This is a genomic window from Roseburia sp. AF12-17LB, from assembly GCF_003479605.1.
In the GTDB taxonomy this organism is placed as follows: Bacteria; Bacillota; Clostridia; order Lachnospirales; family Lachnospiraceae; genus Roseburia_C; species Roseburia_C amylophila.
In genome coordinates this window covers 57,672-115,342 of record NZ_QUHR01000008.1, presented here as the reverse complement: position 1 = coordinate 115,342, position 57,671 = coordinate 57,672, and the positions used below count along the sequence as shown (strand labels likewise).

58 protein-coding genes (2 of these 58 cut by a window edge) are annotated in these 57,671 nt (G+C 41.3%); 51 read left to right on the top strand and 7 right to left on the bottom strand.

Translation table 11 applies throughout. The annotated features are described in order from the left end of the window. Positions 1-1,705: the 5' end (the start) of a 2-hydroxyacyl-CoA dehydratase gene (locus DWV68_RS10725; RefSeq protein WP_118665751.1), read on the bottom strand. 2,543 nt of this gene lie to the left of the window's left edge; only the first 1,705 of its 4,248 coding nucleotides appear in the window; its start codon is at positions 1,703-1,705; its stop codon lies off the left edge, out of view. A 250-nt stretch (positions 1,706-1,955) separates the two neighbouring features. Between DWV68_RS10725 and DWV68_RS10720 the strand changes: the two genes are divergently transcribed. The 4 genes from DWV68_RS10720 (at position 1,956) to pdxR (ending at position 6,909) form a co-directional block, all read left to right on the top strand. After that, a complete protein-coding gene (locus tag DWV68_RS10720; RefSeq protein ID WP_117840928.1) occupies positions 1,956-2,816 on the top strand; it encodes a hypothetical protein in 861 nt (286 codons plus the stop codon). A gap of 133 nt (positions 2,817-2,949) precedes the next feature. Then, complete coding sequence (locus tag DWV68_RS10715; protein ID WP_022243108.1) at positions 2,950-4,620, top strand: glutamine--tRNA ligase/YqeY domain fusion protein; 1,671 nt, start codon at positions 2,950-2,952, stop codon at positions 4,618-4,620. 15 nt (positions 4,621-4,635) lie between these two features. Further along, positions 4,636-5,487 carry a DUF2225 domain-containing protein gene (locus tag DWV68_RS10710; RefSeq protein ID WP_118172677.1) on the top strand — a complete coding sequence of 284 codons (852 nt, stop codon included), beginning with the start codon at positions 4,636-4,638 and terminating at the stop codon, positions 5,485-5,487. Positions 5,488-5,499: 12 nt separating this feature from the next. Next, positions 5,500-6,909, top strand: coding sequence for a MocR-like pyridoxine biosynthesis transcription factor PdxR (pdxR, locus tag DWV68_RS10705; RefSeq protein ID WP_118665749.1), 1,410 nt, complete (start codon positions 5,500-5,502; stop codon positions 6,907-6,909). Positions 6,910-6,979: 70 nt separating this feature from the next. Here the strand turns inward: pdxR and DWV68_RS10700 are convergent, their stop codons facing one another. After that, complete coding sequence (locus DWV68_RS10700) at positions 6,980-8,206, bottom strand: argininosuccinate synthase (protein WP_022243105.1); 1,227 nt, start codon at positions 8,204-8,206, stop codon at positions 6,980-6,982. A 315-nt stretch (positions 8,207-8,521) separates the two neighbouring features. Here DWV68_RS10700 and argC point away from each other — a divergent pair, with 315 nt between their 5' ends. From argC to holA, 12 genes are all read left to right on the top strand, one after another. After that, a complete protein-coding gene (argC, locus tag DWV68_RS10695; protein WP_118665747.1) occupies positions 8,522-9,577 on the top strand; it encodes an N-acetyl-gamma-glutamyl-phosphate reductase in 1,056 nt (351 codons plus the stop codon). 12 nt (positions 9,578-9,589) lie between these two features. After that, positions 9,590-10,051: a GNAT family N-acetyltransferase gene (locus DWV68_RS10690; RefSeq protein WP_117696967.1), complete on the top strand. Its 462-nt coding sequence runs from the start codon at positions 9,590-9,592 to the stop codon at positions 10,049-10,051. Between the two features lie 63 nt (positions 10,052-10,114). Next, entirely contained in the window at positions 10,115-11,338 is a 1,224-nt protein-coding gene (gene argJ, locus DWV68_RS10685; protein WP_118665745.1) for a bifunctional glutamate N-acetyltransferase/amino-acid acetyltransferase ArgJ, read from the top strand. 65 nt (positions 11,339-11,403) lie between these two features. Beyond that, positions 11,404-12,303, top strand: a complete 900-nt coding sequence (argB, locus tag DWV68_RS10680) for an acetylglutamate kinase (protein WP_118665743.1) — start codon at positions 11,404-11,406, stop codon at positions 12,301-12,303. Further along, positions 12,296-13,489, top strand: coding sequence for an aspartate aminotransferase family protein (locus tag DWV68_RS10675; protein WP_118087368.1), 1,194 nt, complete (start codon positions 12,296-12,298; stop codon positions 13,487-13,489). The genes argB and DWV68_RS10675 overlap by 8 nt, the downstream gene beginning before the upstream one ends. A 9-nt stretch (positions 13,490-13,498) precedes the next feature. After that, positions 13,499-14,644: a hypothetical protein gene (locus tag DWV68_RS10670; protein ID WP_118665741.1), complete on the top strand. Its 1,146-nt coding sequence runs from the start codon at positions 13,499-13,501 to the stop codon at positions 14,642-14,644. A gap of 106 nt (positions 14,645-14,750) precedes the next feature. Then, positions 14,751-15,326: a ComEA family DNA-binding protein gene (locus DWV68_RS10665; RefSeq protein WP_022243098.1), complete on the top strand. Its 576-nt coding sequence runs from the start codon at positions 14,751-14,753 to the stop codon at positions 15,324-15,326. Between the two features lie 8 nt (positions 15,327-15,334). Next, positions 15,335-16,024, top strand: a complete 690-nt coding sequence (locus DWV68_RS10660; RefSeq protein WP_022243097.1) for a response regulator transcription factor — start codon at positions 15,335-15,337, stop codon at positions 16,022-16,024. A gap of 33 nt (positions 16,025-16,057) precedes the next feature. After that, on the top strand, positions 16,058-17,506 hold the full coding sequence (locus DWV68_RS10655) for a sensor histidine kinase (protein ID WP_117696977.1): 1,449 nt from the start codon (positions 16,058-16,060) through the stop codon (positions 17,504-17,506). A gap of 10 nt (positions 17,507-17,516) precedes the next feature. Further along, the gene (locus tag DWV68_RS10650; RefSeq protein WP_117696980.1) at positions 17,517-18,479 is read left to right on the top strand and encodes a GerMN domain-containing protein; all 963 of its coding nucleotides are present in this window, start codon (positions 17,517-17,519) and stop codon (positions 18,477-18,479) included. A 203-nt stretch (positions 18,480-18,682) separates the two neighbouring features. Then, positions 18,683-21,076: a DNA internalization-related competence protein ComEC/Rec2 gene (locus DWV68_RS10645; RefSeq protein ID WP_279222412.1), complete on the top strand. Its 2,394-nt coding sequence runs from the start codon at positions 18,683-18,685 to the stop codon at positions 21,074-21,076. 43 nt (positions 21,077-21,119) lie between these two features. After that, positions 21,120-22,097, top strand: a complete 978-nt coding sequence (gene holA, locus DWV68_RS10640) for a DNA polymerase III subunit delta (RefSeq protein ID WP_118665737.1) — start codon at positions 21,120-21,122, stop codon at positions 22,095-22,097. Between the two features lie 73 nt (positions 22,098-22,170). Here holA and rpsT read toward each other — a convergent pair whose 3' ends face one another. Further along, positions 22,171-22,434: a 30S ribosomal protein S20 gene (gene rpsT / locus DWV68_RS10635; protein ID WP_022243092.1), complete on the bottom strand. Its 264-nt coding sequence runs from the start codon at positions 22,432-22,434 to the stop codon at positions 22,171-22,173. 192 nt (positions 22,435-22,626) lie between these two features. On the opposite strand from rpsT, the gene gpr reads away from it, so the two are divergent. The 15 genes from gpr to thiI all read left to right on the top strand — a co-directional run bounded on the left by gpr (position 22,627) and on the right by thiI (position 40,552). Further along, positions 22,627-23,574, top strand: coding sequence for a GPR endopeptidase (gpr, locus tag DWV68_RS10630; RefSeq protein WP_117840937.1), 948 nt, complete (start codon positions 22,627-22,629; stop codon positions 23,572-23,574). Between the two features lie 60 nt (positions 23,575-23,634). After that, on the top strand, positions 23,635-24,948 hold the full coding sequence (locus DWV68_RS10625; RefSeq protein ID WP_243089534.1) for a stage II sporulation protein P: 1,314 nt from the start codon (positions 23,635-23,637) through the stop codon (positions 24,946-24,948). Positions 24,949-25,064: 116 nt separating this feature from the next. Further along, the gene (locus DWV68_RS10620) at positions 25,065-26,399 is read left to right on the top strand and encodes an MBOAT family O-acyltransferase (RefSeq protein WP_118665735.1); all 1,335 of its coding nucleotides are present in this window, start codon (positions 25,065-25,067) and stop codon (positions 26,397-26,399) included. A gap of 12 nt (positions 26,400-26,411) precedes the next feature. Beyond that, the gene (locus DWV68_RS10615; RefSeq protein ID WP_118665733.1) at positions 26,412-27,299 is read left to right on the top strand and encodes a GDSL-type esterase/lipase family protein; all 888 of its coding nucleotides are present in this window, start codon (positions 26,412-26,414) and stop codon (positions 27,297-27,299) included. Between the two features lie 4 nt (positions 27,300-27,303). Beyond that, positions 27,304-29,115: a translation elongation factor 4 gene (gene lepA / locus DWV68_RS10610; protein WP_118665731.1), complete on the top strand. Its 1,812-nt coding sequence runs from the start codon at positions 27,304-27,306 to the stop codon at positions 29,113-29,115. A gap of 17 nt (positions 29,116-29,132) precedes the next feature. Next, positions 29,133-30,320, top strand: a complete 1,188-nt coding sequence (hemW, locus tag DWV68_RS10605) for a radical SAM family heme chaperone HemW (RefSeq protein ID WP_118056788.1) — start codon at positions 29,133-29,135, stop codon at positions 30,318-30,320. A gap of 206 nt (positions 30,321-30,526) precedes the next feature. Continuing rightward, entirely contained in the window at positions 30,527-31,570 is a 1,044-nt protein-coding gene (gene hrcA / locus DWV68_RS10600) for a heat-inducible transcriptional repressor HrcA (RefSeq protein WP_022243085.1), read from the top strand. A 20-nt stretch (positions 31,571-31,590) separates the two neighbouring features. After that, positions 31,591-32,244, top strand: a complete 654-nt coding sequence (gene grpE, locus DWV68_RS10595; RefSeq protein WP_022243084.1) for a nucleotide exchange factor GrpE — start codon at positions 31,591-31,593, stop codon at positions 32,242-32,244. A gap of 18 nt (positions 32,245-32,262) precedes the next feature. Continuing rightward, entirely contained in the window at positions 32,263-34,143 is a 1,881-nt protein-coding gene (gene dnaK, locus DWV68_RS10590) for a molecular chaperone DnaK (protein ID WP_118056787.1), read from the top strand. Positions 34,144-34,220: 77 nt separating this feature from the next. Beyond that, positions 34,221-35,396 carry a molecular chaperone DnaJ gene (dnaJ, locus tag DWV68_RS10585; RefSeq protein ID WP_117697001.1) on the top strand — a complete coding sequence of 392 codons (1,176 nt, stop codon included), beginning with the start codon at positions 34,221-34,223 and terminating at the stop codon, positions 35,394-35,396. Between the two features lie 280 nt (positions 35,397-35,676). Continuing rightward, the gene (locus DWV68_RS10580) at positions 35,677-36,207 is read left to right on the top strand and encodes a molecular chaperone DnaJ (protein ID WP_242986051.1); all 531 of its coding nucleotides are present in this window, start codon (positions 35,677-35,679) and stop codon (positions 36,205-36,207) included. 240 nt (positions 36,208-36,447) lie between these two features. After that, entirely contained in the window at positions 36,448-37,404 is a 957-nt protein-coding gene (prmA, locus tag DWV68_RS10575) for a 50S ribosomal protein L11 methyltransferase (protein ID WP_117840942.1), read from the top strand. Between the two features lie 5 nt (positions 37,405-37,409). Next, on the top strand, positions 37,410-38,150 hold the full coding sequence (locus DWV68_RS10570) for a 16S rRNA (uracil(1498)-N(3))-methyltransferase (RefSeq protein ID WP_118056786.1): 741 nt from the start codon (positions 37,410-37,412) through the stop codon (positions 38,148-38,150). Positions 38,151-38,180: 30 nt separating this feature from the next. Then, positions 38,181-39,347 carry a cysteine desulfurase family protein gene (locus tag DWV68_RS10565; protein WP_118665729.1) on the top strand — a complete coding sequence of 389 codons (1,167 nt, stop codon included), beginning with the start codon at positions 38,181-38,183 and terminating at the stop codon, positions 39,345-39,347. 17 nt (positions 39,348-39,364) lie between these two features. Further along, complete coding sequence (gene thiI, locus DWV68_RS10560) at positions 39,365-40,552, top strand: tRNA uracil 4-sulfurtransferase ThiI (RefSeq protein WP_118056784.1); 1,188 nt, start codon at positions 39,365-39,367, stop codon at positions 40,550-40,552. 182 nt (positions 40,553-40,734) lie between these two features. On the opposite strand, the gene DWV68_RS10555 is transcribed toward thiI, so the two are convergent. Next, a complete protein-coding gene (locus tag DWV68_RS10555; protein WP_022243076.1) occupies positions 40,735-40,965 on the bottom strand; it encodes an HPr family phosphocarrier protein in 231 nt (76 codons plus the stop codon). Positions 40,966-41,054: 89 nt separating this feature from the next. Here DWV68_RS10555 and mtaB point away from each other — a divergent pair, with 89 nt between their 5' ends. The 12 genes from mtaB (at position 41,055) to coaBC (ending at position 51,250) form a co-directional block, all read left to right on the top strand. Continuing rightward, the gene (gene mtaB, locus DWV68_RS10550; protein ID WP_118056783.1) at positions 41,055-42,407 is read left to right on the top strand and encodes a tRNA (N(6)-L-threonylcarbamoyladenosine(37)-C(2))-methylthiotransferase MtaB; all 1,353 of its coding nucleotides are present in this window, start codon (positions 41,055-41,057) and stop codon (positions 42,405-42,407) included. 136 nt (positions 42,408-42,543) lie between these two features. Then, entirely contained in the window at positions 42,544-42,807 is a 264-nt protein-coding gene (locus DWV68_RS10545) for an IreB family regulatory phosphoprotein (RefSeq protein WP_022243074.1), read from the top strand. A gap of 10 nt (positions 42,808-42,817) precedes the next feature. Beyond that, entirely contained in the window at positions 42,818-43,255 is a 438-nt protein-coding gene (gene ruvX, locus DWV68_RS10540) for a Holliday junction resolvase RuvX (RefSeq protein ID WP_022243073.1), read from the top strand. A 2-nt stretch (positions 43,256-43,257) separates the two neighbouring features. Then, complete coding sequence (locus DWV68_RS10535) at positions 43,258-43,518, top strand: DUF1292 domain-containing protein (protein ID WP_022243072.1); 261 nt, start codon at positions 43,258-43,260, stop codon at positions 43,516-43,518. Between the two features lie 66 nt (positions 43,519-43,584). Continuing rightward, entirely contained in the window at positions 43,585-45,249 is a 1,665-nt protein-coding gene (locus DWV68_RS10530) for a ribonuclease J (protein ID WP_022243071.1), read from the top strand. Positions 45,250-45,264: 15 nt separating this feature from the next. Beyond that, positions 45,265-45,609, top strand: coding sequence for a YlbF family regulator (locus tag DWV68_RS10525; protein WP_022243070.1), 345 nt, complete (start codon positions 45,265-45,267; stop codon positions 45,607-45,609). Between the two features lie 15 nt (positions 45,610-45,624). After that, positions 45,625-46,014, top strand: a complete 390-nt coding sequence (locus DWV68_RS10520) for an endolytic transglycosylase MltG (RefSeq protein ID WP_118056781.1) — start codon at positions 45,625-45,627, stop codon at positions 46,012-46,014. Then, the gene (locus tag DWV68_RS10515; RefSeq protein ID WP_118056780.1) at positions 46,011-46,652 is read left to right on the top strand and encodes an O-methyltransferase; all 642 of its coding nucleotides are present in this window, start codon (positions 46,011-46,013) and stop codon (positions 46,650-46,652) included. The genes DWV68_RS10520 and DWV68_RS10515 overlap by 4 nt, the downstream gene beginning before the upstream one ends. A 35-nt stretch (positions 46,653-46,687) precedes the next feature. After that, the gene (locus DWV68_RS10510; protein WP_022243067.1) at positions 46,688-47,914 is read left to right on the top strand and encodes a peptidase U32 family protein; all 1,227 of its coding nucleotides are present in this window, start codon (positions 46,688-46,690) and stop codon (positions 47,912-47,914) included. Between the two features lie 3 nt (positions 47,915-47,917). Continuing rightward, entirely contained in the window at positions 47,918-48,970 is a 1,053-nt protein-coding gene (locus DWV68_RS10505; RefSeq protein WP_118056779.1) for a lactonase family protein, read from the top strand. Positions 48,971-49,205: 235 nt separating this feature from the next. Next, the gene (locus DWV68_RS10500) at positions 49,206-50,051 is read left to right on the top strand and encodes an ECF transporter S component (RefSeq protein ID WP_022243065.1); all 846 of its coding nucleotides are present in this window, start codon (positions 49,206-49,208) and stop codon (positions 50,049-50,051) included. Positions 50,052-50,056: 5 nt separating this feature from the next. Beyond that, positions 50,057-51,250 carry a bifunctional phosphopantothenoylcysteine decarboxylase/phosphopantothenate--cysteine ligase CoaBC gene (coaBC, locus tag DWV68_RS10495; RefSeq protein ID WP_118056778.1) on the top strand — a complete coding sequence of 398 codons (1,194 nt, stop codon included), beginning with the start codon at positions 50,057-50,059 and terminating at the stop codon, positions 51,248-51,250. 96 nt (positions 51,251-51,346) lie between these two features. Here the strand turns inward: coaBC and aroC are convergent, their stop codons facing one another. Beyond that, positions 51,347-52,450 (bottom strand): chorismate synthase, encoded by a 1,104-nt coding sequence (gene aroC / locus DWV68_RS10490; protein ID WP_118056777.1) that lies wholly within the window; start codon positions 52,448-52,450, stop codon positions 51,347-51,349. A 145-nt stretch (positions 52,451-52,595) separates the two neighbouring features. Here aroC and tgt point away from each other — a divergent pair, with 145 nt between their 5' ends. The 4 genes from tgt (at position 52,596) to DWV68_RS10470 (ending at position 54,907) form a co-directional block, all read left to right on the top strand. Next, positions 52,596-53,747, top strand: coding sequence for a tRNA guanosine(34) transglycosylase Tgt (gene tgt / locus DWV68_RS10485; protein WP_117697028.1), 1,152 nt, complete (start codon positions 52,596-52,598; stop codon positions 53,745-53,747). A 97-nt stretch (positions 53,748-53,844) separates the two neighbouring features. Next, a complete protein-coding gene (yajC, locus tag DWV68_RS10480) occupies positions 53,845-54,180 on the top strand; it encodes a preprotein translocase subunit YajC (RefSeq protein ID WP_022243061.1) in 336 nt (111 codons plus the stop codon). 78 nt (positions 54,181-54,258) lie between these two features. Continuing rightward, positions 54,259-54,477 (top strand): aspartate dehydrogenase, encoded by a 219-nt coding sequence (locus DWV68_RS10475; RefSeq protein WP_118056776.1) that lies wholly within the window; start codon positions 54,259-54,261, stop codon positions 54,475-54,477. Positions 54,478-54,523: 46 nt separating this feature from the next. Continuing rightward, positions 54,524-54,907 carry a PAS domain-containing protein gene (locus DWV68_RS10470; RefSeq protein ID WP_118056775.1) on the top strand — a complete coding sequence of 128 codons (384 nt, stop codon included), beginning with the start codon at positions 54,524-54,526 and terminating at the stop codon, positions 54,905-54,907. Positions 54,908-54,977: 70 nt separating this feature from the next. Here DWV68_RS10470 and DWV68_RS15100 read toward each other — a convergent pair whose 3' ends face one another. After that, a complete protein-coding gene (locus DWV68_RS15100; RefSeq protein ID WP_334294266.1) occupies positions 54,978-55,100 on the bottom strand; it encodes a helix-turn-helix domain-containing protein in 123 nt (40 codons plus the stop codon). Between DWV68_RS15100 and DWV68_RS14760 the strand changes: the two genes are divergently transcribed. After that, on the top strand, positions 55,093-55,506 hold the full coding sequence (locus DWV68_RS14760) for a hypothetical protein (protein WP_243089537.1): 414 nt from the start codon (positions 55,093-55,095) through the stop codon (positions 55,504-55,506). The two genes, DWV68_RS15100 and DWV68_RS14760, sit on opposite strands and share 8 nt — an antisense overlap. Positions 55,507-55,592: 86 nt before the next feature. On the opposite strand, the gene DWV68_RS10455 is transcribed toward DWV68_RS14760, so the two are convergent. Further along, a complete protein-coding gene (locus DWV68_RS10455) occupies positions 55,593-55,934 on the bottom strand; it encodes a phenylpyruvate tautomerase MIF-related protein (RefSeq protein ID WP_022243052.1) in 342 nt (113 codons plus the stop codon). 87 nt (positions 55,935-56,021) lie between these two features. Between DWV68_RS10455 and DWV68_RS14900 the strand changes: the two genes are divergently transcribed. The 3 genes from DWV68_RS14900 to ilvD form a co-directional block, all read left to right on the top strand. Next, positions 56,022-56,147, top strand: coding sequence for a hypothetical protein (locus DWV68_RS14900; protein ID WP_278336402.1), 126 nt, complete (start codon positions 56,022-56,024; stop codon positions 56,145-56,147). A gap of 332 nt (positions 56,148-56,479) precedes the next feature. Continuing rightward, positions 56,480-57,580: a 3-isopropylmalate dehydrogenase gene (gene leuB, locus DWV68_RS10450; RefSeq protein ID WP_022243051.1), complete on the top strand. Its 1,101-nt coding sequence runs from the start codon at positions 56,480-56,482 to the stop codon at positions 57,578-57,580. Between the two features lie 50 nt (positions 57,581-57,630). Next, on the top strand, positions 57,631-57,671 hold the beginning of the coding sequence (gene ilvD, locus DWV68_RS10445) for a dihydroxy-acid dehydratase (RefSeq protein ID WP_117697041.1). The gene runs 1,642 nt beyond the window's last position; 41 of the gene's 1,683 nt are visible here — the first part of the coding sequence; it begins with the start codon at positions 57,631-57,633; its stop codon lies off the right edge, out of view.

The window sequence follows — 57,671 nt, the reverse complement described above, 5'->3', positions numbered from 1 at the left end:
TGATTCCTGCAATATCAGGTCTTACTGCTTCACAGCCGGAAATTTTTTCAAAGCTCCGGAGTACCGCATCATTGTAGAAGGTTCCACCCTGAACTACGATATGCTCACCTAAATCCTTTGCATCGGAAAGCTTGATAACCTTGAAAAGAGCATTCTTGATAACGGAATAAGCAAGACCGGCGGAAATATCAGCAACACTTGCACCTTCCTTCTGAGCCTGTTTTACCTTGGAATTCATAAATACGGTACAACGGGTTCCAAGGTCAATTGGGTTTTCAGCAAATAAAGCTTCTTTGGCAAAATCCTGCACACTGTAATTTAATGATTTTGCAAAAGTCTCGATAAAGGAACCGCATCCGGAAGAGCAGGCTTCATTTAACTGAACACTGTCAACGGTCTGGTTCTTAATCTTGATGCATTTCATATCCTGACCACCGATGTCTAAGATACAGTCTACATCCGGGTCAAAGAATGCCGCTGCATAGTAGTGGGCAACGGTTTCTACCTCACCATCATCCAACATAAGGGCAGCTTTTAATAAAGCCTCTCCATAACCGGTGGAGCAGGAGTGTACAATATGTGCATCCGCCGGTAATAAGGAATAGATTTCCTTGATGGATTTGATTGCAGTAGCCAGAGGACTTCCGTTGTTGCTGCTATAGAAAGAATAGAGAAGAGAACCGTCTTCTCCTGCCAGTGCAATTTTGGTTGTGGTGGAACCGGCATCAATTCCAAGATAGCAGTTTCCTTTGTAAGTAGAAAGGTCCGCTGTCTTTACATTGTGTCCGTTATGACGGGCAGTAAAGGCGTCATAGTCAGCCTGGGTTGCAAAAAGAGGCTCCATACGGGCTACTTCAAATTCCATTTTAATATCAGAAGACAATTTGTCTAAAATATCGGATAAATCGTAAGTGACATCTTCTTTATAATTTAATGCAGAACCAATGGCTGCAAACAGATGGGAATTTTCCGGTGCAATAATGTGTTCATCATCCAGTTTTAAGGTACGGATGAAAGCTTCCTTTAATTCAGAAAGGAAGTGTAGTGGTCCACCTAAGAAAGCAACGTGACCACGGATTGGTTTTCCACAGGCAAGACCACTGATGGTCTGGTTTACGACTGCCTGGAAAATAGAAGCAGATAAGTCCTCTCTGGTAGCACCTTCATTAATCAATGGCTGGATATCGGTTTTTGCAAATACACCGCATCGTGCAGCAATCGGATAGATGGCATCATAATTTTTGGCATACTCATTCAGACCGGATGCATCTGTCTGGATCAAAGATGCCATCTGGTCAATAAAGGAACCGGTACCACCGGCACAGATACCATTCATACGCTGCTCCACATTACCACCTTCAAAATAAATAATTTTGGCATCCTCACCACCAAGCTCAATGGCAACGTCAGTCTGTGGCGCATAGTCCTGTAAGGCAGTAGATACGGAAATAACCTCCTGCACAAACGGAATGCCAAGATGTTTGGCAAGGGTAAGTCCGCCGGAACCGGTAATCATCGGTGCCAGCTTTAAATTCCCAAGCTTATCAAATGCCTTTTTTAATAAATCCGTTAAGGTTTCACGGATATTGGCAAAATGTCTTTCATAGTCTGCAAACAGCAGCTCGTTATTTTTTCCAAGAACAGCAATTTTAACGGTTGTGGAACCGATGTCTATTCCCAGTTTGTTAAGATTTTTGTTTTCCATAATAATCACCCTGTATTAGTCTGTTACTTCATATTAATAATGTGTTTCATAAATTCCAAAACAAAATCCATTATACGACAGTATTTTTCAAAAAACAATTCCTAATAAAAGAATTTATGGATTGTTTAGAAATAGTGGTGAATCTGAAATTTTTATGAAGAAGTCCTAGTGTCGTTGACAAATCTTTGGGGATACTTCTATAATAGTAGACAGATTGCAATAAACTAATTTATGAAATATGAGGTGTAATATGAATTTTTTGAATAAAATGGAGCGCAAAATTGGAAAATACGCCATCCCGAATCTGATGATTTATCTGATTGCAGCATATTGCATCGGATTTGTGATTTATACGGTAAATCCGAACTTTATGTTGATGCTGACCTTAAGCCCTTATCACATTCTGCATGGACAGGTGTGGAGACTGATTACCTGGATTCTGATGCCGACAGACACCAGAGTATTCTCACTGCTGATTATGGCGCTTCTTTATTATCAGCTTGGTTCTGCACTGGAACGGAGCTGGGGCACATTCCGTTTTAATGTTTATATTTTCGGCGGAATGTTATTTACCGTAATCGGAGCGTTTATTTTATATGGAATATATGCAGCAGCCGGAACAGGAAGCTTAGAAACAATTTCATTGATTTCAAGCCTTACTTTCACTACGAATTATATCAATCTGACCATATTCCTTGCCTTTGCGGTCATGTATCCGGAAATGCAGATTTTACTGTTCTTTATTATTCCGGTAAAAATGAAGTGGATGGCAGTGGTATATGCAGTACTGATTGCGATTAATCTGATTTTAACCAGCTGGGGCGGAAGAATTGCTATCATTATGTCTATTTTAAATTTCCTGATTTTCTTCCTGTCTACCAGAAATTACAGAAGGGTATCCCCGAAGGAAATTCACCGGAAGCAGGTATTTAAGGCTCAGATGCGGGAGCCGAGGAGAGGCGGCATGGTGACAAAGCATAAATGTGCAGTCTGCGGAAGGACTGAACTGGATGATCCAAACCTGGAATTCCGTTTCTGCTCCAAGTGCGATGGTAATTACGAATATTGTCAGGATCATCTGTTTACCCATCAGCATATTAAGCACAGCTAGAAAAGGAAAATGCGACCGGACAACATTTTGACGGAACATTTTGACGGAACTCCAAAAATCGTTATTGATTTAGCGGACGTTTGACTTTATAATAGATATATTAGTGAAGAAACGAACCCAGGAGGAAGACAAAATGGAAAACGAAGCTGTCTCCAAGAATTTTATTGAGCAGATTATTGACAAAGATTTAGCAGAAGGACATTGCAAAACGGTGCATACCAGATTTCCACCGGAGCCAAATGGCTATTTGCATATCGGACATGCCAAATCTATTCTTTTAAATTATGGACTTGCACAGGAATATAACGGCTTATTTAATATGCGTTTTGACGATACCAATCCGACCAAAGAGCGAAGCGAATTCGTAGAGTCAATCAAAGAGGATATTAAATGGCTGGGTGCGGATTGGGGCGACAGATTGTTTTTCGCATCCAATTATTTTGATCAGATGTATGAAGCAGCTGTAAAACTGATTAAGAAAGGGAAAGCATATGTTTCTGACTTAAGCGCAGAAGAGATGCGCGAGTACCGCGGAACCTTAAAGGAGCCGGGAAAAGAAGATCCGTCAGCCGGTAGAAGTGTAGAAGAGAACTTAGAACTGTTTGAAGCAATGAAAGATGGCAGGTATGCAGACGGTGAGAAGGTATTGCGTGCCAGAATTGATATGGCTTCTCCAAATATGAATATGCGTGACCCGGTTATTTACCGTGTGGCACATATGACCCATCAGAATACAGGAGATAAGTGGTGCATTTATCCGATGTATGATTTTGCACATCCAATCGAGGATGCCATTGAAGGAATTACACATTCTATCTGTACGCTGGAATTCGAAGACCACAGACCTTTATATGACTGGGTTGTCCGTGAGTTAGAGTATGAGAATCCACCAAAGCAGATTGAGTTTGCAAAATTATATCTTACCAATGTGGTAACCGGTAAGCGTTACATTAAGAAGCTGGTAGAGGAACATATTGTAGATGGATGGGATGACCCGCGTCTGGTATCCATTGCCGCTTTGAGAAGAAGAGGCTTTACACCGGAGTCTATTAAAATGTTCGTAGAGCTGTGCGGCGTTTCCAAGGCAAACAGTTCGGTAGATTATGCAATGTTAGAATATTGTATCCGTGAGGATTTGAAATTAAAACGTTCCCGCGTGATGGCAGTATTAGATCCAATTAAGGTTATTATTGACAATTATCCGGAAGATCAGATAGAATACTTTGATGTGGTCAATAATATGGAAAATGAAGCTCTAGGCAGCCGTAAGGTTCCGTTTGCAAGAGAACTTTACATTGACAGAGAAGATTTCATGGAAGAACCGCCGAGAAAATATTTCCGTATGTTCCCGGGTAACGAAGTGCGTCTGATGCATGCATATTTTGTGAAATGCAACAGCTTTGTAAAAGACGAGAACGGAAAAGTGACAGAGATTCACTGTACCTATGACCCGGAATCCAGAGGCGGAAACAGCCCGGATGGAAGAAAGGTAAAAGGAACCATTCACTGGGTAGCAGCACCAACCGCAGTGAAAGCAGAGGTAAGATTATACGAAAATATTGTGGACGAAGAGTTGGGCGTATATAACGAAGACGGAAGCCTGAACTTAAATCCGAATTCTCTTACCGTATTAAAAGAGTGCTATGTAGAGCCAGGTCTTGCAGATGCAAAAGGATATGACAGCTTCCAGTTTGTACGACAGGGATATTTCTGCGTAGACGCGAAAGATTCAAAAGAAGATGCACTGGTATTTAACCGCATCGTTTCACTAAAGAGTTCTTATAAACTGCCAGCTCAGCAGTAGAGTGGAGGAATAGATATGAATTTATTTGCTGGATTGGAAAAATTCGGAATAAAGGCAACTGACAGTACAGACCTTTATGCCGATGAGAAAGCAACAGAAAAGAAAACAAAAGAAAAAGTAGAAACAGCCGTAGCACAGCCAAAGGAAGAGGATTTCCTTTTAGATAAGACCGTGCGCTGCCCGGTATGTGATAAAGAATTTAAGACGAAAATGGTAAAAGCCGGTAAGGTGAAGCGATTGGAGCCGGATGCAGATTTGAGACCGAGACAGCAGTATGTGGATTCTTTGAAATATGATGTGGCATCCTGCCCGAATTGCGGATATACTTCTCTGAATCGTTATTTTGAACATATTACCATGGGTCAGATTAAATTGATTAAGGAACAGATTAGCCGGAATTTTCATCCGCAGGCACCATCTGACGATGCAACATGGGATTATGATAAGGCAATTGAAATGCATAAGTTATCCCTGTTTAATTCGATGGTAAAGAAAGCGAGAACCAGTGAAAAAGCATATAACTGTCTGATTCTTGCATGGTTGCTTCGCACCAAAGCAGAGGAATTAGAGACTGCCGGTAAAAAAGAAGAGGCAGCAGCCTGCAGACAGGAAGAGGAATCTTTCTATAAAGAGGCCTATGATGGCATGATGAAGGCAGTAAGTACAGAGATGTTCCCGATTTGTGGAATGGATCAGAGTACGATGGATTATCTTCTTGCAAATATGGCATTCCATTATAAGCAGTATGATGTAACATCAAAATGCTTAAGCCGTGTTTTGAGTTCCGCAAGTGCAAATCGTAAGATTAAGGATAAATCCTTGGAATTAAAAGAAATTATTTTAAAAGAGCTTAAGAAAAACCGATAGGTGGATAACGGGATGAAGGAATTATGGATTGATTTACAGCCGGATTCTCCACGCGCACTTTATGAGCAGATTTACGAATATATTCGTAAGGATATAGCAGACGGTAAGATTTTCCCGGGGGAAAAATTACCGTCTACTCGTTTTATGGCCAAAAATCTGCAAATCAGCAGGAGTACCGTGGAACTGGCATATGAACAGCTTACAGCAGAGGGTTATATTGAACCAAAACCCTGTGCAGGCTATTTTGTATGCGATATCAGCATGCTGTATCAGCTGAGCCGTGGACAGGAAAAGCCAGAAGAGGGAAGACTCATGGAGCGGCAGAAAAAGCAGTATGAAATCAGTTTTTCTCCTTATGAGATTGACCGGAAGCATTTTCCCTATGGAATATGGTATCGGATGCATAAGAGTGTAGTGCCGGAGGATAACCCGGATTTATTGCTTTCGGGAAATCCAAAGGGAGAACTGAATCTTAGAATGGCAATCAGCCGCTATCTCTATCAGGCGAGAGGGGTAGTCTGCGATGAAAAACAGATTCTTATTGGTGCCGGTAATGAGTATCTTCTGTTATTGTTAGCTCAGATTATGGGGCGGGATAAGAAAGTGGCAATGGAGAATTATACTTATTTGCAGGCATATTATACTTTCTGTAATATGGGATATCGGGTGCTGGCAGAAGAAATTGATGAAGATGGAATTTGTATGGAGGCTATCCGGAAAGAAAATCCGGATATGGTTTATGTCATGCCATCCCATCAGTTCCCGTTGGGAAATGTCATGCCGCTGCGAAGAAGGCTGGAACTTTTACAGTGGGCGTCTGAAGGAGAAGAACGTTATATCATAGAAGATGACCACGATAGTGAGTTCCGTTATAAAGGAAAGCCGATTCCGGCTTTGTGGGGAAATGATACCGGAGAGCATGTGATTTATATAGGAACTTTTTCAAAAAGTATTGCACCTTCTCTTCGAATCAGTTTTATGGTATTGCCCCATTCCCTGATGGAGCGGTACCACAGTTCCTGCGGTTTCTATGCCTGTACGGTGCCGCGGAACAGTCAGGAAGTATTGTGCCATTTTATGGAAGAAGGGCATTTTGAACGGCATCTGAACCGTATGCGTAATAACTATAAGAATAAGCATGATACTTTTATGCGTCTTTTAAAGCAGGAAGACTGGGTCTGCCGCATTTACGGTGATAATGCCGGCCTGCATGTATTGGTAGAACTGGATGTGAAGTGGAAGGAAGAAGAAGTGGTAGAGCAGGCGAGAGAGCAGCATATTGAAATTCATGGACTGGGTGAATATGTGATTCAAAAGCCAAAGGAAAAGAAAGTTCCGACACTGGTGCTTGGATATGGTAATCTGACAGAAGATGAAATGGAACAGGGTCTTGCTGTATTAAGAGAGATTCTGGATAAATAAAAAAGACATTACATATCGGCGGCTGTCGAATGTAATGCCTTTTTTACATTCTATATTGCGTTAGAAAATTCTATTTCTGGTTATTTTTTTCTAATTCCTGCATTTTCATAGCACGAACTTTTAATGGAAGACCAAACAGTGTGATGAATCCATCTGCATCATGGTGATCATAAAGGTCTCCGGTTGTAAAGCTTGCCAGTGACTCACTGTAGAGAGAGTATGGAGAAGTTGTTCCGGCTTTGATGATGTTTCCTTTGTAGAGTTTGAATTTTACTTCACCGGTTACATATTCCTGGGTAGACTCAACGAATGCCTGAACTGCTTCACGTAAAGGTGTGAACCATTTTCCTTCGTAAACAATCTGAGCCATACGATTGCCCATATCTTTTTTTACGTCCATAGTAGCACGGTCTAATACGAGTTCCTCTAACTGACGATGTGCTTCCATCAGGATAGTTCCGCCAGGAGTTTCATATACACCACGGGATTTCATGCCAACAACACGGTTTTCTACGATATCGATGATACCGATTCCATGTTTGCCGCCTAAACGGTTTAATTCACGGATGATATCGGAAACTTTCATTTTCTTTCCGTTAACAGCAGTAGGAACACCTTTTTCAAAGGTCATGGTTACATATTCGCCCTCATCCGGAGCTTTTTCCGGAGAAACACCAAGAACTAAAAGGTGGTCATAGTTTGGCTCATTTGCAGGATCCTCTAACTCAAGACCTTCGTGGCTGATGTGCCATAAGTTACGGTCGCGGCTGTAGCTCTGGTCAGTAGAGAATGGAAGATGAATGCCATGTGCTTTACAGTATTCAATTTCGGATTCACGGGAATCCATTTTCCATTTGTCATCACGCCAAGGAGCAATAATTTTAATATCAGGAGCAAGTGCCTTGATAGAAAGCTCGAAACGAATCTGGTCATTTCCCTTACCGGTTGCACCGTGGCAGATAGCAACAGCATTTTCTTTTCGTGCAATTTCAACTAACTTCTTGGCAATACCAGGACGAGCCATAGAAGTTCCCAAGAGATATTTGTTCTCATATACGGCATCTGCCTGAACACATGGAACAATATAGTCATCACAGAATTCATCTGTAATATCTTCAATATATAATTTGGTTGCACCGGATAATTTTGCTCTTTCGTCAAGACCGTCCAGCTCTTCACCCTGTCCGCAGTCAACGCAGCAGCAGATTACTTCATAATCATAATTTTCTTTTAACCATGGGATGATAGCGGTTGTATCAAGTCCACCAGAGTACGCTAAAACAACTTTTTCTTTCATAATAATAGGTATCCTTTCTTCAGATGTTTTTTAACTAGGACTAATATACAACAAAAAAAATAAATACGCAAGCGAAAAAATATACATAATCTGCTTATAAAAATGCATAATTATATACAAAGGGTACATATTTATGTATAAAAAACGGATAATATATTAATAAAAGAAGACTTATAGAATCATAAATTAACTGAAAAAGCGTGAAAACAGAAAATAGTACTTGCATAATGAATAAAACGAATGTATAATTATGCACTGTAAATGGCATGTAAATTCCATGTGTGCCATAATCTTAAGAAGAAAGAAGATGTAAAAATGATTAAAGCAGGAATTATCGGAGCAACCGGATACGCAGGAGGAGAACTGGTAAGAATTCTTATGGGACATCCTTCCGTAGAGATTAAGTGGTATGGCTCCAGAAGTTATATAGATAAGAAGTATGCAGATGTTTACCGTAATATGTTTGAAATCGTAGAGGATACCTGCCTCGATGATAATATAGAAGAGCTGGCAAAGCAGGTGGATGTTATCTTTACAGCAACACCGCAGGGTTTCCTTGGCTCTGTATTGAATGAGAAGATTTTATCCGAGACAAAGGTAATTGATTTGAGCGCAGATTACCGTATTAAAGATGTGGCTACTTATGAAAAATGGTATAAAATTGAGCATAAGAGTCCACAGTTTATTGAAGAAGCCGTTTACGGACTTTGCGAAATCAATCGTGAAAAGGTGAAAAATGCAAGACTGGTAGCCAACCCGGGATGCTATACCACCTGTTCTATTTTAACCGCATATCCGTTGGTAAAAGAGGGACTGATTGATGCCAATACATTGATTGTGGATGCAAAGAGCGGTACTTCCGGTGCAGGACGTGGAGCAAAGGTCAATAATCTGTTCTGTGAAGTAAATGAAAATATGAAGGCATATGGCGTGGCAACCCACAGACACACACCGGAAATTGAAGAACAGTTAGGTTATGCAGCCGGAAAAGAGATTACCATCAGCTTTACACCACATCTTGTTCCGATGAACCGTGGTATCTTAGCAACAGAGTACGCATCACTGGTAAAGAAAGCAGACGGAAGTTATCCATCCAAAGAAGAGATTCGTGCAGCTTATGAAAAATATTATAAGAACGAGAAATTCGTCAGGGTATTAGAGGATGGTGTGTGCCCGGAAACCAAATGGGTAGAAGGAAGCAACTATGTAGATGTGAACTTTGTAGTAGATGAGCGTACCGGAAGAGTGATTATGATGGGTGCGCTGGATAATCTGGTAAAAGGAGCAGCCGGTCAGGCGGTTCAGAATATGAATTTATTATTTGGATTAAAGGAATCGGAAGGTCTCGAACTGGTACCGATGTTCCCGTAAGCAGGAGAGAATATGGCAGAAGCTACATATATATTAAGAACAATGAAAGAAGACGATTTTAATGAAGTCCATGCACTCTGGATGAGCATTCACGGATTTGGCATCCGGAGCATTGATGATTCGGAAGAAAATGTGAAACGTTTTATCCGAAGAAATCCGGACACCAGTATTGTGGCATGTATGGATGGAAAAATCGTAGGAGCTATTCTTTGCGGACAGGATGGAAGAAGAGGATGCTTTTATCATGTATGCGTCCATGAGGATTACCGGAAACATGGTATTGGAAAAGCAATGGCAATGATGGCAATGGAAGCATTGAAAAAAGAGGGCATCAACAAAGTAAATCTGGTGGCATTTACCAGTAATGAGCTGGGCAATGGATTCTGGAAGAATATGGGCTGGACATTCCGGAAGGATATGAATTATTATGAATTTGATTTGAATCCAGAAAATGTAACTGTATTTAATCCATAAATAAATTTGGAAAGCAGACAGCTTAAGATAAAAGACAGAGGAAAGCAGGACAGGAGGCATATTATGAAAAAAGTAGAAGGCGGTGTTACCGCAGCAGAAGGTTTTCAGGCTGCATCCACAGCAGCAGGTATTAAGTATAAAGACAGAACAGATATGGCAATGATTTATTCCACAGAGCCATGTGCAGTTGCCGGAACATTTACGACAAATGTCGTAAAGGCAGCACCGGTAAAATGGGATAAGGACATTGTAAAGAACAGTGCATTTGCACAGGCAGTTGTAGTAAATGCCGGAATTGCCAATGCATGTACCGGAACAGAAGGATTAGGATATTGCAAAGATACCGCAAAGAAAACTTCAGAGTTAATGGATATCCCAGAGGATGCAGTTCTTGTGGCATCCACAGGAGTGATTGGAAAACAGCTTCCGATTGACCGTATCTGTGCCGGTGTGGAACAGATGAGTAAAAAATTAAGTGGTGATTTAACTAGTGGACATAATGCAGCACTTGCTATTATGACAACAGATACCCATGAGAAAGAGGCTGCAGTGGAGGTAGAACTTTTCGGTAAGAAGGTTACCATCGGTGGAATGTGTAAAGGCTCTGGCATGATTCATCCGAATATGTGTACCATGTTAAGCTTTATCACAACAGATGCGGCAATTTCAAAAGAAATGTTGCAGGAAGCACTGAGCAGTACCGTAACAGATACTTATAACATGATTTCCGTAGATGGAGATACTTCCACCAACGACACCTGCCTGGTACTGGCAAATGGCCTTGCAGGCAATGAAAAAATCAAAGAGAAGAATGAAGATTACGAAACATTCTGTGAAGCACTTTATTATGTCAATGAAGCACTGGCTAAGATGATGGCAGGAGATGGCGAAGGCGCAACTGCTTTATTTGAAGTAAAAGTAGTGCATGCGGCATCCAAAGAAGATGCGGTTATCTTAAGCAAATCCGTAGTAACATCAAGCCTTACCAAGGCTGCAATCTTTGGACATGATGCTAACTGGGGAAGAATCCTATGTGCATTGGGCTATTCCGGCGTGGAATTTGATCCGGAGCAGGTTGACCTTTACTTTGAAAGTGCAGCCGGCAAGCTGATGATTATCAAAGATGGTGTTGCCGTAGATTATTCCGAGGAAGAGGCAACTAAGATTTTATCTGAAAAAGAAGTAACTGCCATTGCAGATATGAAGATGGGTGAAGCCTGTGCAACAGCATGGGGCTGTGATTTGACCTATGATTATATTAAAATAAATGCGGATTATCGTTCTTAAAAAAGATTTGATTGAAAAAATATACGAAAAAAGATTTTTTAAGAAAAGGAAAGAGGATTGGTCAGATGGAAGAAAACAGTATGCAGGAAATATTGAAAAAAGCTGAGGTATTAATTGAGGCATTGCCATATATCCAGCGTTTCAACCGCAAAATTATCGTAGTAAAATACGGCGGAAGTGCAATGGTAGATGAAGAGTTAAAGCAGAGCGTTATCCAGGATGTAACTCTTTTAAAACTGGTTGGTTTCAAACCGATTATCGTTCATGGTGGCGGTAAGGAAATCAGCAAATGGGTTGCAAAAGCCGGAATGGAGCCGGAATTTATCAATGGACTTCGTAAAACCGATGCACCTACCATGGAAATTGCAGAAATGGTTCTTGGAAAAGTCAATAAATCACTGGTTCAGATGGTAGAAAAGCTTGGCGTGAACGCAGTAGGTATCAGCGGTAAAGATGGTGGACTGCTGAAGGTAAATAAGAAATTATCCAATGGACAGGATATCGGGTATGTGGGTGAAGTTAAGGAAGTAAATCCAAAGATTTTATATGATCTTCTCGAAAAAGATTTCCTGCCGATTATCTGCCCGGTAGGTCTTGATGATAATTATGATACTTACAATATCAATGCGGATGATGCAGCGTGTGCAATTGCCCGTGCCGTACAGGCGGAAAAACTTGCATTCCTTACAGATATTGAAGGTGTATACAAAGACCCGGATGATAAATCTACACTGATTTCCGAACTTAAGATTTCAGATGCACACAAGCTGATTGAAGATGGTTATATTGGCGGCGGAATGCTTCCAAAATTAAATAACTGTATCGATGCCATTGAAAATGGTGTGTCCAGAGTACATATCTTAGATGGTAGAATTGCACATTGTCTGTTACTGGAAATCTTTACAAACCGAGGAATCGGAACAGCAATTTTAGGAGATGAGGAGGAAAAATTTTATCATGAATAAACAGGAATATATGGATTGTGAAGATAAAGCATTATTACATACTTATAATCGTTTCCCACTGGTATTAGATCATGGTGAGGGCGTATATCTTTATGATACCGATGGAAAGAAGTATCTTGATTTTGCGGCAGGCATTGCGGTAGAAGCGTTAGGATACAGCAATGAAGCTTATAAGCAGGCATTGAAAGACCAGATTGATAAAATTACACATACTTCAAATCTTTATTATAATGTCCCGATTATGGAAGCTGCAGAAAAATTCTTAAAAGTTTCCAAAATGGACAGGGTTTTCTTCACCAACAGTGGAGCAGAAGCCATTGAGGGAGCAATTAAGGCAGCAAAAAAATATGCCTATACCAGAGATGGTCATGCAGACCATGAGATTATTGCCATGAACCATTCCTTCCATGGAAGAACCCTGGGAGCATTATCAGTAACCGGAAATGCCCATTACAGAGAACCGTTTGAGCCACTCTGTGGTGGTGTGAAATTTGCAGATTTTAATGATATTGAAAGTGTGAAAGCACAGGTAACGGAAAAAACATGTGCCATTATCTTTGAAACCGTGCAGGGAGAAGGCGGTATTTATCCGGCAGAGGAATCCTTTATGAAAGAGATTTCTGCACTCTGCAAAGAAAAAGATATTCTTCTTATTTTAGATGAAATCCAGTGTGGAATGGGAAGAACCGGAGAAATGTTTGCATGGCAGCATTATGGGATTAAACCGGATATTATGACCAGTGCCAAGGCATTGGGATGTGGTGTCCCGGTAGGAGCTTTTGCCATGACAGAACATGTGGCAGAAAAATCACTTGCACCGGGTGACCATGGAACCACATATGGAGGTAATCCGTTTGTCGGAGCAGCGGTCAGTAAGGTAATGGACTTATTTGAAGAATTAAAGCTTACAGACCATGTAAAAGAAATCGCACAGTATCTGGAGACAGAACTGGATAAGCTGGTAGAAGAATATGATTTTATTACAGCCCGCCGTGGCATGGGACTGATGCAGGGACTCGTAAGCACAAAACCGGTTGGAAGCATCGCAACAGATGCGTTAAAAGAAGGCTTAATTATTATAACCGCTGGCGCAGATGTAATTCGTATGGTGCCGCCGCTTGTGATTGAAAAAGAGCATGTGGATGAAATGATATCGAAATTGAAAAAAGTACTGGATCGTATATAGGCAGGGTATATGAAAAAGAAAACAAAGGAAATTATAGAAACAACAACGCTGGCAGTGGGAGTTATCCTGCTGTCAGCGGCTGCATTTTACAGCAGCAAAGAAACTGGCAAAACAGAGTTAAAAACAGATAGAAAAGAGCAGATAACATCTGAGCAGGAAACAAAAGAAGCATATGAAGCAGCACAAAAGGAGCTATCCTTTTGGTACAGCGATGCAGACTGCAGGAATTATTTTGAACAGTGTGCAGTGGATTACTATGCCAAAACCGGTATCGCAGTGGGAATCCGTTATGTAGATGAGGAATCTTATCTTGAACAGATTTATGATGCAACGATGACGGAAGAAGACTATCCGGATTTGTATCTTGCCTGGAATGATGCAAAAAACAAGGCGTATTTATATGGTGTTGCAACGGAAGAAGAATACCCATTGTTTTTTGATACACTGGTGATGGTATATCAGAAAGAGAATTTTCCGGAAGCACCGGAGAGCATTTCGGAAATTTTAGACTATGGACAGAATAACCTTTTAGGAGAAGGTGTAGGAAATCTGCTGGAATGGAATGTGGCAGATGGATTTTATGATTATCCATTTGTGGGGACTGAAGTGGAATGGAATGAGACGGACTATGCCCTTTTGACTACATATGGAGAAAAATATAATGATGAATTAACTTTCTTTAAAAACCTTTCAGAAACCGTGGGGATTGATACGGATGAAATTGACAGAAATCAGGTAGTGGAGAATTTTAATCAGGGAGCATCTTTGTGTGCAATCATTGATTCTGATGATTTAAATAAGATGACAGCAGAAAATTATGGCGTTTGCGGGCTGCCGATGTTAGACGATACCACACCGATGCAGGGGGTTGCCAGAACGGGGATCCTTTTGGTAAATGAATTTTCGGGGGAAAAAGATATGGCGGCTGATTTTGCTGCTTTTATAGAAAAAGAAGAAGTGGATACCCTGCATGCAATGACGGGTCATATTTCTACAGATGAAGGTGCCAGCCGGGATGAAGCAGAACAGGCAGCTTTTATGCAGTATCAGAACAGCCAGCTGGTACCGGATGCTGCAAATGCAGGTGAGTTCTGGTCAGAATTTACAAGGCAGATGAAGGCACTGTGGAATGGTGGAAGCCTGCCGCAGGAATAATTTGAAAATACTACTTGTATAAAGGGCAAATTTTCGTTAAAATAGAAAACAGTAAGCATTAGGGGACTTTCTTGCATAACAGAATTTATGTAAGGGAGTGATACGGATGAAAAAAGTCGGGTTATTAGCTCTGGCTTTATATTGTGGGATTATATATACGGCATGTGGAAAAGAAGATACCGTATATTTTGAGCCGGATACGCAAATGGAGAGTGAAGAGGTTACAGAAGCTGTCTTATGCCCGCCGGCTTCTTGTTATGTATATGTCTGTGGTGAGGTAGTGCACCCGGGGGTATATGAAGTGGCAGAAGGAGCCAGGGTCTGCGATGTATTAGAACTGGCAGGAGGCTTAAAGGATGCTGCAGCAAAAGAGGCACTCAATCAGGCAGAACCGGTTGTTGACGGACAGATGATAAAGGTGCCGGATCAGGAAACTTACCTTTTGCAGCAGACAGGGAGTGCTGATTCGGCAGCAGAGCCGGAGGATGGCAGAATTAATCTGAATACTGCATCAAAGGAACAGCTTATGACACTTTCCGGAATTGGAGAATCAAAAGCTGAGACAATTATTTCTTACCGGGAAAAGAATGGCGCATTTCAGACCATTGAAGATTTAATGAATATTCCCGGAATTAAAAATGGCGTTTTTGAAAAAATAAAAGATAATATAATGGTTAACTGAGGTGTAAAATGGCAAAAAAAGTTCTGGTTGTGGACGACGAAAAATTAATAGTGAAAGGAATCCGTTTTTCATTGGAACAGGATGGAATGGAAGTAACCTGTGCGTATGATGGTGAAGAGGCACTGCATCTGGCACAGGAGAATAAGTTTGATATGATTTTACTGGATATCATGCTTCCGAAGATGGATGGATTTGAAGTGTGTCAGGCAATCCGGGAGTTTTCTAATATGCCAATCGTCATGCTGACAGCAAAAGGCGATGATATGGATAAAATCTTAGGACTGGAATATGGTGCAGATGATTATATCACCAAGCCGTTTAATATTCTTGAGGTGAAAGCCAGAATCAAAGCAATTATGCGAAGAACTGCTGCCAGTGAACCGAAGGAAGAAAATTCCAAAGTGATAGAGAGCGGCGATTTAAAATTAGACTGTGAGAGCCGCAGACTGTTTGTCCAGGGAAGAGAGATTAATCTGACAGCCAAGGAATTTGACTTGTTAGAGCTTCTTGTTATGAATCCGAATAAGGTATACAGCCGTGAGAATCTGCTGAATCTGGTATGGGGTTATGAATATCCGGGCGATGTCAGAACGGTGGATGTTCATGTGCGTAGACTGCGTGAGAAGATTGAACCGAATCCGAGTGAGCCAAAATATGTGCATACGAAATGGGGTGTAGGTTATTTCTATCAGAAATAACAGCGATATAGCAGAGGATGAAGGTACAGACTTATGAATAGAAAAAAAGGTATTCGCAATTTTTTGAAAAGCATGAAATTCCGGCTGATTTGTCTTTTTATGCTGATTGGTATTTTGACCGGAATTTTAATCCGGACCGGAATTTTAACTGCGTATGAGAAACATGCGGTTTCTAACCGGAGTGTAGATGTAATTGGTCAGGCAAAGATTCTTGCAAACCAGATGGTCTCCACAGATTATATCAATGGAGCGGAGTCGGAAAGCATCACTTCACAGCTGCAGCAGATGTCACGTGTTTATGATGGAAGAATTCTTGTGATAGATTCTTCTTTTCATATTATAAAAGATACTTATGATCTGGATACCGATAAAACAATTATTTCAGAAGAAGTCATAAAGTCATTCCGCGGTGAGGATTCTATGAATTATGATGTGGATAATCATTATGTGGAAATGACGATTCCGCTGACTACAGATAACGTAGAGTCAGGGGAGAAGAGTATTATCGGAGTGCTTCTTATCAGTGTTTCGACAGATAGTATTCTTGCCAATCTGGAATATATGAGAAATGCTGCATTAGTGCTTCAGATTTTCGGGGCAGTTTTTCTGTTTGCAGTCAGCGTATTTTTATCCGTTCGTCTGACAAACCCGTTGAAGAATATGGCATCCTCTATTGCTGAGATTCAGAATGGATATGGAACCAGTGATGGGGAGCTGATGATTAAGGATTATTCTGAAACAGTTCAGATTTCGGAAAAATTTAATAAACTTTATAGCAGAATGAAGATGCTGGATGACTCCAGACAGGAATTTGTGTCCAATGTGTCCCATGAGCTGAAAACACCGCTTACTTCTATGAAGGTACTGGCAGACTCACTGAATGGACAGGAAGATGTTCCGGTAGAACTGTATCGTGAATTTATGTTAGACATTGGAAATGAAATTGAACGTGAAAATAAAATTATTAATGATTTGCTCTCGCTGGTTAAGATGGACAAGTCTGCATCAGATTTGAATATCACGTCAGTTAACATCAATGAGATGCTGGATTTAATTTTAAAGAGATTAAAACCGATTGCGGAAAAACAGCATGTAGATCTGGTGTTGGAAAGTTTCCGGCCTGTTACAGCAGAAATTGATGAGGTAAAGCTGACGCTTGCCATTACCAATCTGGTGGAAAATGCAATCAAATACAATAAGGAAGACGGTTGGGTACATGTGTCCCTGAATGCAGATTATCAGTATTTCTATCTTAAGGTAGAGGATTCCGGCATCGGTATTCCGGAGGATTCCTTAGAGCATATTTATGAAAGATTCTATCGCGTAGACAAGTCCCATTCCAGAGAAATAGGTGGAACCGGACTTGGACTTGCCATTACAAGAAATGCAATATTAATGCACCGTGGTGCAATTAAGGTATTTAGTACAGAGGGTGAGGGAACGCTCTTTACTGTGCGGATTCCGCTGAATTACATTGCCTAGGAGGTCTGGCATGAAGAAAATTGCAGGATGGCTGAGTTTTATCCTTCTGGTATCGCTGTTCACAGGGTGTGGCAGACAGGAGACAGATGACCCGGCGTATTATATTTATTATCTGAATAAAGAAAAAACAAAAGTGGTAGAGCAGCCATATGATTTAAAAGAGGGCAAGACAGAGGACATGATATCCACTCTTTTAGATGCGTTGTGCACCAATACGGATAGCGTGGAGTATCAGAAACCGGTTCCTGGTGATGTTACAATTACAGACTGGTCACTGGAAAGCAATCAGCTGTTTCTTTACTTTAATGATAATTATTCCAAAATGCAGTCTACGGATGAGGTGTTGTGCCGGGCAGCAGTGGTAAAGACACTGGTACAGCTTCCGGATGTAAAATATGTATCTTTTTATGTGGGAGATGCACCGTTGGCAGACAGCCGGGATAATGTAATCGGACTGATGACAGAAGAAAGCTTTGTTGAGAATCCGGGAAAACAGATTAATTCCATTCAGACAACAACATTACATTTATATTATGCAAATGCTGATGGAAACGGACTGGTAGAATGCGAAAAAGAAGTACAGTATAGCAGTAACATTTCCTTGGAAAAACTGATTATGGAGAATCTTTTAAAGGGACCGGATGATAAGAATTTGAAAGCACCACTTCCGGAAGGAACAAATCTTGTCAATGTTACGACAACCAATGGAATCTGCTATGTTACATTAGATGAGGCGTTCCTGAATCAGAATTATGAAATACAGGAGCCAATTGTCATTTATTCTATTGTAGACTCTTTATCGGAGATTTCAACCATTAGTAAGGTGCAGATTTCTGTAAATGGAAAGACCAGCGGTGTTTACCGGGATAGTTTTGCATTAGACCAGCTTTATGAACGGAACCTTGACTATGTGGTAAGTGCAGATGAGAACGAGACGGTATCTACAGAAGCACAAACAGAAGAGACACCTTAGTAGAAGGTCTTAAGAAGAAGTATCTTATAAGTAACATATCTTATAAGCAACATATTAAGAAGAAACATCTTAGAAAAATATTTAGGAGGGGTTATATCGAAATTATAAAACGCCCCTTATGCTATGGAACGATATTGTTCCTGTGTGGTATTATTGTCTGCCTATCTGTTCCGACGGTCATAAAAGTTATCCTTATCAGCTTTGTGGCAGGGTGTCAGATGTATCTGCTGTATGCCCTGCGGCAAAGAAAACGGAGGGTATACCGGTTTACAGCGGTACTTGGAATAGGATTTTTTCTGCTGGGAATTGCAAGAATCTGGTATGTGCAGCAGCAAAGCTATACCATTGAGACGATTTTAAAAGAGCAGGAGACCAGCCTTTCTGTAGAAACAGATGCTTCCAGAGGCTGGCAGACGGAAAATGAAAAGACAATTTTACAGGGGAAGATAGAGAAAAAAGAACGAAAAAACAATCAGACAAGATTATATCTTAATCATGTTTTCTTACGGATTGGAGATAAAACCTATAAAACCAATTCTGTCCTGGTTCGACTGAAGCAAGAACCATCTGACCAATCGTGTCGTATTGGAACAACCATTGTATTAGAAGGAAATATCCGACAACTGAATCGCGCTGCCAATGATGGTAATTATGATGAATTTCAATATTATCACAGTCTGAATATGGATTATCATTTTGATGCCGAAAGGATTTGTGGGGAATATGGAAGAGAAGATGTACTGGCAGAGAAATTATTTATGATAAAAGAAAAATTAAAAGAAGATTATATAAATGATTTATCGGAAAGAAATGCTGGGATTCTTGGAACAATGCTTTTAGGAGATAAAGAACTTTTGGAAAAGGAAGTTTCAACAGTCTTTCAACAGGCAGGAGCAAGCCATGTGCTGGTAATCAGTGGAATGCATATTTCCTGCATTGGACTGTTCTGTTATGGACTTCTTAGAAAAAAAGGAAATTCTCTTTGTGCCTGTACGGCAGCGGTTGTATTTTTGTTCTGTTATGTGAAAATGACCGGGATGGGAATATCTGCTATCCGGGCATGGATTATGTTTGCACTTCTTATGGCAGCCAAGCTGTCCGGGCGAAGCTATGATAGCAGAACCGCTCTTTCTGTGGCAGTGCTGGTGCTTTTATGGAAAAACCCGTATCTGGTTGAAAATGCAGGACTCCAGTTTTCGGTAGCTGCAATTCTTGGTGTGGTAGTAGTGGCAAAATGTATTGGACAGTTGTTTCCAAGGGAGCAAAAACAGCAAACACAGGAACGGAAAACAGGCGATAAGGCGGTAAATAAAATACGGGAAATATGGAAACGGCAAATCCGGCAGAACTTTTTAGTTTCGCTTTCCGTTCAACTTACAACACTTCCACTGGTGGCATACTATTATTATGAAGTGCCGGTCTATGCTTTGATTCTGAATCTACTGATAGTTTCCTTGTTAAGCGCAGTTTTAATAAACGGGATAGCTGCAACATTGCTCATGTGTATGGAAAAAATTGTTGTAGGAAGGCTGTTTGCGGGACCGGTAATCATGATGTTGGAATTATTGCTGGACGGAATTTATGTTGGAGTCAGCTGGTGCAGCCGGCTCCCGGGAGCTACGAAGATAGTAGGACAGTGGCCGATACAGCGCATCATATTCTATTATCTGATGCTTGCAGCCACCTGCTTGCTGATAAAAAAACGGACAAAGAAAAGCGGAAACAGAGATGGGAATAGAAATACAAATATACTCCTTAGAAAGTTTCCGATTGTTTTGATTGGAAGCGTGGTGTTACTTCTGGTTCTTCGTCCGGTAAAGAGTAATCATCTTATGGCAGTTCTTGATGTGGGGCAGGGAGATGGCATCTATGTACGACTGGGGGAAGATACCAATCTTTTTCTGGATGGCGGAAGCACTGATGTGTCTAAGGTGGGAACGTATCGGATTTTGCCGTTTCTAAAAAGTAATGGAATCACGAAGATAGATTATTGGTTTATAAGCCATTATGACGAAGACCATGTGAACGGATTGTTAGAAGTTCTTGAGACGGAGTATTCTGTTGAAAATATTATATTGCCTGGAAAACAGCCGGATGTAAAGAATTATCAGAGCATATGTGCACTGGTAGAGCGGAGAAACATTCCCATCGTATATATGAAAGAAGGAGATTGCATAAGAAGTGGCGAGGATACCATAAGCTGCCTCCTTCCGGACGGAGAGTATCAGGCAGAGGATGAGAATGGAAAATCCATGATATTGCTCTATCAGACGAAATATATTTCCGGGATATTTACCGGAGATGCCGGAGAAGCAGAAGAAAATTGGCTCTTAGAAAAGCAGCGGTTGTGGAAAGTAGATTTTCTTAAAGTAGGACATCATGGCTCAAAGTATTCCTCGACAGAAAAATTTTTAAAAGCACTTTCGCCGGAACTGGCATTGATTTCCTGTGGGGAAAACAACCGATATGGACACCCTCATCAGGAGACTATAAATCGATTACAAGAAGCTTCGGCAGAAATTTTTGATACGATGGAAGGCGGTCAGATTTCGCTGGAAGAGGAAAAGGGAAGGATCACAATTCACAGCTTTCGGTAAGTATACTTTGATAAAGAAGTAAAAATATAGTATAATATCCTTTATGAAAACAATAGATAATGACATTAAAATGGGACAATTAAAAAACGTATATCTTTTATATGGAACGGAAGACTATCTGAAACGGCAGTATCGTGATAAGCTAAAACATGCACTGGTAGAGCCGGATGATACGATGAATTTTTCGGCATATGAGGGAAAGGATATTAATCCAAAGGAACTGATTGATTTATCGGAGACACTGCCATTCTTTAAAGAAAAGCGTATGATTCTGGTGGAAAACAGTGGCTTCTTTAAAAACAGCTGTGATGATCTGGCAGAATATATGAGCCAGGTGCCGGAATCCACCTGCTTTGTTTTTGTGGAAGAAGAAGTGGATAAGCGTTCCAAATTATTTAAAGCGGCATCCAGGGCTGGAAGTGCCGTAGAATTTGAGACCCCGAAGGAAGATATGCTGATTCGCTGGATACTGGGCAGAATCCAGAGGGAAGGGAAGAAAATTACCCAGTCCGTGATGCAGCTTTTCCTGTCAAAGACCGGTTCCGATATGGAAAATATTGATAAGGAATTAGAAAAGCTTATCTGTTATACATTGGATAAGACGGAAATTGCTGCGGCAGATGTAGAGGCAATCTGTACCGGACAGACGGAAAATAAAATCTTTGAAATGATTGATGCCATCTCTGCTAAGAATCAGAAGAAGGCTTTGGACTTATATTACGATTTACTGGCATTAAAGGAAGCACCCATGCGGATTTTGTTCCTGATTGCAAGACAGTTCCAGAATCTGCTTTTGATAAAAAGCATGTCAGCAAAAGGATATCCTGCTGTCAGTATTGCAAAGACTGCAGGGATGCCAAGCTTTGCAGTGCAGAAGAATCTTCGGCAGGCAGGAGCTTTTAAAATAAATCAGTTAAAGGAAGCAATTGAAGACTGCGGACAGGCAGAAGAGGATGTCAAGACGGGAAGAATGGCAGATCAGTTAGCCGTAGAACTTCTGATTGTAAAATACAGTGCATAAAAAAAGAACGTTTCGAATGACGGTACGAAACGTTCTTTTTTATAATCGTTTATAATCTATGCTCTTCCGGCAATTATGCCATTTTGTTCACAGCTTTGTTTAAGCGTGAAATCTTTCTGGAAGAAGTGTTCTTGTGATAAACACCCTTAGTAGCAGCTTTGTTGATTTCAGATGTTGCAGCAACTAATGCAGCAGCAGCAGCCTCTTTATCGTTTGCAGCGATTGCAGCGTCTACTTTCTTAATAGATGTTTTAACTTTTGATCTAATAGCTTTGTTTCTATCAGCTTTGGTCTGATTTACAAGAATTCTTTTCTTAGCAGATTTAATGTTAGCCAACCTGTACACCTCCAATATGATTGTTTTATTGTTTTTGGTTGTTTCATTAAAGCCGGACACGGACGTTCTAATGTAAACATACCATGTTAGTTTATCCCACATATTTGCATCTGTCAATACATATTTGGAGAAAAAATGTAAAAAATAATAAAGAAAATTTATTTGGAAAAATTGTTTACAGGAAGTGAAGCTATGTTTCAGATAAGAACAGACCTCGCATTAGAGACGAGAGAAAAATTTGATGAAGATCATATTGAAGTAAAGGGAGTACGGGTAGATGAGGAGAGAATTTCACCGGAAATCATGATTACAAGAGTGTTCATTGACACAGAAAACGGAGCAAAGGCAATGAAAAAACCGAAGGGAACCTATATTACCATTGAGGCTTCGGACATGATGGAAGAAGATGAGGATTATCACAGAGAAGTGTCCGGGCAGCTGGCAAAAGTGATTGAAACCATGCTGCCGGGGAAAAAAGAAGAACTCAAGATATTGGTAGTGGGTCTTGGTAACCGGGAAGTGACACCGGATGCATTAGGACCTTATGTAGTAGATAATATGATGATTACCAGGCACATTATCAAGGAATATGGACAATATGCCTTTGGAAATAAGGTGAGGAGCCAGATAAGCGGAATTGTGCCGGGCGTAATGGCACAGACCGGCATGGAATCAGGAGAGATTGTCCGGGGAGTCATTGAAGAGACGAAACCGGATATTGTAATTGTGGTGGATGCACTGGCGGCCCGCAGCGTGAAGCGTCTGAACCGTACCATCCAGATTACGGATACCGGAATCAATCCCGGTTCCGGTGTGGGCAATCACAGGCACGCCATTAATAAAGAAAGCATGGGAATTCCGGTAATTGCCATAGGAATTCCTACCGTAGTAGATGCCGCAACGATAGTTTCAGATACCATGAGTGACTTAATCGGAGCCATGCGGGAGTCAGCGCAGCTAAAAAGTGTGGGAAATGGGCTGGCAGGTCTGGATGAAATTGAAAAGCATGAGCTGGCAAGAGAACTTTTATCTCCACATTTGAATGCAATGTTTGTAACCCCAAAAGATATTGATGAAGCGGTAAAAAGGCTGAGCTATACCATATCAGAGGGACTGAATCTGGCATTCTCCCGGTTCTAAAGGGACAGAAGCTGCATAGAATATAGTGTTTGCTATGGCAGAACAGGAGGTGCTGGCAGCATGAGAGTCTATGGGCAAAGATATCAGGGAAAAACGGAACTGGTCAGGAAGCGAAAAAAATGGTACAGGCAGTCTGCTATTGCACTTTTTCTGTTGTATGCATTTTTTCTTATGGTGAAAGCGGGAACCGGAAGGGAAACACTGGCAAAACGTTTTTTTTCTTATATACAAAATGAGATATCCATGTCCATGACCAGACAGTATATTCCGACTGTTGCCTATATGGCAGAGGGCAGGCAGGAACAGACACTGAGTGATTTTTTGCTGGAAAAAGTGACAGACCAGATACCACTTATCGGATATGCAGATACCATAAGGACTTATGATACGGCAATTGAGAGCAGCCTTTCAGAAGAAGAGATTGTTGCACTGGAAGGAAAAGATGAAGCGGAAGTAGAGGCTAAGCAGATGGCGGAGGCAGCCAGCAGAGAGAATCAGGACTGCATAGTGGCAGAAATGGAGCAGGAAAATGCGCAGGCAGGAGCAGATGCGGCAGCAGAAGCGGCAGAGCAGCCGGCAGCCCCGGATCATACAGCAGTCAGCTCTCAGCCGTTGGTGGAGATTCCAAGAGAAAAATTAAATGATTTTGATTATCTGATTCAGAATTTTTATCAGGTGGACAATACAACAACCATCAATAGCAGTCAGTTAAATGCAGAAGAATTGTTAAATATGGATTTAACCATAAAAACGCCGGCAGACCAGCCACAGATTCTGATTTACCATACCCATTCCCAGGAAATGTTTGCAGATTCCGACCCAAATGATGTAATGACGGGCGTTATGGGAACAGGGGAATATCTTACCAGCCTGTTACAGGAAAAATATGGATTTCAGGTCATGCATCATATGGGACAGTATGATGTGGGAGACAGAGATCACGCCTATGCCAATGCGGAGGGACCCATTGAGCAACTGTTAACAGAGAATCCGAGCATAGAAGTGGTAATAGATTTACATCGTGATGCAGTGGATAAGCATATGGTGCGGGAGGTAAACGGGGTGCAGATGGCACCGATTATGTTCTTTAACGGACTGAGCCGGACAAAAGCGTTAGGAGATATTTCTTATCTCAATAATCCAAACCTTACCGGGAATCTTGCTTTTTCCCTGCAGATGCAGATTGCAGCGGCAGAGTATTATCCGAATCTTACCCGCCCGATTTATTTAAAAGGATACCGGTATAATATGCATTTTAAAGAGAAATATCTTTTGATCGAAATGGGTTCCTATACTAACACGCAGGAGGAGGCACGCAATGCCATGGTTCCACTGGCAGACCTTTTGAACAGAGTGCTGCATGGAGAAAATTAGAAAAATATTTCGTAATGAAAATGTAATAACTTTTTTGGAAAAACACATTGAAATCACTTGCATTTCTTATATAATAAAAGAGATGCGTAAAATAAAACGAAAGATATGGAGTTATCATGGAATTTTCAAGCTTAGAATTTTTATTTCGGTTTTTGCCGATTTTTCTTATTATATATTATCTGGTACCGGTAAAGTATAAAAATCCGGTACTTTTCTTTGGAAGTCTGGTATTTTATGCCATGGGAAGCTGGAAGGATGCACTTCTTTTACTGTTTTCCATGAGTCTGAACTATATTCTGGTATTACTGATGGATCATATAAGAAGGAAGAGCAGCAGAAATACCATGCTTGTGATTTTGCTTTGCTATAATATCGGATTATTGTGTATATTTAAGTATACAAGATTGTCGCTTCCGCTTGGAATCAGCTTTTATACTTTTACCATGCTTTCCTATGTGCTGGATGTCTATAAGAAGAAAACAGCAGCGTTGAGGGATTATCTGGAGTATGGAACTTATATCCTTTTGTTCCCAAAGCTGATATCCGGACCGATTGCCCAGTTTGCCAATATGGCAGAGCAGTTAAAGAAACATCCAATCCGTCTGGAGAAAATCGAACATGGTCTGACTCTTTTTATCATAGGATTGGGATATAAAGTAATTATTGCAAATCATCTGGCAATTCTCTGGCGTGATATTCAGGGCATTGGCTTTGAGAGTATTTCCACACCGTTAGCGTGGATGGGAGCATTCGGTTATTCTGCACAGTTATTCTTTGATTTCCAGGGATATTCCCTGATGGCAATCGGAATCGGAGAGATGCTTGGGTTTGATTTGCCGAAGAACTTTGACCATCCGTATCGTTCCAGGACAGTGTCTGAGTTTTACCGCCGGTGGCACATTACACTGGGAAGATGGTTCCGTGATTATTTATATATTCCCTTGGGAGGCAACCGGAAGGGAAATGCGTGGACATTTTTCAATCTGCTGATTGTCTGGGTTGTAACCGGAATGTGGCATGGCTCTACCATTAATTTTCCATTATGGGGCTTGATTTTATTTGTATTTATTGCGTTGGAACGATTTGTAATCAGAAATTTTTTAGAGAAACATGGATGGCTGGCACACCTTTACATCTGGTTTGTAATCCCTCTGACCTGGGTCGTGTTTGCAATTACGAAGTTATCTGATTTGAAAGTATATTTTGCAAGACTGTTCCCGTTCTTTGGAACTGGAATCGCAGTCAATGCAGGCGATTATCTGAAATACGGCAGAACCTATGGAGTGTTTTTCCTATTGGCATTCGTGGTATCACTTCCTTTTATGGATAAGATATTAAAAAAATGCTGGAAGAAGTGGTGGATGAAAGCAATTTTGTTTGTTGTATTATGGATTTGTATTTATCAGATTGCAAATGGACTGAACAATCCGTTTATGTATTTTAGTTTTTAATGGGAGGCTGCCATGAAGAAATGGAAGAAATGTCCGCTTCTTATTGTTACGGCAATCAGTATGCTACTGGTAAGTGGTGTCGCATTAGCCGGAACAAAGGGCGCATATAAAGAATATAATAAGGACTGGCCGAAGGTTCCGGCGGTGGCTGGCATGATGCAGGCATCCAAAGAGGGCATTCTGCCATGGGATAAGGCAGAACCGGAGGAGGATTTGGAAAGCGTATATGCTGACAAAGAGGAGCCGGCAACGGAAGAAGCAACAGAAGCAGTTGCAGATACGGAGGCAGAAGAGGATAAGACTTATACTTTTACCGATGTAACCCAGGATTATTTTGATGATGCGGTATTTATCGGAGATTCCAGAACCGTTGGATTAAGGGATTATGGCGGCTGGGATAATGCAACTTATTATGCCAGTATCGGACTTACGGTCTATGATATGTTTGATACGCCGATTGTCGAGGAAAACGGCGCGAAGATTACCGTTGAAGAAGCATTAAGCGAGCATCAGTTTGGTAAAGTCTATCTGATGATTGGAATCAACGAAATGGGAACCGGTACAGTAGACAGCTTTATGAAAAAATATGAAGAAGCTGTCAATCATATCCGGGAATTACAGCCGGATGCACTGATTTTCTTACAGGGCATTATGTATGTAAAACAGGAAAAGTCAGAGACCGACCCGATTTTTAATAATCCGGCAATCAAAGAACGGAATGACAGAATTGCAATGCTTGCAAATAATCACGATATATTTTATATTGATGTAAATGAAGTAGTGACTGACGAAACAGGAAATCTGAATCCGGAATATACTTATGATGAGATTCACCTGCTGGGAAAATATTATTCCCTGTGGACGGATTTCCTTTTGAAACATGGAATAAAGAAGGAGTAAATATATGTCAATCGACCAGAGTAAGATTCGTAATTTTTGTATCATTGCCCATATTGACCACGGTAAATCAACCCTTGCAGACCGTATTATCGAAATGACAGGGCTTCTGACCAGCCGCGAAATGCAGGCGCAGGTTTTAGATAATATGGATTTGGAGCGGGAACGTGGAATTACCATTAAGTCCCAGGCAGTCCGTACTATATATCATGCCAAAGACGGAGAAGAATATATTTTCAATCTGATTGATACACCGGGACATGTGGACTTTACCTATGAAGTATCAAGAAGTCTTGCTGCCTGTGACGGTGCAGTGCTGGTAGTAGATGCGGCACAGGGAATTGAGGCACAGACCCTTGCCAATGTATATCTGGCATTAGACCATGATCTGGAAGTGATTCCAGTCATTAATAAAATTGATCTGCCGAGTGCAAGGCCGGAAGAAGTAGTAGAAGAAATTGAAGATGTGATTGGAATTGAGGCACAGGATGCACCACGGATTTCTGCCAAAACAGGGTTGAATGTGGAAGAAGTATTAGAGCAGATTGTGCATAAATTACCGGCACCAAAAGGGGACGCCAAAGCGCCTCTTCAGGCGTTGATTTTTGATTCTGTGTATGATGCTTATAAAGGTGTTATTGTATTCTGCAGAATCCGGGAAGGTTCCGTAAAACCGGGGACAACCATCCGCATGATGGCAACCGGAGCAGAAGCAGATGTAGTAGAAGTAGGATATTTCGGAGCCGGACAGTTCATTCCATGTGATGAGTTAGAAGCCGGAATGGTAGGTTATATTACTGCCAGCCTTAAGAATGTGAAAGAAACCCGTGTGGGTGATACCATAACAGAAGCAAAGCGTCCTTGTGATGCACCATTGCCGGGATATAAGAAAGTTAATCCGATGGTATACTGTGGATTATATCCAACAGATGGAGCCAAATATCCGGATCTTCGTGACGCTTTGGAAAAATTACAGTTAAATGATGCAGCCTTACAGTTTGAACCGGAGACTTCCATTGCATTGGGCTTTGGTTTCCGCTGTGGTTTCTTGGGACTGCTTCATTTGGAGGTAATTCAGGAGCGGTTAGAGAGAGAATTTAATCTTGATTTAGTAACGACAGCACCAGGCGTTGTATACCGGGTACATAAGACTGATGGTACCATGATAGAATTGACAAACCCATCCAATCTTCCGGATCCATCCGAAATCGAATATATGGAAGAGCCGATGGTTGCAGCAGAAATTATGGTGACATCCGAATATGTAGGTGCCATTATGGATTTGTGCCAGGAACGCCGTGGTATCTATAAGAGTATGGAATATATTGAGCAGACCCGTGCAGTTATTAAATATGACCTTCCGTTAAATGAAATTATTTATGATTTCTTTGACGCATTGAAATCCCGTTCTAAAGGATATGCGTCCTTTGATTATGAGATGAAGGGTTATGAGCAGTCAGAGCTTGTGAAGCTGGATATTCTTATTAATAAAGAAGAAGTGGATGCTCTTTCCTTTATTGTATTTAAGGATACCGCCTATGAGCGTGGAAGAAAGATGTGTGAGAAGTTAAAGGAAGAGATTCCGAGACATTTATTTGAAATCCCGATTCAGGCAGCCGTTGGAAGCAAGGTAATTGCCCGTGAGACAGTAAAAGCAATGCGAAAAGATGTGCTGGCAAAATGTTACGGCGGTGACATCAGCCGTAAGCGTAAACTGTTAGAGAAACAGAAGGAAGGTAAGAAACGTATGCGTCAGGTGGGAAATGTAGAGATTCCACAGGAAGCATTTATGAGTGTACTGAAGTTAGATGAGAAATAGATGACAGGAGAACATAGATGGAACTTTATGTGCATATTCCTTTTTGTGTAAGAAAATGTGAATATTGTGATTTCTTATCAGCACCTGCGGACGAGCGGTTACAAAACCGCTACGTGGGTGCTCTTTTGCATGAAATCAGATATTACGGACAGACAATGGGACGTCCGGCTCTTTCTACTATATATATAGGGGGCGGAACACCGTCTCTTTTAGCACCGGAATATATCGCACTTCTTTTAAAACAGATTCAGGTAAGCTTTGAGGTGGAAGCAGATGCAGAGATTACCATAGAATGTAATCCCGGAACTTTAAATGAGGAAAAACTTCTTACCTATAAAGAAGCAGGCATTAACCGTCTCAGCATAGGGTTACAGTCTGCCTTTGATGATGAATTAAAGATATTAGGAAGAATCCATACTTACCGGCAGTTCTTGGAGAATTATGAATGTGCCAGAAGATGTGGATTTGAAAATATCAACGTTGATTTGATGAGTGCCCTGCCTTATCAGAGTACGGAGAAATTTGTCACCAGCTTAAAGCGTGTCATAGCATTAAAACCGGAGCATATTTCAGCCTATTCCCTGATTATCGAAAAGGGAACACCATTTTATGAGAAATATAAATTCGAGGCAGTGCTCCGGGAAGCCGGAAAGCCGACAGAACATCTGCCATCTGAAGAGACGGAGTATGAAATTTATAAAAAGACTCAGGAGATTCTTGCAGAGGCAGGTTATGAGCATTATGAAGTATCCAATTATGCAAAGCCGGGGAAAGAGGCAAGGCATAATATCGGATACTGGAAGCGGGTACCGTATCTTGGGGTAGGACTTGGGGCGGCTTCCCTGATTGGAGAAGTACGCTACAGTAATATAAGAGAGATTGAAGCGTATATCAAAGCATGTGGTAATATTTCGGCGAAGGAAATAGATGGAGTACCGGCATTGAATCTCCATGAGAGTGCAGATGCAATCAGCCGCCATGCCCAGATGGAAGAATTCATGTTTTTAGGCCTGCGTATGTTAAAGGGAGTTACAAGAACAGAATTCAAAGAGACTTTTGGCGTGGAAATAGAAGCAGTATATGGCGAAGTCTTAAACCAGCTTCAGGAAGAGGACTTAATCGAGAAAAAAGCCGGTGTAATAAAGCTCAGCGACCATGGCATGGACATCAGCAACTATGTACTCGCCCAGTTTTTACTGGATTAAGTAGTGCGGTGTTGAACCGCATTGAATCAGAACAAATCTAAAGAAAATATAAAATTATAAAATGCTGTTGACAAAAAAAACGAATGGTGCTATCTTAAGTACATAGAAATTAGCACTCTTTCAAGTTGAGTGCTAACAACTAAGAAAAAGCAGTACAAAAAGCTTTTTCAAATACCTATAAAAGTTTCATTTTCAGGAGAACGTGAATGAACGAGAACGAATTAGATGAAAGAAAAACAAAAATCTTAAATGCAATCATTCGCAACTATCTGGAAACAGGTGAGCCGGTTGGTTCAAGAACCATTTCCAAGTATACGGATTTGAACTTAAGTTCCGCAACAATCCGGAATGAGATGTCGGACTTGGAAGAGATGGGATATATTTTGCAGCCACATACATCGGCAGGAAGAATTCCATCCGATAAGGGATATCGCTTCTATGTAGATAATCTGATTGCAGAGAAGGACAAAGAAGTATCCGATATGAAAGAGTTCGTAATTGAACATACGGAGAAGATGGAACAGGTATTGCAGCAGGTGGCAAAGCTGTTGGCGAACAACACGAATTACACCACCATGATAACAGCACCGCAGTATCACCACAACAGCCTGAAGTTCATCCAGTTATCCAATGTGGATGATGAACATATTCTGGCAGTTGTCGTATTGGAAGGCAATCTTGTGAAAAATAAGATGATTCCGATAGAAGAGCCGATAGATAATGAGCATATGTTAAAACTTAACATGCTTTTGAATACACATTTAAATGGATTGTCATTAGATCAGATTAATCTGGGCACCATAGCAGTGTTGAAAGAGAAAGCCGGTATCCATTCCAAAGTCATCAGTGATGTATTGGATGCAGTAGCAGAAGCAATCAGCGAAGACGAGGATTTGGAGATATATACCAGCGGTGCAACGAATATCTTAAAATATCCGGAGTTATCGGATTCGCAGAAAGCAGGAGAGCTTTTAGATGCGTTAGAAGAGAAGAAACAGTTAGTAAGTCTGGTGACGGATAACCTCAGCAATGAGGAGAACGGCATACAGGTTTATATAGGAGATGAATCTCCAATTCAGACCATGAAGGACTGCAGTGTGGTAACAGCTACCTATGAACTTGGTAAAGGCGTGAAGGGAACGATAGGAATTATCGGACCGAAGCGTATGGATTATGAGAACGTCATGGATAATCTGAAAAATTTGAAATCACAACTAGAAGGCATATTTGATAAGCCGAAGAAAGAATAGCATAGAAAGGTGGTAAGGAAGTGGCAGAAGAAAAGAAAGAAGAAGTGCTTGAGGAAGTATTAGAAGACTTAGAAGCAGAGGATGCAAAAAAGCAGGAAGAAGCACAGAATACCGCCTCAGAAGAAAAAGAAGTTGAGGCAGAAGAAAAAACGGAAGATACCGAATCTGAACCGGAAGAAATAGAGAAAGAAGATGAGGAGAAAAAGAAAGGTATCTTTAAAAAGAAAGACAAGAAAGATAAGAAGGACGAACAGATTGAAGATTTAACCGACCGGCTGAAACGTCAGATGGCAGAATTTGAAAACTTCCGTAAGAGAACGGAAAAGGAAAAGAGCCAGATGTATGACATGGGAGCCAGCGCAATCTTAGAGAAAATCCTTCCAGTTATCGACAATTTTGAAAGAGGGCTTGCAGCTGTACCGGAAGAAGACAAAAACAATGGCTTCGTAGAAGGTATGGATAAGATTTATAAGCAGATGATGACAGTGCTGACAGAGGTTGGTGTAACACCGATTGAAGCAGCCGGTCAGGAGTTTGACCCGAATCTCCATAATGCAGTAATGCATGTGGAAGATGAAGAACTCGGTGAGAATGTAGTAGCCGAGGAGTTACAGAAAGGTTACAAGTACAAAGAAAATGTAATCAGACATAGCATGGTAAAAGTAGCGAATTAAGCATAGGAGGATAAGAACATGAGTAAAATTATTGGTATTGACTTAGGAACAACAAACAGTTGTGTGGCAGTTATGGAAGGTGGAAAACCTACCGTTATAGCAAACCAGGAAGGTGCAAGAACAACACCATCTATCGTAGCATTTACAAAAACAGGTGAGCGTCTGATTGGTGAACCTGCAAAACGTCAGGCAGTAACCAACGCAGAGAAAACAATCTCTTCCATTAAGAGACATATGGGAACCGATTACAAAGTAAGCATTGATGACAAACAGTATTCTCCACAGCAGATTTCTGCAATGATTTTACAGAAATTAAAAGCTGATGCAGAAGGATATTTAGGAGAGAAAGTATCAGAAGCAGTTATTACTGTACCGGCATATTTCAATGATGCACAGCGTCAGGCAACCAAGGATGCAGGTAAGATTGCAGGACTTGATGTAAAACGTATCATCAACGAGCCGACAGCAGCAGCACTTGCTTATGGACTGGACAACGAAAAAGAACAGAAAATTATGGTATACGACTTAGGTGGTGGTACATTTGATGTATCTATCATTGAAATTGGTGACGGAGTCATCGAAGTATTATCTACAAACGGTGATACCAGATTAGGTGGAGATGACTTCGATAACAAGATTACACAGTGGATGATTGACGAATTCAAGAAAGCAGAAGGCGTTGATTTATCTACTGATAAGATGGCTCTTCAGAGATTAAAAGAAGCTGCAGAGAAAGCTAAGAAAGAGTTATCTTCTGCAACAACAACCAATATCAACCTGCCATTCATTACTGCAACAGCAGAAGGACCAAAGCATTTTGATATGAACTTAACAAGAGCAAAATTTGATGAGTTGACACATGACTTAGTAGAAAGAACAGCAATCCCGGTACAGAATGCTATGAAGGATGCAGGCGTAACCAATGCAGACTTAGGTCAGGTATTATTGGTTGGTGGTTCTACACGTATCCCGGCTGTTCAGGATAAAGTAAGACAGTTAACAGGCAAAGAGCCAAGTAAATCCTTAAACCCGGATGAGTGTGTAGCACTTGGTGCCTGCATCCAGGGTGGTAAATTAGCAGGAGATGCCGGCGCAGGTGATATCCTTCTTCTGGATGTTACTCCATTGTCACTGTCTATCGAGACCATGGGTGGAGTTGCAACAAGACTGATTGAGAGAAATACAACAATTCCTACAAGAAAGAGTCAGATTTTCTCAACAGCAGCAGATAACCAGACAGCAGTAGATATCAACGTAGTGCAGGGTGAGCGTCAGTTCGCAAGAGATAACAAATCCCTTGGACAGTTCCGTCTGGATGGTATCCCACCAGCACGTCGTGGAGTTCCTCAGATTGAAGTTACTTTCGATATCGATGCAAACGGTATTGTAAACGTATCTGCAAAAGACTTAGGAACCGGAAAAGAACAGCATATTACAATTACTGCCGGATCTAACATGTCTGATGCAGATATCGATAAAGCAGTAAAAGAAGCAGCTGAATTTGAAGCACAGGACAAGAAGAGAAAAGAAGCAATTGACACCAGAAATGATGCAGATTCCTTCGTATTCCAGACACAGCAGGCATTAGACCAGGTTGGAAATAACCTTGATGCGGCAGATAAATCTGCAGTAGAGGCTGACTTAAATGCACTGAAAGCTTTAGTAGATGCAAATCCACAGGCTGAAAACATGACAGAGGATCAGGTTGCTGAGATGAAAGCAGCAAAAGAGAAACTGATGGAAAGTGCACAGAAAGTATTTGCTAAGATGTATGAGAATGCTCAGGCAGCTCAGGGAGCCGCTGGTGCAGGCCCTGATATGGGAGCAGGTGCAGCCGGTGGAGCAACTGCAGGTTCCGCAGATGATGATGTGGTAGATGCTGATTACAAAGAAGTATAATTCTACAGATAAAAAGCAGTAGAAAGGGTTGGCAGTTTTACTGTCAACCCTTACAAACGGTAAAGAGGGAATAGATTATGGCAGAACAGAAAAGAGACTATTACGAGGTCTTAGGCGTTGATAAAAACGCAGATGACGCAGCAATAAAAAAAGCATATCGTGTCCTTGCCAAGAAATATCATCCGGATATGAACCCGGGGGATAAAGAAGCAGAAAAGAAATTCAAGGAAGCATCTGAAGCATATGCAGTACTGAGCGACCCGGAGAAGAGAAAACAGTATGACCAGTTTGGCCATGCAGCCTTTGATGGAGGTGCCGGCGGAGCAGGCGGATTTGATTTCTCAGGTATGGATATGGGAGACATTTTTGGAAGCTTTGGAGACATTTTCGGAGATTTCTTTGGCGGCGGAAGACGCAGCAGCAGCAACGGACCGATGAAGGGAGCCAATGTACGTGCCAGTGTCAGAATTACATTTGAAGAGGCAGCATTTGGCTGTGAGAAAGAAATTGATTTAGTATTAAAGGATGAATGTAAGACCTGTCATGGTACAGGAGCGAAGCCGGGAACCAGTCCGGAGACCTGTAGCAAATGTCAGGGAAAAGGAAAAGTGGTATATACCCAGCAGTCCTTATTTGGTATGGTACAGAATGTACAGACCTGTCCGGAATGTAACGGAAGCGGTAAAATTGTTCGTGACAAATGTCCGGACTGTCGTGGAACCGGCTACATTGCCAGCAGGAAGAAGATTAAGGTCAGCATTCCTGCCGGAATTGATAACGGTCAGAGTGTAAGAATCCGTGAAAAAGGTGAGCCGGGGGTAAATGGCGGACCAAGAGGAGATCTTCTGGTAGAAGTAGTAGTATCCCGCCATCCAATCCTTCAGAGACAGGGCATGGATGTATATTCAACAGCACCAATCAGTTTTGCACAGGCAGCATTGGGCGGAGAAGTAAGAATTACAACCATCGACGGCGATGTGGTCTACGAAGTAAAACCTGGTACACAGACCGACACCAGAATCCGTCTGAAAGGAAAAGGAATCCCATCCCTGCGTAACAAGGCAGTCCGTGGTGACCAGTATGTTACACTTGTGGTTCAGGTCCCGACCGGATTAAATGAAGCTGCAAAAGAGGCACTGCGCCAGTTTGATGCAGAGACCGGTAATTCATTAAAGACACAGAATGGTGCGGCAGGCACGAAAAAGAAAAAGGGATTTATGGGAAAAATTAAAGAGTCCTTCGATGATTTATAAAAATGATAAAGCTGTTTCCTGAAAAATGGAGGCAGCTTTTTTTACGCGAGTAGCGAGAAAAATCGCATGCTTGCAGATTTGGCGAGCACCGCGATAACTCGAGAAACTCGCAAAGCGTGTTTCTCGTAGTTGAGTATTGTGATAATTCGGGAAAACTGCAAAAGTGAGTTTCTCGTTGTTGCATTTTGTGACAACATATTGTATACTGTTTCTGATTCATAAGTTTTTTGTAACCATATGTTGATTTAGGCAACCGTTTATGAGACAAGGAGAGAGATTTATGAAGCAGCATAACAGCGCTGTGATTAAGAAGGATGCAGCACAGTTTGATAAATGGTGTTTTCAGCAGACTGTGGAACTGGAACATACAAGGAGAGAACTGGAAAATTCCAAACGCGAGATGGAACACCATCAGAGGGAGTTAGAACGTCAGAAGCGGAAATTCGAGATGGAGAAGAATCTTGAACAGGAGCGGATGAAGCGGGAACAGCATCTTTTTGACATGAAGTGGAAAATATTAGAAAGTGAACTTCAGAAACTTGCTGCCGAAAAGCAGAAAATGGAGCGTCAGAGAGACTTTTACAGCAGAGTACATGAATTTGAACAGGAGAATAGAAACCAATCATCCAATGTGGTGAAGGGAGAAATGTTCTTTATGGGCGTGGGCAATGAAAAATCATTGCGGAAGCGTTATAAGGATTTGATTAAAATATATCATCCGGATAATCTCAATGGAGACACCGGTACCATTCAGGAAATTAACCGGGAATATCAGGTGCTGATGCAGAAACTGGAAGTAAAATATCAGTAATAAGATTGCAATAATAGCACAGCAATGACATAGCAATAAACAGGAAAATCAGCGGGCAGAAGAAATATGTTCCGCTGTTTTTGTGTTACCAGACATGCATAGGCGTCGCTATGTATCTAAAGAAGCTGTCTGCTGGTTGCCGTTGATTCCCTTACAGTTGCGAAAAATAAAAAGCTATGTTAAGATTAAAATGTTTGCTTTTTATAATAGAAGGTTAAGATAAGAACAGGAGCAGAAACTATGAAATGGGATAAATATACAATAGATACAACAACAGAAGCTGAGGATTTTATCAGCATGATGTTATCAGAAAATGGCATTGAAGGAATTGAAATCGAAGATAATGTACCATTGACGAAAGAAGAAACAGGAGAAATGTTTATTGATTTTCCGCCGGAGCTTCCACCAGACGAAGGAAAAAGCAAAGTCAGCTTTTATTTAGAGGCAGGCGAAGACCATACCGAGACTTTAAAGGCAGTCCGCATTGGTTTAGAGCAGTTAAGAAGCATGGTAGAAATCGGAAGCGGAGATATTACCTCCAGCCAGACCGAGGATATTGACTGGATTAATAACTGGAAACAGTTTTTTCAGTCTTTTTATATCGATGATATTTTAATCAAACCAACCTGGGAACCATTAAAGGAAGAGGATAAAAATAAATTCTTAATCGAGATTGACCCGGGTATTTCCTTTGGAACCGGAAAGCATGAGACAACACAGCTTTGTATCCGCCAGATTCGTAAATATTTAAAAGAGGGCGAGCGTGTTCTGGATGTAGGATGCGGCAGCGGAATCTTATCCATTGCAGCATTAAAGCTTGGTGCAGGCAGCGTAGTGGGTACGGATGTGGATGGAGATTGTATCACATCAACTCATGAAAATATGACAGTCAATCATCTGGCAGAAAATTCAGGTGAATTTTATGTTGGAAACCTGATTGACGATAAAGCATTTCAGGAAAAGATTGGCACAGGTTATGATCTGGTCGTAGCGAATATTTTAGCGGATATTATTATTCCGATGGCACCGGCACTTTATCAGTGTGCGAAAGAGCAGGGAGTGCTTATTACTTCCGGAATTATTGATTTTAAAGAAAACGAAGTAAAAGAAGCTTTAGAGCAGGCAGGCTTTGAAATCTTAGAAGTCAACCATCAGGGCGAATGGGTCAATGTAACTGCACGGAAAAATCAGAGGTAAAATAGATGCATCAGTTTTTTGTTGAAAAAAGCCAGGTGGGCAAAGAATATGTTACCATAACCGGAAGCGATGTAAATCATATCCGGAATGTACTGCGTATGAAAATCGGAGAGACGATTCGCATCAGTGACCGGGAAGGTGGCAATTATTTTTGTAAGATTGCAGAAACCGGAGAAAATTTCGTGCAGGCAGACATAGTATCTGTGGACGAAGAAGGAACCGAGCTTCCGTCTAAAATCTATTTATTTCAGGCACTGCCGAAGGGAGATCGGATGGAAACGGTGATTGAAAAGGCAGTAGAACTTGGTGTCTATGAAATCATTCCGGTAGACATGAAATACTGTGTGGTAAAGCTGGAAGGAAAAAAGGCAGCACAACGGGTACAAAAATGGCAGGCGCAGGCAGAGACTGCAGCAAAACAGTCAAAGCGCAGTATCATTCCAAAGATTCATGAAGTAGTATCTTTCAAGGAAGCCTTAAAGCTGGCAGAAAACTGTGATATCCGCTTAGTGCCTTATGAAAATGAAAATGGCATGGAAGGAACCAGGACAGTATTAGAGCAAATCGAACCGGGGAAGAGTATCAGCATTATGATAGGACCGGAAGGCGGATTTGCAGAGGAAGAGATTGCAAAAGCAAGAGAGACCATGCAGTCCATTTCCTTAGGAAGAAGAATACTTCGGACAGATACAGCAGGTATCTGCATGATGTCCATGCTGATGCTGCAATTAGAGAGCCGTATATAACGAAAAAACAGTAAGAAAGTGTAGAAAAGTATGGAAGCATATCTGGATAATTCTGCGACCACCCGCTGCAGTGACCGGGCGTGTCAGTTAATGGTAGACCTTCTGACGAAGGATTATGGCAATCCATCTTCCCTTCATATGAAAGGAATTGAGGCAGAACGATTTGTTGAGACTGCAAAGAAGAAAATAGCAAAAACATTAAGAGTATCAGAAAAAGAAATCATCTTTACATCCGGTGGAACGGAGTCAAATAACCTTGCGATTATCGGTGCTGCAATGGCAAACCGCAGAGCGGGAAATCATATTATAACCACATCCATTGAACATGCATCCGTAGAGAATCCAATGGAATTCTTAAAGGAGCAGGGCTTTGACATTACTTATCTTTCTGTGGATGAGAATGGAATTATTTCACTGGAAGAATTAGAAGAAGCAGTAACGGAACAGACTATTCTTGTTTCCATGATGCAGGTAAATAATGAAATCGGAGCCATCGAGCCGGTTGCAGAAGCTGCAGAGCTTATTAAGAAAAAGAATCCGGCTACACTGATTCATGTAGATGCAATCCAGTCTTATGGAAAAATGTATATCTATCCAAAGAAGCTTGGCATAGACATGCTTTCCGTCAGCGGACATAAGATTCATGGGCCAAAGGGAAGCGGATTCCTCTGGGTGAAGGAAAAGACGAAATTAAAGCCGCTGATATTAGGCGGTGGACAGCAGAAGGGAATGCGTTCCGGAACGGAAAATGTACCGGCAATTGCAGGTCTTGGAGAAGCAGCAGAAGAAATCTATGAGAATCTCGATGAAAAGAGAGCGCATCTTTACGGATTAAAGCAGCGTTTTATCAACGGAATCGAAAGGCTGGAAGGAACCCATGTAAATGGAAAGACCGGAGAGGATTCTGCACCACATATCGTTAGCGTCAGCTTTGAAGGAATCCGAAGTGAAGTATTATTACATTCACTGGAAGACAGGGGGATTTATGTATCTTCCGGTTCTGCCTGTTCTTCGAACAATCATGCAGGTAAGCAGAAGGGCAGTAAGACACTTAGAAACATTCATTTAAAGGAAAATCTTCTGGATTCCACACTGCGTTTTTCCTTCAGTGTGCATACAACGGAAGAAGAGATTGATTACACATTAGAAGTACTGGGAGAACTGCTTCCGGTACTGAAGAAATATACAAGACATTAAAAGAGAAAGGAAATCATATGTATAAATCATTTCTGGTAAAATATGGAGAAATCGGAGTAAAGGGAAAGAACCGCTACATTTTTGAAAATATGTTAATGGAGCAGATCCGCCATGCGTTAAAGACAGCAGAGGGCGAGTTTGAAGTAACCAAAGAGCAGGGAAGAATCTATGTCAATGTAGTATCTGATGACTATGATTATGACGAGACCGTAGAAGCATTAAGCCGTGTATTTGGTATTGTAGGATTCTGTCCATTACTTCAGGTAGAGGATGAAGGCTTCGATAAATTAGCGGAGACAGTGGTAGATTATCTGGGTAAAGAATATCCGGAAAAGAACTTTACCTTTAAAGTAAATGCAAGGAGAGCAAGAAAGAATTATCCTCTTGATTCCATGGAAATCAATGCTGAACTGGGTGGAAAAATCTTAGATGCGTTCCCGGAGAGCAAGGTAGATGTGCATAACCCGGAGGTTATGGTCTGCATTGAAATCAGAAGCCTTATCAATATTTATTCCAAGGAAATTCCGGGACCGGGTGGAATGCCGGTAGGTTCTAACGGAAAAGCCATGTTATTATTATCCGGCGGAATCGACAGTCCGGTAGCAGGTTATATGATTGCAAAACGTGGAGTAGCGTTGGACGCAACTTATTTTCATGCACCGCCATATACTTCAGAACGTGCAAAACAGAAGGTAGTGGATCTGGCAAAACTGGTAGCAAGATACAGCGGACCTATCAATCTTCATGTAGTGAATTTTACCGATATCCAGCTTTATATTTATGAGAAATGTCCACATGAGGAGCTTACCATTATCATGCGCCGCTATATGATGAAACTGGCAGAGCATTTTGCTAAAGAAAACCGCTGTTTAGGACTGATTACCGGAGAGAGTATCGGACAGGTTGCAAGCCAGACTATGCAGTCATTAGCGGCAACCAATGAAGTATGTACCATGCCGGTATACCGCCCATTGATTGGATTTGACAAGCAGGAAATCGTAGAAGTGTCAGAAAAAATTGATACCTATGAGACATCTATCCAGCCGTTTGAAGACTGCTGTACCATTTTTGTGGCAAAGCATCCGGTTACCAAACCGAACATTGAATACATCAAGAAATCTGAAACAAAGTTAGAAGAGAAGATTGATGACCTGATGCAGACTGCAATTGATACGGTAGAAGTGATTCACGTAGAAGCAGAGTAGTGTGAATAGAAATAGAATGCTGTTTAGAAGCAGAATATTACGTAGAAACAGATAATATATAAAAGCAGAGCAATATATAGAAACGGAATTAAATAAGGGACCCGCACAGCGTAGCGGGTTCCTGCACAAATAAAAAAAGGGATTGCTTTCGCAATCCCCCCAATTCATTTACATCAATTCAATTATACAAGATAAGGTTTTAATGCTTCCATAATCTCATCCAGATTAGACTCTGCATGAATTGCTAAGTCGATTGGTTTGGATAAATCTAAGCTGAAGATACCCATGATAGATTTAGCATCGATAACGTATCTTCCAGAGATTAAGTCGAAATCAAATTCGAACTGTGTGATTGCGTTTACGAAGGATTTCACCTTATCGATTGAGTTTAATGAAATTTGAACTGTTTTCATAGTAAGACCTCCTTGGTTGCTATAAATACTTTTTCTTAATAGTAACTTCTTTGGAGGTAAAAGTCAACTAGAAGTGAGGAAAAAATCGAATGAAAAAAGCAGCATTGCACAATTTGGGATGCAAGGTGAACGCATATGAGACGGAGGCTATGCAGCAGTTATTAGAACAGGCAGGTTATGAGATTGTTCCTTTTACGGAACAGGCGGATGTCTATGTGATTAACACCTGTTCGGTAACCAACATGGCAGACCGGAAATCCCGCCAGATGCTTCATAAAGCAAAAAAAGAAAATCCGGACAGTATCGTTGTCGCTGCCGGCTGTTATGTCCAGACTTCATCGGAAGAAGCAGCAAGGGATTTATCCGTGGATATCATTATCGGAAATGACAAGAAACATGAACTGGTGGAGCTTATTGAAAACTGTATGAACCAGAAGAAAAATGCAAACGAAGAAACCGAAGGAGTGGATGACTGGAAGGAAAATATCTGCGATATTAATGAAAAAGGCAGAGCATATGAAGCACTGTCTATCAGCCGGACGGAAGAACATACCAGAGCTTTCTTAAAGGTGCAGGATGGCTGCAACCAGTTCTGCACATATTGTATTATTCCATATGCGAGAGGTAGAATCAGAAGCCGTAAGGCAGAAGAGGTCGTGCGTGAAGTGGAGACACTTGCAGCAAATGGCTGTAAGGAAGTGGTACTGACCGGAATCCATTTAAGTTCCTATGGATTAGACCATGGAGATAATCTTTTACATCTGATTCAGGAAGTGCATAAAGTAGAAGGTATCCGCCGGATTCGTCTGGGTTCCTTGGAGCCTGGAATCATCGATGAGAATTTTGTGAGAAAGCTGGCAAAATTAGAAAAAATCTGTCCGCATTTTCACCTGTCCCTGCAGAGCGGATGCGATGCAACCTTAAAGCGGATGAACCGGAAATATGATACAGCCACTTATGAAGCAGGCTGTAAGCTGATTCGGAAATATTTTACCCATCCGGCAATTACCACAGATGTTATCGTAGGATTCCCGGGAGAAACAGCGGAAGAATTTGAGGCAACAAAGGAATTCTTAGAGCGGATTCATTTTTATGAGATGCATATTTTCAAGTATTCCAAGCGCAAAGGTACGAAGGCAGCAGTGATGCCGGATCAGGTGCCAGAACAGGTGAAGACAGAACGCAGTAAGGTGCTTTTGGCACTGGCACAGGAAATGTCAGAAGAATTCCGGGAGTATTATGTTGGCAGACCGGAAGAAATATTATTAGAAGAAACCGATGAAATCGCAGGAAATGTATATTTTACCGGATATACCAAAGAATATGTAAAGATAGCAGTGCCGGAGGCAGAAGGGGAAGAAAATATTTTGGTGAAAGGCATCGTGACCGGACGGATTTCAGCAGATGTATACCGGATGGAAAATATTGAAAAAGCAGAGTAGAATTATCGGGAAAAGATAAGTGTATGAGAAGTGTATTTTGAATAATGGTTGAATTTTGCAGTACTTTATATTAGAATAGATTTAGCGATGCTTTTTCATTAGGAAGAACAAAAGAGCAAAATAAGGGCGTGAAAAAATGCAGAACATGAATAACACACAATATTTTAGAGTTGAAAAAGAACCGGAAATCAGGGTACATGATGTACTTAAGATTGTATACGAGGCATTATCCGAGAAAGGATACAATCCGGTCAATCAGATTGTTGGATATATTATGTCTGGTGATCCGACTTATATTACCAGTCACAATAATGCAAGAAGTCTGATTATGAAAGTAGAACGTGACGAACTTGTAGAAGAGATATTAAAGGAATATATCCATACAAATTCATGGAAGTAGGAGGCAGTTGATGCGGATAATCGGTCTTGACTTCGGTTCTAAAACCGTTGGAGTTGCCGTTAGCGATGAACTGCTTATTACTGCACAGGGAATTGAGATTGTGCGCAGAAAATCAGAAAATAAGCTGCGTCAGACATTGGCACGTATTGAAGAATTAATCAAAGAATATAACGTGGAGAAAATTGTTCTCGGCTTTCCGAAAAATATGAATAATAGTGAAGGCGAGCGTTGTGAAAAAACCTTAGAATTTAAAGAAATGTTAGAAAGGCGTACCGGACTTACAGTAGAGCTGTGGGACGAACGCCTTACTACTGTTGCGGCGGATAATCTTATGATGGAAGCCGGAATCCGAAGAGAGAATCGCAAAGAATATGTGGATCAGATAGCGGCATCCTTTATTTTACAGGGATACCTTGACTATCTGCAGAATGAAAAGAATCAGGAGTAAATATGGAAAAAGTAAATTTTACAGACCCGGATACCAATGAGTCAGCAGAATTTTATGTATTAGAGCAGACAACCATACGGGGAATCAATTACCTTCTTGTCACAGTAGACGAAGAGGGTGATTCGGATGCATTTATTTTAAAAGAAACACAGAATGAAGATGATCACAATACCATCTATGAAATGGTGGAAGATGATAAAGAGTTAGAAGCACTTGCAAAAATTTTCGCAGAATTAATGGAAGATGTAGACATTGAATTCTAGGAGAACTTATGTAATTGCGGACAAATGCAATGAGCGCGAAAAGAAAGAATTTATGGAGGTAATATTTTGAAAAAAGAAGCAAACTCAAAATTGAAAATCATTCCATTAGGCGGATTAGAGCAGATTGGAATGAACATAACTGCCTTTGAATACGAAGACAGTATTATTGTTGTGGACTGCGGTTTGTCATTCCCGGAGGATGATATGTTTGGTGTAGACCTTGTTATCCCGGATGTGACTTATTTAAAAGATAATATTGACAAAGTAAAGGGATTTTTTATTACCCATGGTCACGAAGACCATATCGGAGCAATCCCTTATATTTTAAAAGAAGTCAATGTGCCGATTTATGCAACCAAGCTTACGATTGCAATTATCGAACACAAGTTAGAAGAGCATAATATGCTCAAGAAAGTAAAACGTAAGGTAGTAAAATACGGACAGCATATTAACTTAGGCTGCTTCCGCGTGGAATTTATCCGTACCAACCATAGTATTCAGGATGCGGCAGCTCTTGCCATTTATTCACCGGCAGGAACAGTTGTCCACACCGGAGACTTTAAAGTGGATTATACACCGGTATATGGTGATGCTATCGATTTACAGCGTTTTGGTGAGATTGGTAAGAAGGGTGTACTGGCATTGATGTGTGACTCCACCAATGCAGAGCGTCCTGGCTTTACCATGTCGGAGCGTACCGTAGGAAAGACCTTTGATAATATTTTTGCTGACCATAAGAACACACGAATCATTATTGCAACTTTTGCATCCAATGTAGACCGTGTACAGCAGATTATGAACTCTGCCAATAAGTATGGCAGAAAAGTAGTGATTGAAGGACGAAGCATGGTAAATATCATTACGATTGCGTCTGAGCTGGGATACCTTACCATCCCGGAGCAGACCCTGATTGATATTGAACAGCTGAAGAATTATCCGGATGAGCAGACGGTTATCATTACAACAGGAAGCCAGGGAGAATCCATGGCGGCATTATCCCGTATGGCATCCGGCATGCATCGTAAGATAACAATTAAACCAAAGGATACCATTATTTTTAGTTCCAACCCGATTCCGGGTAATGAAAAAGCAGTGTCCGGTGTCATTAATGAACTGACCATGAAAGGTGCAGAGGTTATTTTCCAGGATGTTCATGTTTCCGGTCATGCCTGTCAGGAGGATATCAAACTGATTTACTCACTGGTAAAACCGAAATATGCAATTCCGGTTCATGGAGAATACCGTCATCTGGTTGCCCAGGCTAAGATTGCAGAAGAACTTGGCATTGATAAAGAAAATATTTTCCTCTTGTCTTCCGGTGATGTATTAGAACTGGATGAGGAAAGCGCAGCAGTTACCGGACATGTACAGGTAGGCGATGTCATGGTAGACGGACTTGGTGTTGGTGACGTAGGAAATATTGTATTGCGTGACAGACAGCATCTGGCAGAAGAAGGAATCATTATTGTTGTAATGACATTGGAAAGTGGCTCCGGAATGGTGCTGGCAGGACCGGACATCGTATCCAGAGGATTTGTCTATGTACGTGGGGCAGAAAGCCTGATGGAGGAAGCTCGTCATGTATTAGAGGGAACCATGGAACACTGCATGGATAAGAATATTACAGACTGGAGCAAGATTAAGACAGAAATCAAAGATGCTTTAGGTGATTTTGTCTGGAAAGAGACAAAGCGCAGACCGATGATTATTCCAATTATTATGGAAGTTTAATGTGGGTGGATGAACATGAGCGTAGTAGAAGATAAGGTAACAGAACTTGTAAATGCAATTCAGGATACCAATGAATATAAGCGTTATCAGGAAGCAAAGAATAAGCTGCATGCGAATCCGGAATTAGAGCAGATTGTATTTGCATTCCGCCAGAAGAATTACCAGATCCAGAACAGTAAAAATGTGGATCTGTTCTGGGAAGTAGACCAGCTGGAGCGGGAAAATATAGATATCCGCAAGAATCCGGTTGCAGAAGAATTTATGACAGCAGAGCTTGCATTCTGCCGTCTGCTGCAGAAAATTAATTTCAGACTGGTTGGCGGCCTGAATTTTGAAGTAGGTTTTGTAAACGAAAGATAATGGAGAGGTTGTGCGATGAGTGCCAGTAAGATTGTGATGAAAATTGTCCGAATCAGTTTTTCTGTTCTTGTTGTTGTACTGGTGATTTTTGTACTTTTTAAGGCAGGAAGCTATGCATATGATTTCGGATATCGCGTGTATACAGAGCAGCCGGTGTCATCCGGTGATGGCAAGGATATTGTGGTTCAGATAGAGGCTGGAATGTCCGGTAGTGATATTGGAAGTATGTTAGAGGAGAAAGGACTTATCCGTGATGCCAGGCTTTTTGCAGTGCAGTTAAAGCTTTCTGCGTATTCTAAAAAAATCAAACCGGGAATATATACGCTGAATACTTCCATGACAGCGAAAGAAATGATGGAAGCCATGTCACCGGTTTTGGAAAAAGATACAGAGGGTACAACGTGATAGTAGAGGAACGATTAGTAACGTATATCAATTCCTTAGACAGTGGAAATACACCGCTTTTAGAGGAAATTGAGGCAGAGGCAAAGAAGAATTATGTGCCGGTTATTCGTAAGGAAATGCAGAGTTTTTTAAAATCCATGCTGGCATTAAAGCGGCCGGAGCGGATTTTGGAAGTGGGAACTGCAGTAGGATTTTCTGCACTTCTGATGGAAGAATATAATCCGGTGCCATGCCGGATTACAACTATAGAAAATTACGAGAAAAGAATTCCTATTGCACAGGAAAATTTCAAACATGCCGGAAAAGAGAAAGAAATCACACTGATTCCGGGAGATGCCACAGAGGTGTTAAAGACGTTAGAAGATCCTTATGATTTTCTTTTTATGGATGCGGCAAAGGGACAGTATATCAATTTCCTGCCGGATATTCTTCGGCTGATGAAGCCTGGTGCATTACTGGTATCTGACAATGTGCTGCAGGAGGGAGATATTATCGAATCCCATTATGCAGTAACCAGAAGAAACCGGACCATTCATAAGAGAATGCGGGAATATCTTTATGAACTGACACACAATGACAGTCTTACCACATCGGTGCTTCCGATTGGAGACGGTGTTACCATTAGCATTAAGAAATAGATGATACAGATTGAAATATTAGGAGAAATAAATCAATGAGACCGGTAGAATTACTGATTCCAGCCAGCAGTCTGGAAGTATTAAAAATTGCAGTCATTTATGGAGCAGATGCCGTATATATCGGCGGAGAAGTATTTGGACTTCGTGCGAAGGCAAAAAACTTTTCCATGGAGGATATGGCAGAGGGCATCCAGTTTGCCCATGAGCATGGCGTAAAAGTTTATGTAACAGCAAATATACTGGCTCACAATGGGGATTTGGAAGGTGTAAGAGAGTACTTTACCCAGTTAAAGGAAATCAAGCCGGATGCCCTGATTATTTCCGACCCGGGTATTTATACCATTGCAAAAGAAATCTGCCCGGAAATCGAGCGTCATATCAGTACCCAGGCCAATAATACCAACTATGGAACGTATCAGTTCTGGTGGAACCAGGGCGCAAAGCGTGTGGTAACAGCAAGAGAGCTTTCTTTAAATGAGATTGCTGAGATTCGCAAAAATATTCCGGATGAAATGGAAATCGAGACATTTGTGCATGGAGCAATGTGTATTTCCTATTCCGGAAGATGTCTTTTAAGTAATTATTTTACCGGAAGAGATGCCAACCAGGGAGCCTGCACTCATCCGTGCCGCTGGAAATATGCAGTGGTAGAGGAAAAACGTCCGGGAGAGTATCTGCCGGTTTATGAAAATGAACGTGGTACCTATATTTTTAACTCCAAGGATTTGTGCATGATTGAGCACATCCCGGAACTGATTGAGGCAGGTATTGATTCCTTTAAGATAGAAGGACGTATGAAGACAGCACTTTATGTTGCTACTGTAGCACGTACTTACCGGAAAGCCATTGATGATTATCTTACCTCACCGGAGAAATATAAAGAAAATATGGACTGGTATTTAGAACAGATTTCTAACTGTACTTATCGCCAGTTTACCACCGGCTTTTTCTTTGGAAAGCCTTCGGAAGAGAGCCAGATTTACGATAATAACACTTATATCAAAGAGTATACCTACCTTGGAATTGTAGGAGAACGCAACGAAGAGGGATTATATCAAATTGAACAGAGAAATAAATTCTCCGTAGGGGAACAGATTGAAGTCATGAAACCGGATGGAAGAAATATTCCGGTTACCGTAAAACGGATTGTGGACGAAGATGGAAATGAAATGGAATCAGCACCACATCCAAAACAGGTGCTTTACATTGATTTAGGACAGGAACTGGAGATGTATGATATTTTACGCAGACAGGAGGAATGACCTATGGAAGAAAAGTATGTTGTTTATGTCGGAACGTATACCCATGAGAACAGTATCGGAATCCATTTATATGATTTGGATGCAAAAAGCGGAGAAATGAAGGAACGGAAAGTGGTTCCCATCAATAATCCTTCCGATTTGCTGGTATCGAAGGATGGCAGATTCTTATATTCCATCGCAGATGAAGGCGTGGAAGCATTTCACATTCTGCCGGACGGAGACCTTGAGCCAATGAACAAGCAGTGGATTGGCGGTATGCGTGGCTGTTATGTGGAAGTGGACAGTAAGAACCGTTATCTTTTCGTAGGCGGTCATCATGATGGCAGAGTGACCATGATGAAGTTGGAAGAAGATGGCAGCATCGGAGAAATCGCAGACGGTATCTTTCATAAGGGAATGGGACGGACCATTGCAGAGCGAAGTTCCAAGCCACATGTAGACTGCGTGAAGCTGACACCGGACGAGAAGTTCTTGTGTGCAGTGGATAATGGATTAGATCATGTAAAGATTTACCGGATTGACTATGAGAATGGCAGGATGAAGCTTGCAGATATCATCCGTTGTCCGTTGGAATCTGCACCGCATATGATTCGTTTCAGCCGTGATGGAAGATTTGCTTATATTCTCTATGAGCTGTTGAATCAGATAGAGGTATTTTCCTATACGTTAGAAAATGACCAGCCGCATTTCGAGAAGGTTCAGACCATTACAACGACCATACCGAAGGAAGCTGATGTCTGTGCTGCATCCGGTCTGGAAGTGACAATGGATGGTGAATATTTATTCTGCAGTAATGCAGGTGCAAACTCCGTATCGATTTATGAAATTGATAAAGAGAGTGGATGTCTTACCATGATGTGTAATTCGAAAATCAGTGGTGATTATCCGAAAATGATTGGTATCTGTCCGGACAGAATGCATTTCATGAGCCTTAATAATGAGACCAATGAGATTACCATGTTTAAGGTAGATTATGAGAAGAAATACATTCTGATGGAAGAGAGACCAATTCCGGTAGATAAACCGAATTGCATTTACATCCATAAACTAAGTTAGAAGCGAACTGCGGGAAACATGCTTTAACCAGGCATTTTTCGGTATTCATGTAAAAAGGGTAAAAAAAGATGTCATTTGTTAAAAAAATAACAGACGACATCTTTCTTTTTTGGAAAAACTATGATAGAATAACACGGTTGAAGCCTACCGGTCCGGAGGCTATCAATGGAAGTGCTTGGCCGCAAAGCCTTAAAATGCGGAGAAAAAAGAAAATTTAAGAAAAGAGGAAGAGACTATGAGTGAAAAAAACGTAGCTTTTACCAGGGACAGAAGTATCCCAAAATCTTATGAGCTGGTTCTGACAGCTTTATTTACCGCCATTATCGTCGTAATGGCTTTTACCCCGTTAGGATTTATTCCTTTAGTAGTAATTAATGCAACGATTATCCATATACCGGTTATTTTAGGTGCAATTTTCTGCGGACCGAAAAAAGGTGCCTTTTTGGGATTTGTATTTGGATTAACCAGTTTTATTAAAAATACATTGATGCCAACTTCTATGTCAGCATTTGTATTTTCACCGATACTGGCAAGCAGCATCGATGGCGCAGCAGGAGTGGTAAAGAGTACCATTATCTGTTTTGTACCACGAATTTTAGTAGGTATCATCCCATATTTCGTATATCGTGGAATTGTAAAATTAACCACATCCAGCCATGCAAAGGCTGCAAAGGTAATCAGTAATCTTGTAATCAGTGTACTTTTACTGGTTGGTATCCATGCGTTCTTTGCTAAAATGCTGACAACAGATTCGAAGGAAATGATTGGCTGGATATCAGGTGCAGCTGCAGCAGTTATTTATTTTATTGTAGTGGAACTGACCGGGAGAAAGAAGGATGGCAGATTCTTGGGCTATGTCTATGCCGGCGTGACTGGTGCATTGACCAATACACTGCTTGTAATGCCGATGATTTATATTTTCTATAAAGAGGCATATGCCAATGCATTGAGCATTGAGCCGGGCGCAGTTATGGGCGTAATCCTTGGCGTTATCAGCTTTAATGGAATTATAGAAGCAATTGTAGCAGCCGTTCTGGTAGCAGCAATTGGAATGGTATTGAATAAAGTACACAGGAGGTAATTCATATGTTAAAGGGCAGGAACATATTACTGGCAGTGACAGGAAGCATTGCAGCATATAAGGCGGCATCACTTGCCAGTATGCTGGTAAAGCAGCACGCAGATGTGCATGTAATTATGACGAAAAATGCAGAGCAGTTTATATCACCGGTTACCTTTGAGACACTGACTGGTAATAAGGTAATTGACGACACCTTTGACCGCAACAGCGGATATCATGTGGCACATATTGCTATGGCACAGGAAGCAGATGTGGTGATGATTGCTCCGGCATCTGCAGATGTCATTGCAAAGCTGGCACACGGAATTGCAGATGATATGCTCACTTCTACCATGTTAGCCTGTGAGGCTCCGATATATCTTGCCCCGGCAATGAATACACATATGTTTGATAATCCGTTAACACAGGATAATCTTAAGAAGCTAAGAACATATGGTTATCACATTATTGAGCCATCCTCAGGCTATCTTGCCTGTGGCGATACCGGAAGGGGAAAACTTCCGGAACCGGAAGAACTGTTAGAATATATTCTGCAGGAAGCTGCCTGTGAGAAAGACCTGACAGGAAAGAAGGTTCTCATCACAGCAGGAGCCACCCGGGAGGCAATTGACCCGGTACGTTATGTGACCAACCATTCCACCGGAAAAATGGGTTATGCACTGGCAAAGAATGCGGCAAGAAGAGGGGCAGAGGTAACACTGGTCACCGGACCGACCAGCCTTGAAGAGCCATTTTTTGTAAATACAATTCCGGTTGTTACGGCAGAAGAAATGTATCAGGCTGTCACAGATGCATTTGCAGAACAGGACATTGTAGTCATGGCGGCAGCAGTAGCGGACTACCGTCCAAAGACCGTTGCGGATGAAAAAATCAAAAAGGCCGATGGCGGACTGACGTTGGAAATGGAACGCACGAAAGATATTTTAGGAACAGTTTCTGCCCGGAAGGAAAACCAGTTCCTGTGTGGATTTTCCATGGAGACACAGCATCTGAAAGAAAATTCCAAAGCCAAGTTAGAAAAGAAGAAGCTTGATATGATTGTTGCCAATAATCTTAAGACAGCGGGAGCCGGATTTGGTACCGATACCAATGTGGTAACTTTGATTACAGAATCAGAAGAAAAAGAGTTTCCGATTATGTCGAAGGATGAAGTTGCCTCAGCTATCTTTGATGAGATTCTAAGCAAAATGCAGGCGTAGAAAATAATAATAATAATAATAATCCCTGTCAGCGGAAGGTCACCTGAGTTTGTGACTTGTAGCAGACAGGGATTTTGCTATTTCTGATAGAAGCCTTTATTTCTTGTAGAAATCTTTGATTCCATCCATCCGGGCACTCATGTTAGAAAGCATGGCATCGAAAATAGTAATGGCAGCCATGGATTCGACAACCACAACAGCTCTTGGAACGATAATCGGATCGTGACGTCCCTTGATATTGATTTCGATTTCCTCGCCGTTTTTATTTATGGTCTTCTGGGTGGAAGCAACGGAAGGAGTCGGCTTGATGGCAGCACGGAATACAATCGGCGAGCCATCACTCATGCCGCCTAAGATACCGCCGGCGTGGTTGGTTTCTTTTGTGACAGAACCGTTTTCATCCGTTACAAAGGCATCGTTGTTGGTAAGTCCGGTAGCAGCAGCAACTGCAAATCCATCACCGATTTCAAAGCCTTTTACAGCACCAATGGAGAAAATTGCTTTGGCTAAATTTGCATCGATTTTTTCGAATACCGGGTCACCGATTCCGGCAGGAACACCGGTAATAACACATTCGATAATACCGCCGGCAGAGTTCTGCATGGCTTTGCATTCTTCCAGATAGGAAGCAGCTTTTGCAGCAGCATCTGCATCCGGCATATAGAGTGGATTCTTCGTAATTTCTGCAGCATCAAATCTGGTTTCGTCAATGGTAACTGGACCGATGCTCTTACTGTAGGTGAGAATCTCAATGCCAAGTTCCTTTAAAATCTTTGCGGCAACCGCACCGGCAGCCACACGTCCGATAGTTTCACGACCGGAAGAACGTCCGCCACCACGGTAATCCCGGAAACCGTATTTGGCATCAAAGGTAAAGTCAGCATGTCCCGGACGATAGTAGGAAGCAATCTCACTGTAGTCTTTGGAATGCTGGTTTTCATTTACCACAATCAGTGAGATTGGAGTTCCGGTGGTTCTGCCTTCAAAGACACCGGAAAGAATATGTACTGCATCATCCTCTTTTCGCGGGGTAGAGAAAGCAGATTGTCCCGGTTTACGCCGGTTTAAATAGGTCTGTATATCTTCTTCACAAAGGGAAAGTCCGGCAGGACAGCCGTCAATTACGACACCGATTCCTATTCCGTGTGATTCTCCCCAGGTTGTAATTTTAAAGTTAGTTCCAATAGTTGAGCCTGCCATAGCATCCTCCTGATTTGTTTTTGTAAAAAAGTCAGACTCTATTATAGAAGATTTTTCAGATACTGGCAATCCCACAGTTGCAAAAAGTGCGAAAACAAGGTATGCTAGGATAGTATTTGTAAAAAGAACAGAAACAGGAGATTATATGTACGAATTATTAAAACAGGATGGAAGAGCAAAGAGGGGCATTTTTCATACCGTACATGGTGATATACAGACCCCGGTGTTTATGAATGTAGGAACGGTCGCTGCCATAAAGGGAGCTGTTTCTACCGAAGACTTAGAGCAGATTAAGACACAGGTGGAATTATCCAATACCTATCATCTGCATGTACGTCCGGGAGATAAATTAATCAAAGAGCTGGGCGGACTGCACAAGTTCATGGTGTGGGACAAACCAATTCTTACCGATTCCGGTGGATTCCAGGTATTTTCACTGGCAGGACTCCGTAAAATCAAAGAAGAGGGAGTCTATTTCCATTCCCACATTGATGGAGCAAAAATTTTCATGGGACCGGAAGAAAGTATGCAGATACAGTCTAATCTGGCATCCACCATTGCCATGGCATTTGATGAATGTGCACCGGCACTGGCTGACCGTGGATATGTAGAGGCATCCGTAGCCAGAACAACCCGCTGGCTGGCACGCTGTAAGGCGGAAATGACAAGACTGAATGGGTTGGAAGATACCATTAATAAAAATCAGATGCTGTTTGGAATTAACCAGGGAGCCATTTATCCGGATATCCGGATTGACCATGCAAAGCGAATCAGTGAATTGGATTTAGACGGCTATGCAGTAGGTGGACTTGCAGTAGGCGAGACCCACGAAGAGATGTATGATATCTTAGACCAGACCGTTCCATATCTGCCACTTGAGAAACCAACCTATCTTATGGGTGTCGGAACTCCGGCAAATATTTTAGAGGCAGTAGACCGTGGTGTGGATTTCTTTGACTGTGTATATCCGACCCGTAATGGCCGCCACGGACATCTTTATACCAATCAGGGAAAGATTAACCTTTTCAATAAGAAATATGAAAAGGATATGCGCCCAATCGAGGAAGGCTGTCAGTGTCCGACCTGCCGCCGCTACAGCAGAGCCTATGTCCGCCATTTATTAAAGGCAAAGGAAATGCTTGGTATGCGTCTTTGCGTATTACACAATCTGTATTTCTACAATACCATGATGGAAGAAATCAGAGACGCCATTGATGCCGGCAATTATAAGTCATACAAAGAGGAAAAACTCTATGGTATGAACCAGATAAACAGGGAAAAAGAGGCACAAATCTAAAAAAAGAATGAAATATCGGGAAAATACTTGTGAAACGCAGTCTTTTTGTGTACAATGTTTTTCATGAACTTAAGTTTGTAATTCAGGAGGAAAAGAAATGTCTATTTTAGCATCACAGCAGGCACAGGCCTGGGGAAGCATTATTATGTGGGTAGTAATTATGGTTGTATTTGTATACTTCTTCATGATTCGTCCACAGAAGAAAGAAGCAAAGAAAAAAGAGCAGATGATGTCGGAGTTAGCAGTAGGTGATACCGTACTGACAACCAGCGGTTTCTACGGAATCGTAATTGATGTATCTGAAGATGATACTGTTATCGTTGAGTTTGGCAGCAACAGAAACTGCCGTATCCCAATGCAGAAAGCAGCAATTGCCGCAATCGAAAAACCGGAAGAAGCAGTAGAAGCAAAAGAAACCAAAGAGAAGAAATAAGATAAGACCTTAGAAAATCCGTGGAGTGTGCGCAATGTACAAGCCACGGATTTTTTTGAAAAGAGGGAGTAAGGTTATATGAGAATATTCAAGAAAAAATCCACGCCATTGCCCTATGATAAAATGAACAAGAAGCCTGTTATTAAAGCCAGCATCTGCAATGGAGAACAGGTGGCAGGCTTTAAAGATATCCATACAGGAAAGATAGAAGAAATAATGCTGATAAGAAATGAGGCAGACCTTGATACGTTCCGGAAAATGTATGGAATTGAGGGAAAAATAGAAAAGGAATATTAAGCAAAGCATAATAGAAATTCAAGACAGAAGGAAAAGGAGCATAACCATGCAGACAGACATTAACGCAGCATATTTTAAAAGCATCATAGACCAGGATCGTTGTTCCGTTGTGATATGCAATTTAAAGCACGAAATCATTTATATGAATCCAACTGCAGTAAAAAGCTATGAGAAATGGGGCGGTGAAAGCCTTGTTGGAAGAAGCCTTTTAAACTGCCATAATGAAGAATCGCAAAAACGCATCCAGCAGGTAATCGACTGGTTCTCTGCAGATGAAAGCCACAATCTCATCTATACCTCCCATAACGTGAAGCAGAATAAAGATGTGTATATGGTTGCTTTAAGGGATGCCGAGGGAAAGCTGATTGGCTATTATGAGAAGCATGAATTCAGAAATGCAGAAACCATGGAAAAATATGATTTGTGGTAAAATGAAATATAGGAAAATGAGATAGTTTCATATCATAAATAGAGCGGTACATCGACAAAGGTGTATCGCTCTATTTAAATTCAATAATATCATTTGGAGTACAGCCTATAATGGTGCAGAGCTTTTCCAAGGTGAGTACAGTAATATTTTTGTTGTGTTTTAATCCATCCAGAGTTTTATTATCAATGCCCATCTTTAGAAGCTGGTATTGGGATATCTTTTTGGACTTCATAGTATTCCACAAATTAGCAGACAGCAAATTATCAAAGAATTTAGAAGGGGAAGCAGGTTTTCCTGATTTTGTTGTGCTGGAAAGGAAGAAAAGTCGAGATGCAGCTAAATATGGGTGCATAGAAGCAAAACGACCGTATGATAATATGGAGATAACAGAGCAGATAGAAGGACACCTTAATTCTTATGGAAAAGTAATTTATACAAATGGACTCATATGGAAATTTTATAAAGTGAAAGAAAAGCCAGTAAAAGAGTTTTGCTTAGGTTGTATAGACCCTCATAATCAGGATTCTGTAATCTGGGAACCGGTAGATAACTGGTATAAACTGATGAGCTTTTTAGAGGACTGGAACTGGAAATCATAAGATAGGGTTGCCATAGAATAAAACACAAAAAGACAGGCATATCACACAACGTATAGCTATTAGTGTGATATGCCTTTTCTAGTCCCCTAGAAATTACTGTCATTCCATCCCCAGTCCTCGGTCGGGAAGTAAGCAACATAGATTCGCTTCTTCGGAATGCCAAGCTCATTTTCTAAGAGCGTACAGACTTTTCTTGTCATAAGATTCATCTGTGGCTTGGTCGGATAGCCGTAGCATTTCACTTCTACATAAGCAATGTCTTTGGTGCTTCCTAGAAAGCAAAGAGAAGCATTACCCTCGAACCCGGTCATAACCCAGTTCTCACCTTTGCCGAGACAGTCTCTGGTGATGATGCAGAGCTCCTTGGACAGGGCATCTTTTTTGGCAATATCTAAAGTAGCAGTAGTTTTCATGTTAATAAATGGCATTGTTAGTCCTCCTTACAAATGGATAAGTTAATTGGTTCATTATATAGGTGAGAGTGAAAAAGCTATGATTCATCAGAATATGGATGCTTGAAGCAAACGGTTAGAGGCACCTGGCATTTCGTACAATATCAGGCAACACCGGCACATGGATGTGACGGTGAGGTGCAGCTTGAACATGGATGTGAATCTGCACCGGTTGCCGTACGGTATTAGTATTGCGGTAGAAATGCCTGATGCCCCTTACCGTTTTGCCTCGCATCCATATCTGATGAATCATAGAGTATTCCTCAATTCCTATAAAATACCTACCTCAAGTCTACTGTACCAGTCCCCATCTGACAAGAAAAAGATTTGTATAATAACAACAAATCATATCAAAAGAACAGAATATAACCACAGTTTATAAAAACTATGAGAAACTATAATGGTAAAATTTATTGAATTCTTCGGATAAATAAGCTATGATATAGGATAATGAGCATTACCATAATCAGTAGTTATGAAATTGGGATGCATGCAATAGGAAAAGAAAGAAGGATTTACCCATGAATTATAATGTTGGAGTAATTGCCGGTGACGGAATCGGACCGGAGATTGTAAGCGAAGCAAGAAAGGTGTTAGATGCCATTGGAGCAAAATTCGGACACACCTTTACATATGACGAGATACTGATGGGCGGTTGTTCTATCGATGCAACCGGTGTACCGCTGACCGATGATGCCATTGCACATGCAAAAGCGGCAGATGCAGTTCTGATGGGTTCCATCGGAGGAAATACAGCAACATCCCCTTGGTACAAATTAGAGCCATCCCTTCGCCCGGAGGCAGGCCTTTTGAAATTGAGAAAAGCATTGAACCTTTTTGCTAACTTAAGACCGGCATACCTTTATGAAGAATTAAAGGAAGCATGTCCACTGCGTGATGATATTATCGGAGACGGATTTGACATGATGATTATGCGTGAACTGACCGGCGGACTTTATTTTGGCGAGAGAAAGACAGAAGAAGTGGACGGTGTGATGACGGCAACCGATACTTTGACATATAACGAAAATGAAATCCGCAGAATTGCAAAACGTGGATTTGACATTGCCATGAAACGCCGCAGGAAAGTAACCAGCGTGGATAAGGCAAACGTACTGGATTCCTCCAGACTCTGGAGAAAGATTGTAGAAGAAGTAGCAAAGGATTATCCGGAAGTAACATATGAGCATATGCTGGTAGATAACTGTGCCATGCAGTTGGTAAAAGACCCGAAGCAGTTCGATGTAATTTTAACTGAGAATATGTTTGGAGATATTTTATCCGATGAAGCAAGTATGGTAACCGGTTCCATCGGAATGTTATCCTCTGCAAGCTTAAATGATACGAAATTCGGTCTTTATGAGCCAAGCGGTGGTTCTGCACCGGATATCGCAGGAAAAGGAATTGCAAACCCGATTGCAACCATTTTAAGTGCAGCGATGATGTTAAGATATTCCTTTGATCTCGATAAAGAAGCAGATGCCATTGAAAATGCCGTAAAGAAGGTATTAAAGGCAGGCTATCGTACCATTGACATTATGCCACAGGAAGAAGCAAAGAAAGCAACCGTAACCCAGGTAGGAACAGCCAGAATGGGTGACTTAATCGTAGAGAATCTGTAAGAGATAAGAAATTTTCAGACAGAACAATAAAAAAGAGAGGAAGAACGAAGATGAAGAGTGATAATGTAAAAGCCGGAATGCAGCAGGCTCC

Coding starts and splice junctions, on each gene's coding strand:
- DWV68_RS10720 (WP_117840928.1), top strand. CDS start 1,956: ATGAATTTTTTGAATAAAATGGAGCGCAAAATTGGAAAATACGCCATC.
- DWV68_RS10715 (WP_022243108.1), top strand. CDS start 2,950: ATGGAAAACGAAGCTGTCTCCAAGAATTTTATTGAGCAGATTATTGAC.
- DWV68_RS10710 (WP_118172677.1), top strand. CDS start 4,636: ATGAATTTATTTGCTGGATTGGAAAAATTCGGAATAAAGGCAACTGAC.
- pdxR (WP_118665749.1), top strand. CDS start 5,500: ATGAAGGAATTATGGATTGATTTACAGCCGGATTCTCCACGCGCACTT.
- DWV68_RS10700 (WP_022243105.1), bottom strand. CDS start 8,206: ATGAAAGAAAAAGTTGTTTTAGCGTACTCTGGTGGACTTGATACAACC.
- argC (WP_118665747.1), top strand. CDS start 8,522: ATGATTAAAGCAGGAATTATCGGAGCAACCGGATACGCAGGAGGAGAA.
- DWV68_RS10690 (WP_117696967.1), top strand. CDS start 9,590: ATGGCAGAAGCTACATATATATTAAGAACAATGAAAGAAGACGATTTT.
- argJ (WP_118665745.1), top strand. CDS start 10,115: ATGAAAAAAGTAGAAGGCGGTGTTACCGCAGCAGAAGGTTTTCAGGCT.
- argB (WP_118665743.1), top strand. CDS start 11,404: ATGGAAGAAAACAGTATGCAGGAAATATTGAAAAAAGCTGAGGTATTA.
- DWV68_RS10675 (WP_118087368.1), top strand. CDS start 12,296: ATGAATAAACAGGAATATATGGATTGTGAAGATAAAGCATTATTACAT.
- DWV68_RS10670 (WP_118665741.1), top strand. CDS start 13,499: ATGAAAAAGAAAACAAAGGAAATTATAGAAACAACAACGCTGGCAGTG.
- DWV68_RS10665 (WP_022243098.1), top strand. CDS start 14,751: ATGAAAAAAGTCGGGTTATTAGCTCTGGCTTTATATTGTGGGATTATA.
- DWV68_RS10660 (WP_022243097.1), top strand. CDS start 15,335: ATGGCAAAAAAAGTTCTGGTTGTGGACGACGAAAAATTAATAGTGAAA.
- DWV68_RS10655 (WP_117696977.1), top strand. CDS start 16,058: ATGAATAGAAAAAAAGGTATTCGCAATTTTTTGAAAAGCATGAAATTC.
- DWV68_RS10650 (WP_117696980.1), top strand. CDS start 17,517: ATGAAGAAAATTGCAGGATGGCTGAGTTTTATCCTTCTGGTATCGCTG.
- holA (WP_118665737.1), top strand. CDS start 21,120: ATGAAAACAATAGATAATGACATTAAAATGGGACAATTAAAAAACGTA.
- gpr (WP_117840937.1), top strand. CDS start 22,627: ATGTTTCAGATAAGAACAGACCTCGCATTAGAGACGAGAGAAAAATTT.
- DWV68_RS10625 (WP_243089534.1), top strand. CDS start 23,635: ATGAGAGTCTATGGGCAAAGATATCAGGGAAAAACGGAACTGGTCAGG.
- DWV68_RS10620 (WP_118665735.1), top strand. CDS start 25,065: ATGGAATTTTCAAGCTTAGAATTTTTATTTCGGTTTTTGCCGATTTTT.
- DWV68_RS10615 (WP_118665733.1), top strand. CDS start 26,412: ATGAAGAAATGGAAGAAATGTCCGCTTCTTATTGTTACGGCAATCAGT.
- lepA (WP_118665731.1), top strand. CDS start 27,304: ATGTCAATCGACCAGAGTAAGATTCGTAATTTTTGTATCATTGCCCAT.
- hemW (WP_118056788.1), top strand. CDS start 29,133: ATGGAACTTTATGTGCATATTCCTTTTTGTGTAAGAAAATGTGAATAT.
- hrcA (WP_022243085.1), top strand. CDS start 30,527: ATGAACGAGAACGAATTAGATGAAAGAAAAACAAAAATCTTAAATGCA.
- dnaK (WP_118056787.1), top strand. CDS start 32,263: ATGAGTAAAATTATTGGTATTGACTTAGGAACAACAAACAGTTGTGTG.
- dnaJ (WP_117697001.1), top strand. CDS start 34,221: ATGGCAGAACAGAAAAGAGACTATTACGAGGTCTTAGGCGTTGATAAA.
- DWV68_RS10580 (WP_242986051.1), top strand. CDS start 35,677: ATGAAGCAGCATAACAGCGCTGTGATTAAGAAGGATGCAGCACAGTTT.
- prmA (WP_117840942.1), top strand. CDS start 36,448: ATGAAATGGGATAAATATACAATAGATACAACAACAGAAGCTGAGGAT.
- DWV68_RS10570 (WP_118056786.1), top strand. CDS start 37,410: ATGCATCAGTTTTTTGTTGAAAAAAGCCAGGTGGGCAAAGAATATGTT.
- DWV68_RS10565 (WP_118665729.1), top strand. CDS start 38,181: ATGGAAGCATATCTGGATAATTCTGCGACCACCCGCTGCAGTGACCGG.
- thiI (WP_118056784.1), top strand. CDS start 39,365: ATGTATAAATCATTTCTGGTAAAATATGGAGAAATCGGAGTAAAGGGA.
- DWV68_RS10555 (WP_022243076.1), bottom strand. CDS start 40,965: ATGAAAACAGTTCAAATTTCATTAAACTCAATCGATAAGGTGAAATCC.
- mtaB (WP_118056783.1), top strand. CDS start 41,055: ATGAAAAAAGCAGCATTGCACAATTTGGGATGCAAGGTGAACGCATAT.
- DWV68_RS10545 (WP_022243074.1), top strand. CDS start 42,544: ATGCAGAACATGAATAACACACAATATTTTAGAGTTGAAAAAGAACCG.
- ruvX (WP_022243073.1), top strand. CDS start 42,818: ATGCGGATAATCGGTCTTGACTTCGGTTCTAAAACCGTTGGAGTTGCC.
- DWV68_RS10535 (WP_022243072.1), top strand. CDS start 43,258: ATGGAAAAAGTAAATTTTACAGACCCGGATACCAATGAGTCAGCAGAA.
- DWV68_RS10525 (WP_022243070.1), top strand. CDS start 45,265: ATGAGCGTAGTAGAAGATAAGGTAACAGAACTTGTAAATGCAATTCAG.
- DWV68_RS10520 (WP_118056781.1), top strand. CDS start 45,625: ATGAGTGCCAGTAAGATTGTGATGAAAATTGTCCGAATCAGTTTTTCT.
- DWV68_RS10510 (WP_022243067.1), top strand. CDS start 46,688: ATGAGACCGGTAGAATTACTGATTCCAGCCAGCAGTCTGGAAGTATTA.
- DWV68_RS10505 (WP_118056779.1), top strand. CDS start 47,918: ATGGAAGAAAAGTATGTTGTTTATGTCGGAACGTATACCCATGAGAAC.
- DWV68_RS10500 (WP_022243065.1), top strand. CDS start 49,206: ATGAGTGAAAAAAACGTAGCTTTTACCAGGGACAGAAGTATCCCAAAA.
- coaBC (WP_118056778.1), top strand. CDS start 50,057: ATGTTAAAGGGCAGGAACATATTACTGGCAGTGACAGGAAGCATTGCA.
- aroC (WP_118056777.1), bottom strand. CDS start 52,450: ATGGCAGGCTCAACTATTGGAACTAACTTTAAAATTACAACCTGGGGA.
- tgt (WP_117697028.1), top strand. CDS start 52,596: ATGTACGAATTATTAAAACAGGATGGAAGAGCAAAGAGGGGCATTTTT.
- yajC (WP_022243061.1), top strand. CDS start 53,845: ATGTCTATTTTAGCATCACAGCAGGCACAGGCCTGGGGAAGCATTATT.
- DWV68_RS10475 (WP_118056776.1), top strand. CDS start 54,259: ATGAGAATATTCAAGAAAAAATCCACGCCATTGCCCTATGATAAAATG.
- DWV68_RS10470 (WP_118056775.1), top strand. CDS start 54,524: ATGCAGACAGACATTAACGCAGCATATTTTAAAAGCATCATAGACCAG.
- DWV68_RS14760 (WP_243089537.1), top strand. CDS start 55,093: ATGCCCATCTTTAGAAGCTGGTATTGGGATATCTTTTTGGACTTCATA.
- DWV68_RS15100 (WP_334294266.1), bottom strand. CDS start 55,100: ATGGGCATTGATAATAAAACTCTGGATGGATTAAAACACAACAAAAAT.
- DWV68_RS10455 (WP_022243052.1), bottom strand. CDS start 55,934: ATGCCATTTATTAACATGAAAACTACTGCTACTTTAGATATTGCCAAA.
- leuB (WP_022243051.1), top strand. CDS start 56,480: ATGAATTATAATGTTGGAGTAATTGCCGGTGACGGAATCGGACCGGAG.